Origin of the sequence: Pseudomonas sp. KCJK9058 (assembly GCF_046230975.1) — a bacterium.
GTDB classification, from domain to species: Bacteria; Pseudomonadota; Gammaproteobacteria; order Pseudomonadales; family Pseudomonadaceae; genus Aquipseudomonas; species Aquipseudomonas alloputida.
Genome location: NZ_JBJJLR010000007.1, coordinates 1 through 57,255 on the forward strand (window position 1 = coordinate 1; position 57,255 = coordinate 57,255).

Here is a 57,255-nt window from a genome sequence, read left to right on the forward strand (position 1 = left end):
ACGCCCCGACAGGCGGGGCGTTTTTCAATGCAGGGGATTGACGTTAGTGCGAGACCGCCCCGCTGGCACCCAGGCCAGTCTGCGAACGCACGAACTGCGGGAAGAACAGCGCGCGCTCATCCTCAGCTGCCTTGGACTTGTCGGTGACCGAGAAGAACCAGATGCTGACGAAGGCAATGGCCATCGAGAACAGCGCCGGGTACTCGTACGGGTAGATGGCCTTCTCGTGGCCGAGAATCTGTACCCAGATGGTCGGGCCAAGGATCATCAGCGTCACCGCACTCACCAGGCCCAGCCAGCCGCCGATCATGGCGCCGCGGGTGGTCAGCTTCTTCCAGTACATCGAAAGCAGCAGTACCGGGAAGTTGCAGCTGGCCGCAATGGAGAACGCCAGGCCGACCATGAAGGCGATGTTCTGCTTCTCGAACAGAATCCCCAGGCCGATCGCCAGCACACCCAGGGCGACAGTGGTGATCTTCGATACGCGGATCTCGTCCTTGTCGTTGGCTTTGCCCTTGCGCCAGACGCTGGCGTACAGGTCGTGGGACACCGCCGAGGCACCGGCCAGGGTCAGGCCAGCCACCACCGCCAGGATGGTGGCAAAGGCCACCGCCGAGATGAAGCCGAGGAACACACTGCCACCCACCGCATTGGCCAGGTGCACCGCAGCCATGTTGTTGCCACCCAGCAGAGCGCCTGCGGCGTCCTTGAATTCCGGGTTGGTGCTAACCAGCAGGATTGCGCCAAAACCAATGATGAAGGTGAGGATGTAGAAGTAGCCGATGAAGCCGGTGGCGTACAGCACGCTCTTGCGCGCTTCCTTGGCGTCACTGACGGTGAAGAAGCGCATCAGGATGTGCGGCAGGCCGGCAGTACCGAACATCAGTGCCAGGCCCAGGGAGAATGCCGAGATCGGGTCCTTGACCAGGCCGCCGGGGCTCATGATCGCCTCGCCCTTGGCGTGTACCTTGATGGCTTCGGAGAACAGCGTGTTGAAGTCAAAGCCCACGTGCTTCATGACCATCAGCGCCATGAAACTGGCACCGGACAGCAGCAGCACAGCCTTGATGATCTGTACCCAAGTGGTGGCCAGCATGCCGCCGAACAGCACGTACAGGCACATCAGGATACCCACCAGGATCACCGCCACATGGTAGTCCAGGCCGAACAGCAGCTCGATCAGCTTGCCGGCGCCGACCATCTGCGCGATCAGGTAGAACGCCACCACCACCAGCGAACCGGAGGCCGACAGGGTGCGAATTTCCTTTTGCCCGAGGCGGTACGAGGCCACGTCGGCGAAGGTGTACTTGCCCAGGTTGCGCAGGCGTTCGGCAATCAGGAAAAGAATGATCGGCCAGCCAACCAGAAAGCCGATCGAGTAGATCAGGCCGTCATAACCCGAAGTGAACACCAGCGCGGAAATACCCAGGAACGAGGCGGCCGACATGTAGTCGCCAGCAATCGCCAGGCCGTTCTGGAAGCCGGTGATCTTGCCACCGGCAGCGTAGTAGTCCGATGCCGACTTGTTGCGTTTGGAGGCCCAGTAGGTGATACCGAGGGTGAAGGCGACGAAGGCCACGAACATGGCGATGGCGGAAACGTTCAGCGGTTGTTTCTGCACCTCGCCGGTCAGGGCATCGGCTGCCCACACGGCGGGTGCGAAGGCTCCGCAGGCCAATACGGCCAGGGCTTTGACTTGGCGAATCATTGTTGCGCCTCCTTCAGGATTTCCTTGTTCAGCTCATCGAATTCGCCGTTGGCGCGGCGCACGTAGATGGCGGTCAGGACGAATGCCGAAACGATCAGACCGACGCCCAGGGGAATGCCCCAGGTAATCGATGACTCAGGGCTGAGCTTGGCGCCCAGCAAATGAGGACCGTAGGCGATCAGGAGGATGAAGGCGCAGTACAGGCCGAGCATGATCGCCGAGAGAATCCAGGCGAACCGTTCGCGTTTGGTGACCAGCTCCTTGAAACGGGGGCTGTTTTGTATCGAGAGGTAAATGCTGTCGTTCATTGTTTTTGTCCTAGCAGCACAGATACGGGATGGAACCCACACCCTTACTTTATGCTGCCGATGGACGCCAACCAGACGACCTTAGTCTTAGATGCAACGGTGTTTTACCGATTGCGTAACAAAGTGATGAGCCGTTCGCGGGTTTACCCGCTCCTGTAGGAGCGGGTAAACCCGCGAAGAAACCACATTGGCCCTAAAAGGTGATTACTTGCCAGTCCACTCCTTCACACGATCAGGGTGCTTGGCGACCCAGTCCTTGGCGGCCGCTTCAGGCTTGGCCCCTTCCTGAATCGCCAGCATCACCTCACCAATCTCGTCCTTGGACTGCCAGTTGAACTTCTTCAGGAACTCCGCCACTTCCGGTGCCTTGGTGGCCAGTTCCTTGCTGCCGATGCTGTTCACGGTTTCTGCCGCGCCATATACGCCTTTCGGGTCTTCGAGGAACTTCAGCTTCCACTTGGCGAACATCCAGTGCGGAACCCAACCGGTCACCGCAATCGACTGCTGCTTGGCATAGGCACGGCCCAGTTCCGCCGTCATCGCCGCACCCGAGCTGGCCTGCAACTTGTAACTGGTCAGGCCATAGTCCTTGATCGCCTGGTCGGTCTTGAGCATCACACCGGAGCCTGCGTCAATGCCGACAATCCTGTCCTTGAAGCTGTTATCGGTCTTGAGGTCGGCGATGCTCACTGCCTTGACGTACTCGGGGACGATCAGGCCGATCTTGGCGTCCTTGAAGTTCGGGCCGTAGTCGACCACGTTGTCCTTGTTCTTGGCCCAGTACTCACCATGGGTCACCGGCAACCAAGCCGACAACATGGCATCGAGCTTGCCAGTTGCCACACCCTGCCACATGATCCCCGTGGCCACGGCCTGCAACTTCACGTCATAGCCGAGTTTTTGCTTGATTACTTCGGCGGCCACGTTGGTGGTCGCCACGCTGTCGGCCCAACCATCCACGTAACCAATGCTTACTTCTTTGGCCATAGCCTGTGCAGCGCTCATGGCCATTACCAGGGCGGTGCCCACGCCCAGGAAACGTCGCATTTTCTTCAAAGTTGCCATCAAAGCATCCCCTCGTCAGGTCTTGGAGATTGCATCATCTTCCTGCAACACAAGTCGACCTGATCCAGCTGCGACCTGCACCCGCCCCATATGCGACAGCACTATGCCATTAGCGCCATCGGCCTACCTCGGCCTGCGCGATCCTTGCATGCCAAAGGTTTGGCGCCGGGCTACTATCTAACCTTTTGTGCCAGACGATGGACCGCCACATGCCCAGTTGTAGCCGCTTGTCATTGCCGTTGTACCTGCTTGCCTGCCTGCTGGCCCTGCTCGGGCTGGGGGGGCTCTGGTACGGGCTGGGCAAGCCTGTGCACCTGCCCGATGCGGCCAGCCCAGCGCACAAGCTGCAATGCGCTTCGTACACGCCGTTCGACAAAGACCAGTCGCCTTACGACCAGCCGTTTCGCCTGCGCCCAGCGCGGATGGACGCCGACCTGGCGTTACTGGCCGAGCGGTTCCAGTGCATCCGTACCTACTCCATGAGCGGTCTTGAGGCGATCCCCGCGCTGGCACGCAAGCATGGGCTGAAGGTAATGCTGGGCGCCTGGGTGAACGCCCACCCGGCCGACACCGAGAAGGAAATCAGCTTGCTGATCGCTGCTGCCAACGCCAACCCTGACGTGGTCAGCGCGGTGATCGTCGGCAATGAGACACTGTTGCGCAAGGAGGTGACCGGTGCCCACCTGGCCAAATTGATCGCGCGGGTGAAGCGCCAGGTCAAGGTGCCGGTGACCTACGCCGATGTCTGGGAGTTCTGGCTGCAGCACCCGCAGGTGGCCCCGGCAGTGGACTTCCTGACCATCCATCTGCTGCCCTACTGGGAGGACGACCCCCGTAGCATCGACGATGCCTTGGCCCACGTTGCCGATGTGCGCCGGGTGTTCGGCACACGCTTCGCGCCCAAGGACATACTGATTGGCGAAACCGGCTGGCCCAGCGAAGGCCGCCAACGCGAAACGGCGGTGCCCAGCCGGGTCAATGAGGCGCGCTTCATCCGTGGCTTCGTGGCCATGGCCGAGCGCAATGGCTGGCACTACAACCTGATCGAAGCCTTCGATCAGCCCTGGAAACGCGCCAATGAGGGCGCAGTGGGTGGCTACTGGGGGCTGTACGACGCGGACCGGCAGGACAAGGGTGTGCTCGAAGGGCCCGTGAGCAACCTGCATGACTGGCCGCAGTGGTTGCTGGCCAGCACCGTGCTGATGGTGATCATGCTGGTGCTGGCCGGGCGTCCCGCTACACCGTTGGCCGCCTTCCTGCTGCCACTGCTGGCAGCGTTTGGCGCCGCTTGCCTGGGCCTGTGGGGTGAGTTGATGCGTACCCATGCGCGCTTTGCCGGGGAATGGTTGTGGGCACTGATGCTGGCCGGGCTGAACCTGCTGGTACTGACCCATGCTTTGTTGGCGCTGGCGCGGCGGGCCGGCTGGCGTGAACGCTTGTTCGCCTGGCTGCAGGTGCGAGCCGGCTGGCTGTTGCTGGCGGCGGGCTTCGCTGCGGCGGTGAGCATGCTGGCAATGGTGTTCGACCCGCGCTACCGCAGCTTCCCCAGCGCGGCGCTGGCGTTGCCGGCGCTGGTTTATGTGCTGTGGCCGGTGCGGGCGCGGCGGGCGGAGGTGGCGTTGCTGGCGTTCATCGTCGGCGCCGGGGTGGCGCCGCAGTTGTTCGTGGAAGGGCTGGAGAACCAGCAGGCCTGGGGCTGGGCGGTGGTGAGTGTGCTGATGACAGCGGCGTTGTGGCGAAGCTTGCGGATGCGCCAGGCTTGATACTGCATATTCCTCAAGCCCGGCGGGACCTTGTGGGTGCAACTGTCTTGCTCAACCTGTGGGAGCGGGCTTGCCCGCGAACACGGGCGAAGCCCGTGCCATCCACCACGGTGTTGGCTTCGCGGGCAAGCCCGCTCCCACGCGCAGCTGCTTACAATGGGGGTTGCCTGACCAGGCGCAACCCCGCCAGTACCAGCGCAAACACCGCAATGCTGGCGGTGTACAGCACCAGCGCCGGCACCGCGAACACCAGTGCCAACACTGCCAGCCACCAGCCGGCACGCGCGGAAACGAACTGGGCCAGAAGCGCCAGGCCCAATCCGCCCCAGGCCATGACTTGATGGTGAATGCCCAACCCCAGCAGCGAACGCACCTCGCACTGCCAGTACGCCGTCGGCACTGCGCACAGCCCTACCCACTGGCCATCCTCCATCAGGCCGTAACGCACACCATAGCTGGCCGCGAGCCAAAGCCCCAGAAACAGCACCAGCAGCACCGTCGGCAGCGAACGAGACATCCTGTTCTCCAATAGCGGTAATCGAAAGCATCCATGATCGCTTATGCCCGTTTCTAAGGCAAAATCACACCCCGGCGGCTATGTTGCAGATAGCAAGTACGCCAAAGGCCACCGCAGCGGGCAACTTTGCCCGCCTGGCTGTGGTCCTAGCCTGCACACTGCTCGACCTTGCGTTCTTTTGGGGGATTACATGCTTCGATCTTTGCGCCTCGCTGCCCTGCTCGGCAGCTTGCTCATGGCTGTGGCCGCTTCAGCGCGGGATATCGACGCTGCCAGCTATGGCTACCCTCTTACCAACCCGTTCGAGGCCACCATCGCCACCACGCCGCCGGACAAGCGCCCTGAGCTGCCCAGCGACGATGACATCAATCAGTCCGACTACAGCCTGAACTTGCGCCCGGAGCGCGAGTTCACGTTGCCCGACAACTTCTGGGCAGTGAAGAAGCTCAAGTACCGCCTGGCTCGCCAGGATCGCGAAGCGCCGCTGATCTTCATCATCGCCGGCACCGGCGCGCCCTACAGCAGCAGCATCAATGAATACCTGAAAAAGCTGTTCTACCAGGCCGGCTTCCACGTGGTGCAACTGTCATCGCCCACCAGCTATGACTTCATGAGTGCAGCCTCGCGCTTTGCTACCCCCGGCATCAGCCAGGAAGACGCCGAAGACATGTACCGGGTCATGCAGGCCGTGCGCGCCCAGCATCCACGCCTGCCAGTCAGTGATTTCTACCTCACCGGTTACAGCCTGGGTGCGCTCGACGCCGCCTTCGTCAGCCACCTGGACGAAACCCGCCGCAGCTTCAACTTCAAACGTGTGCTGCTGCTCAACCCACCGGTCAACCTCTACACCTCGATCAACAACCTCGACAAGCTGGTGCAAACCCAGGTCAAGGGCATCGACCGCAGCACCACGTTCTACGAGCTGATGCTGGAAAAACTCACCCGCTACTTCCAGGACAAGGGCTACATCGACCTGAACGACGCCCTGCTGTACGACTTCCAGCAGTCGCGCCAGCACCTGTCCAACGAGCAGATGGCCATGCTGATCGGCACTTCGTTCCGCTTCTCGGCAGCCGACATCGCCTTCACTTCCGACCTGATCAACCGCCGTGGCCTGATCATTCCGCCGAAGTTCCCGATCACCGAAGGCAGCAGCCTGACACCGTTCTTCAAGCGCGCCCTGCAGTGCGACTTCGACTGCTACATGACCGAGCAGGTGATTCCGATGTGGCGCGCCCGCACCGACGGCAACAGCATCCTGCAGTTGGTCAACCAGGTCAGCCTGTATGCCCTGGAAGACTACCTGCGCAGCAGTGACAAGATCGCTGTGATGCACAACGCCGACGACGTCATTCTCGGCCCGGGCGACATTGGCTTCCTGCGCAAGGTGTTCGGCGAACGGCTGACCCTCTACCCCCATGGCGGCCATTGCGGCAACCTCAACTACCGCGTCAACAGTGACGCCATGCTGGAGTTCTTCCGTGGTTAACAAACTCCTCTTCGCCACTGCCCTGCTTGCCGCTGGCCACACCCTGGCCGCCGAAACCGCACCCAGAGCCAGCGTGGTCGAGGCCGACCCGCAGGTGATCGGCACCGCGCCACTGGCGCCCGAAGCCGATGGCTTCCTCGACCCGCTGCGTGAGCTGAAATTCAACCCGGGGCTGGACCAGCGCGAGTTCGAGCGCTCAACCCTGCAGGCGCTGAACGTGTACGACCCGCTGGAGTCGATCAACCGGCGCATCTATCACTTCAACTACCGACTGGACCAGTGGGTGCTGCTGCCGCTGGTCAGTGGCTATCAGTACGTCACCCCAAAGTTCGTGCGCACAGGGGTGAGCAACTTCTTCAACAACCTTGGCGATGTGCCGAACCTGTTCAACAGCGTGTTGCAGCTCAAAGCCAAGCGCTCGGCAGAAATCACTGCGCGACTGATGTTCAACACGATTATCGGCGTGGGTGGGCTGTGGGACCCGGCGACCAGCATGGGCCTGCCGCGCCAGAGCGAGGACTTTGGCCAGACCCTGGGCTTCTATGGCGTGCCGGATGGGCCGTACCTGATGCTGCCAGTGCTAGGCCCATCGAACCTGCGCGATACCACCGGGCTGGTGGTGGACTATGCGGGAGAGCAGGCGGTCAACTACCTGAACGTGGCCGAAGCCAGCACCGATCACCCGGAAATCTTCGCCCTGCGTGTGGTGGACAAGCGCTACACCACCAACTTCCGTTACGGCCAGCTGAATTCGCCGTTCGAATATGAAAAGGTGCGGTATGTGTATACCCAGGCGCGCAAGTTGCAGATAGCCGAGTAAGCCTGCTGCGGCCCTTTCGCGGGTGAACCCGCTCCTACACAGGTATTGGCGCAACCCCTTGTCGCGAAAGGGCCCGCACAGGCAACATCAAATCCCCAGGAATTCGCAAAGCTCGCGCTTCTTGGCAAGGGCATCGCGCCGCCCCAGTTCGATCAGTTCACTGCAATAGCTGGCCTCGAACAGCAAATAGCTCAACACCCCCGCCCCGCTGGTGCGCGTCGCCCCCGGCCCCCGTAAAAACAGGCGTAACGCCGCCGGCAACTCGCGGCGGTGCCCAGCGGCAATCTCATCCAGCGGCTGGCTGGGCGCCACCACCAGCACGTCGATCGGTGCCAGCCCCAGGCGCCGGGCATCCAGGTGCGCCGGCAACAGCCCGCTCAAGTGGTTGAGGCGCTGCAGCAGTTCGATATCGTCTTCCAGGCTGTCAATGAACGTACTGTTAAGCAGGTGCCCGCCGATCTGCGCCAGGCTCGGCTGCTGCCCGCTGAACACACGCTGGGGCGACACCGGTGGCGCTGGCCGCTGCGGGTTTCCGCTGACCCCGACCACCAGCACCCGGCTGGCGCCCAGGTGCAAGGCCGGGCTGATCGGCGCCGACTGGCGCACTGCACCGTCGCCGTAATACTCGCCGCCCAGTTGCACCGGGGCGAACAACAGCGGGATCGCCGCGCTGGCCAGCAGGTGGTCGATGGTCAACGGTGCGGGTACGCCGATACGCCGGTGGCGCAGCCAGGCCTCGATAGTGCCACGGCCCTGGTAGAAGGTCACCGCCTGGCCAGACTCGTAGCCAAAGGCGGTCACTGCCACGGCGCGCAGTTGCTCGGCGGCCAAGGCGTGGCCGATGCCATCCAGGTTCAGGTGCGTTTGCAACAGGCTGCGCAAAGGGCTGCTGTCGAGCAGCGCCACGGGGGCCTGGCCGCCCAGCCCCAGCAGGCTGTGGCCGACGAAGCGGCTGGCCTGGCGCACGACCCCGGGCCAGTCGCTGCGGATGACCAGATGGCTGCGGAAATTCTGCCAGAAGGCAGTGAGCCGTTGCACGGCCTCGTTGAAGTGCACCGCACCACTGGCCAGGGTGACGGCGTTGATGGCCCCGGCGGAGGTGCCGACAATGACCGGGAACGGGTTGTGTGCGCCGACGGGCAGCAACTCGGCGATGCCCGCCAGCACGCCGACCTGGTAGGCAGCGCGGGCGCCGCCGCCAGAAAGGATGAGACCGGTTACCGGGGGTGGAGCCATGGAGTCCTTCCTGGGGTCAAGGTGCTTTCATGCCCGGCCTCTTCGCGGGTGAACCCGCTCCCACAGGGCCCCGCAATATGCAGAACCCGTGGTAATCCTGCAGGAGCGGGTTTACCCGCGAAGAGGCCAGGCCTGCTTACAAGGTTCAGCGCTTTTTCTTGTCATACAGCCGCGGCGCCCCTTCGGGCCGCGACTTGAACCGCCGGTGCGCCCATAGGTATTGCTCGGGGCACTCGCGCAACACACGTTCAACCCACTGGTTGATGCGCAGGCAGTCGGCTTCCTCGCTCTCGCCGGGGAAGTCCGTCAGCGGCGGGTGGATGACCAGACGATAGCCGCTGCCATCCTCCAGGCGCTTCTGGGTGAACGGAATCACCTGCGCCTTGCCCAGCCGGGCAAACTTGGTGGTAGCGGTGACCGTCGCTGCGGGGATGCCAAACAACGGTACGAAGATGCTCTGTTTGGCGCCGTAGTCCTGGTCCGGTGCGTACCAGATCGCCCGGCCCGAACGCAGCAGTTTGAGCATGCCACGCACGTCCTCGCGCTCCACCGCCAGCGAATCAAGGTTGTGACGCTCGCGGCCGCTGCGCTGGATGAAGTCGAACAGTACATTGCCGTGTTCGCGGTACATGCCGTCGATCGTGTGCTGCTGGCCGAGCAGCGCGGCGCCGATTTCCAGGGTAGTGAAGTGCACCGCCATGAGGATCGCGCCCTGCCCCGCCTGCTGGGCGGCCTGCAGGTGCTCAAGGCCCTCGATATGAGCCAGGCGCGCCAGCCTGGCCTTGGGCCACCACCAGCTCATGGCCATTTCGAAGAAGGCGATGCCGGTAGAGGCGAAGTTGGCCTTGAGCAAACGCTGCCGTTCGTCGATCGACAGCTCCGGGAAGCACAGCTCCAGGTTGCGCGCGGCGATGCGCCGACGTTCACCGGCAAAGCGATACATAACGGCGCCCAGCGCGGCACCGATCTTCAGCAGCACCCGGTACGGCAACTGAACCACCAGCCACAGCAGGCCCAGGCCCAGCCACAGGCCCCAGAACTTGGGGTGAAGGTAATAGGGACGAAAACGCGGGCGTTCCATTGAAGCATCCGGAAAGACAAAGGCCGCGCATTCTACAACGGATCAGCGCATGTTGCGGGCAACCGGTGTTCTCGTTATAAGTCAGGGCACTTTTTTCGCAACAAGCCGTCTATGCAGACCATGAGCCCAAACCACACACCCGACACCGCCTCCGTGTTCCAGCTCAAGGGCAGCATGCTCGCCATTACGGTACTGGAACTGGCGCGCAATGACCTTGAAGCCCTCGACCGCCAATTGGCGGCCAAAGTCGCCCAGGCCCCGAACTTCTTCAGCAATACACCGCTGGTGCTGGCGCTGGACAAGCTGCCGGCCGACGAAGGGGCAATCGACCTGCCCGGCTTGATGCGGATCTGCCGACACCACGGCCTGCGTACCCTGGCCATCCGCGCCAACCGCATCGAGGACATCGCCGCCGCCATCGCCATCGACCTGCCGGTGCTGCCGCCCTCGGGGGCCCGCGAACGGCCGTTGGAGCCCGAGCCCGAGGTAGTCAAAAAGCCCGAACCGGCCCCTGCCCCGGCGCCAGCGCCTGCCCCTGAACCCGAGGTGCGCCCGACCCGCATCATTACTTCGCCAGTACGCGGCGGCCAACAGATCTATGCTCAGGGCGGTGATCTGGTTGTGACGGGTTCGGTCAGCCCAGGTGCGGAACTTCTGGCCGATGGCAACATCCATGTGTACGGCGCCATGCGCGGCCGCGCCCTGGCCGGCATCAAAGGCAACACCAAGGCGCGTATCTTCTGCCAGCAGATGACCGCCGAAATGGTCTCGATCGCCGGCCAGTACAAAGTCTGCGAAGACCTGCGCCGGGATCCGCTGTGGGGGACCAGCGTGCAAGTCAGCCTGTCTGGTGACGTGTTGAACATCACCCGTCTTTAACGGATACTTGCCAGCATTTTTAGAGCAACTTTTTTACCGTTGCCTTTATTTAGCTATTTCAGTTTTTTGCAGGGACAAGTGTCCCGACTATTTTTAGGGGTGAAACACCTTGGCCAAGATTCTCGTGGTTACTTCCGGCAAGGGGGGTGTGGGCAAGACCACTACCAGCGCCGCCATTGGTACCGGCCTCGCACTGCGCGGCCACAAGACCGTCATTGTCGACTTCGACGTGGGCCTGCGTAACCTCGACCTGATCATGGGCTGCGAACGCCGCGTGGTGTACGACTTCGTCAACGTGGTCAACGGCGAAGCCAACCTGCAACAGGCCCTGATCAAGGACAAGCGCCTCGAGAACCTGTACGTGCTGGCCGCCAGCCAGACCCGTGACAAGGACGCGCTGACCCAGGAAGGCGTGGAAAAGGTACTGATGGACCTGAAGAAGGACTTCGAGTACGTCATCTGCGACTCGCCGGCCGGTATCGAAAAAGGTGCTCACCTGGCTATGTACTTCGCTGACGAAGCCATCGTGGTGACCAACCCGGAAGTTTCGTCGGTACGTGACTCCGACCGCATGCTGGGTATTCTGTCGAGCAAGTCGCGCCGCTCCGAAAACGGTGAAGAGCCGATCAAGGAGCATTTGCTGATCACCCGCTACCACCCGGAGCGCGTCGTCAAAGGCGAAATGCTGAGCGTGGCCGACGTGGAAGAAATCCTGTCGATCAAACTCAAGGGTGTGATCCCGGAATCGCAGGCCGTCCTCAAGGCGTCCAACCAAGGTATCCCGGTCATTCTCGATGACCAGAGCGATGCCGGCCAGGCCTACAGTGATGCGGTCGACCGCCTGCTGGGCAAAGAGAAGCCGATGCGCTTCATCGATGTACAGAAGAAGGGATTCTTCGAGCGCATTTTCGGGAGCAAATAAACCATGAACCTTTTTGACTTCTTTCGTGGCAGACAGAAACAGACCAGCGCGTCGGTAGCGAAAGAGCGTCTACAGATCATCGTGGCGCACGAGCGCGGCCAACGCAGCGAACCGGACTACCTGCCCGCGCTGCAGAAAGAACTGCTGGAAGTGATCCGCAAATATGTGAACATCGGCAACGATGATGTGCATATCGAGCTGGAAAACCAGGGCAGCTGCTCGATTCTGGAGCTGAACATCACCCTGCCGGATCGCTGATCCGCGTAGTCGACAATTTGGGGCTGCCTTGCAGCCCTTCGCGGGCAAGCCCGCTCCTACAGGGGAATGCATAGCCTTTGTAGGAGCGGGCTTGCCCGCGAAGGGCCGCAAAGCGGCCCCAGCGTTTACTGCTATTTTCGTGAGACCTGTAATGCCGCTGTCGAATGTCCAGATCCTCTTCGAAGACGCCGCCATCCTGGTGATCAACAAACCGACCCTGCTGCTGTCGGTACCTGGCCGTGCCGAGGACAACAAGGACTGCCTGATCACCCGCCTGCAGGAAAACGGCTACCCCGATGCGCTGATCGTGCACCGTCTGGACTGGGAAACCTCCGGCATCATCCTGCTGGCCCGCGATGCCGACAGCCACCGCGAGCTGTCGCGCCAGTTTCACGACCGTGAAACCGAAAAAGCCTACACCGCACTGTGCTGGGGCCAGCCGGCGCTGGACAGCGGCAGCATCGACCTGCCACTGCGCTACGACCCACCGACCAAACCACGGCATGTGGTGGACCACGAGCAGGGCAAGCACGCCCTGACCTTCTGGCGTATCGTCGAACGCTGCGGCGATTACTGTCGGGTGGAGCTGACGCCAATTACCGGGCGTTCGCACCAGCTGCGCGTGCACATGCTGTCGATCGGGCACCCACTGCTGGGTGATCGCCTGTACGCCAACCCGCAAGCCCTGGCGGCCCATGAGCGGCTGTGCCTGCATGCCTCGATGCTGAGCTTTACCCACCCGGTGTCCGGGCAGCGGTTGAAGTTCGAGTGCCCTGCGCCGTTCTGATTTGCAGGGCCTGTACCGGCCTCTTCGCGGCTAAAGCCGCCCCCACAGGGACCGCGCGGCGCTCAGGGGCTGTGCAATACCTGTGGTAGCAGCGTTAGCCGCGAAGATGCAGACACAAATTGTCGACATTCTGCGTTAAACTCGCGCCACTGCTGTCTGGAGTGAGCTATGCGCGACGCACTGAATACCGGCCTCATCGAATTTCTCAAGGCCTCCCCCACGCCCTTCCATGCCACCGCGAGCCTGGTCCAGCGCCTTGAGGCGGCCGGCTACAAGCGCCTGGACGAGCGCGACAGTTGGGACACCGAGACTGGCGGCCGCTACTACGTCACCCGCAACGATTCTTCAATCATCGCCATCAAACTGGGCAAGCAGTCGCCGCTGCTCAATGGCATCCGCATGGTCGGCGCCCACACTGACAGCCCGTGCTTGCGGGTCAAGCCTCAGCCCGAGCTGCAGCGCCAGGGTTTCCTGCAACTGGGCGTGGAAGTGTATGGCGGCGCGTTGCTGGCCCCCTGGTTCGACCGCGATCTGTCGCTGGCCGGCCGCGTCACCTACCGCCGTGACGGCAAGGTCGAAAGCCAGCTGATCGACTTCAAGCTGCCAATCGCGATCATCCCCAACCTGGCGATCCACCTGAACCGCACCGCCAACGAAGGCTGGGCGATCAACCCGCAGAACGAACTGCCCCCCATCCTCGCCCAAGTGGCCGGTGACGAACGCATCGACTTCCGCGCCCTGCTCACCGAGCAACTGGCCCGCGAGCACGAGCTGATCGCCGACGTGGTGCTGGACTACGAGCTGAGCTTCTATGACACGCAGGACGCCGCGCTGATCGGTCTGAATGGCGACTTCATCGCCGGCGCCCGCCTGGACAACCTGCTGTCGTGCTACGCCGGTTTGCAGGCCCTGCTGGCCGCCGACAGCGACGAGACCTGTGTGCTGGTGTGCAACGACCACGAAGAAGTCGGCAGTTGCTCGGCCTGTGGTGCCGATGGCCCGATGCTGGAGCAGACCCTGCAGCGCCTGCTACCCGATGGCGACACCTATGTGCGCACCCTCCAGCGCTCGCTGATGGTATCGGCCGACAACGCCCACGGCGTGCACCCCAACTACGCCGACAAGCATGACGGCAACCACGGGCCGAAGCTCAACGCCGGGCCCGTGATCAAAGTGAACAACAACCAGCGTTACGCCACCAACAGCGAGACTGCCGGGTTCTTCCGCCACTTGTGCATGGCCGAGGAAGTACCGGTGCAGAGCTTTGTGGTGCGCAGCGACATGGGCTGTGGCTCGACCATCGGGCCGATCACCGCCAGCCACCTGGGTGTGCGCACGGTGGATATCGGTTTGCCGACCTTTGCCATGCACTCCATTCGCGAGCTGTGTGGCAGCCATGACCTGGCGCACCTGGTGAAGGTACTGACCGCGTTCTACCGTAGCCGCGAGCTGCCTTGATGTAAGCAGGCCCGGCCTGTTCGCGGCGGTTCGACGCGAACAGGCCGAGCCTGCTTACACATGCTCAAGGTCAATCACGCCTCGCTTGCCAAGCGCTATGCTTGTTACATGGCCCCACTGCAAAAGGATTGCTGTCCATGTCCCCGTTCCTGTCACTGTTCGTCCCGGTGTTCCTGTTCCTGATGCTGCTGACCATCGGCTTCAGCATGCGCGAACGCAACATCGGTGTACTGATGATGTGGGTCGGCACCTTGGGTATATTCGGCCTCACCTGCTGGAAGATCCTCGAGAAACTGCCGACATAAACCTCTACACTCGGTCAATCGTTTGACCTGAGGTAGATTTGCCAGTGCCTGCCCTCCTGCGTTACCTGTTCCTGTTGCTTTTGCTATTCATCGCCCCGGTACAAGCGGCGGGCTTGCCTGGCCTGCTGGGCGGCAGCGCGCCCGCGCAGCCAGAAGCCACCGAGCCGCTGGGCAAGTCGCTGGACGAGGTGATCAAGAACCTCGAAAACGACCAGCAACGGGCCAAGCTGCTGGCCGACCTGAAAAAACTGCGCGACGCCACCCGGCAATCGCAACCCAGCGTTGAACAGGGCGTGCTCGGCCTGATCGGCGGTGCCCTGCATGACTTTGAAAAACAGTTCAGCGGCGATGCCAGTCCATTCCACCGCTGGGCCGCGGAAATCGAACAGGCCCAGGCCGAACTGGCGGAACTGGTGGTGCCCGTGCACCAGTGGCCGCCAATCCTGTTTGGTTTTGCTGCAGTGATTGCCGTGTGGAGTATGCTGGCCTACGCCTTCAACTGGGTCGGCCATCGGGTCCGCCTGCGCTTTGGCCTGAGCGAGGAACTGCCACAGCACCCGCGGACCTGGGACCTGGTGCGCTTTGCCTTGCGCAAGCTCGGCCCCTGGCTGGTAGCGCTGGTGTTCACGGTGTACCTGAGTTTCGTGCTGCCGCCATCACTGGGCAAATCCCTGGCCATGGTGCTGGCCTACGCACTGGTGGTCGGTACGTGCTTTTCGGCCATTTGCGTCATCGCCTTTTCCTTGCTGGACGGCCCACACCGCCACCGCGCCCTGCACATCCTGCGGCGCCAGGCGTTTCGCCCGTTGTGGCTGATCGGCAGCTTCGCCGCGTTTGGCGAGGCGATGAGCGATCCACGCATGCTGGTTGCCCTCGGTACCCACCTGGCCCACGCCCTGGCTACCCTGGCCAATGTGATTGCGGCACTGTGCACCGGGCTGTTCATCCTGCGCTTTCGCAGGCCGATCGCCCACCTGATCCGCAACCAGCCACTGTCGCGGCGCCTGACCCGACGCACCCTCAGCGATACCATCGAGATCCTCGGCAGCTTCTGGTTCATTCCGGCGCTGATCCTGGTGGCCATTTCGCTGTTCGCCACCTTCGTCTCCGCCGGCGACACCAGCACCGCACTGCGTCAGTCGCTGATGTGCACGGTGCTGGTGGTGGTGTGCATGGTGCTCAACGGCCTGGTGCGCCGCCATGCCGCCAACCCCAAGCGGGCCGGCAAGCGCCAGGCGGTGTACACCGAACGCCTGCGCAACTTCGGCTACCTGCTGGTGCACCTGTTCATCTGGCTGGTGTTCATCGAGTTGGGCCTGCGCGTGTGGGGCGTGTCGATGATCAGCTTCGCCGAGGGCGACGGCCATGACATCAGCCTGCGCCTGCTGGGCCTGGCCGGCACACTGATCGTGGCCTGGCTGGTGTGGATCCTTGCCGACACCGCCGTACACCATGCCCTGGTGCGCTCGCGCCGGGGGCTGGCCAACGCCCGTGCGCAAACCATGATGCCGTTGATCCGCAACGTGATGTTCGTGGTCATCTTCATCATCGCGGTCATCGTCGCCCTGGCCAACATGGGCATGAACGTCACCCCGCTGCTGGCCGGTGCCGGTGTGATCGGCCTGGCCATCGGTTTTGGCGCGCAGTCGCTGGTGGCCGACCTGATCACCGGCCTGTTCATCATCATCGAAGATTCGCTGGCCATCGACGACTACGTGGATGTCGGCGGCCACCTGGGCACGGTGGAAGGGTTGACCATTCGTACCGTGCGCCTGCGCGACATCGACGGCATTGTGCATACCATCCCGTTCAGCGAAATCAAGAGCATCAAGAACTACTCGCGGGAGTTCGGCTACGCGATCTTCCGCGTGGCAATCCCGCACAGCATGAACATCGACCAGGCGATCACGCTGGTTCGCGAAGTGGGGCAGAAGCTGCGCAATGACCCACTGATGCGCCGCAATATCTGGTCGCCGCTGGAGCTACAGGGGGTGGAGAGCTTCGAGTCAGGGTCGGCGATCTTGCGGGCGCGGTTCAAGACCGCGCCGATCAAGCAGTGGGAGGTGTCGCGGGCGTTCAACCTGGCCTTGAAGCGGCAGCTGGATGAAGCCGGGCTGGACCTGGCGACGCCGCGGTTGTCGGTGCAGGTGGTGACAGCCGGTGGGGGTGGGATGACAGAGGCCGGCTCGTAGCAGCGGGTTTACCCGCGAAGAAGGCAACACCTCATCCAGCCTGGGCCCGAATGCGGATCGCATCATGCCGCCAATACTCGAGGTCACAGTCGATCAAGTGCCCATGCTGATCGCTGTTGACCCGGGTAATGTGCAACCCCGGGCTGCCCGCCGACACTTTCAAAGCGCTTGCCGCCTCCACCGGCAACGCTGTCGGCAGGATCTCGAAGCACACCTGCCCGTACTCGATGCCATACACCCGCCCATAAATCTCGGTCAGTGACTGCGCCAGGTCGTGTTCGAGAATGCCTGGAAAGTACCGGGGATTGAGGTAATGCTCGGCATACAGCACCGCCCGCCCGTCAATCCGCCGTAACCGGCAGACGCGCACCACGCTGGACAACGCCGGCAGCTGCAAGCGTGCACAGATGGCCGCCGATGCCGGCTGCAGCCTCGCCGACAGCAGTTCGGTACTGGCCACCCGCCCCTGATCGCGCACCATGGCATGGAAATGGCTGCGCTCAATGAGGTCGTAGGTCAAGCGCTGCGGCGCAACGAACCAGCCTCGGCGCTCTTCGCGGTAGATCAAGCCTTGGGCCTCCAGCTGCACCAACGCCTCACGCAGGGTAATGCGCGTGGTGTCGAACACCTCGCTGAGCCGCCGCTCGGCCGGCAGCTTGCCGCCCGGCGCCAGCAGGCCATGCTCGATCTGCTCCTGCAGGGCATGGCAGATGGCTGTTACCGCACGCGGGGGCGTCGACTGCATCGAAAGGTTACCTATCTGGACTAGTCCAGCCCCATCACAGGGCAGGTTGAGAATAGTGCAAGCCTAGGCAGGGCTGATGAACATCCTGTGACAAAGCTTGGGCCAGGCACTGCCAGAAACGCGCCAAGCCAGCAGAACCGGGGCGATTACCTGGTCTACGCTGTAGCTTCAGGGCCCTTGCCGACCCCCTCCCTACATCAAACTGTCACGCAAGCGGCCTACCTTGGCTCAAGGTTTGCTGACCTAGACCAAAGGTGCCAGTCAAAGGCTTGCAACGGCTTTACCCAGAACAACGATCGCAAAGGCACCCACCCAAAGGAGCTTCGGATGAAAAAGTTCTTCATGGCGTCACTGCTTGGTTCGGCCATCGCGTTGTGCACCACGGCCATGGCCGCCGGCACTGACCTCAAGGCCCTGGAAGACGCCGCCCGCAAGGAAGGCACTGTCAACAGCGTGGGCATGCCCGACGCCTGGGCAAACTGGAAAGGCACCTGGGAAGACCTGGCCAGCAAGTACGGCCTCAAGCACAGCGACACCGACATGAGCTCGGCCCAGGAACTGGCCAAGTTCGAAGCCGAGAAGGACAACGCCAGCGCCGACATCGGTGACGTGGGTGCCGCCTTCGGCCCGATCGCGGTGACCAAGGGCGTCAGCCAGCCTTACAAGCCAAGCACCTGGGACCAGGTGCCAGAATGGGCCAAGGACAAGGACGGCCACTGGGCGCTGGCCTATACCGGCACCATCGCTTTCATCATCAACAAGGACCTGGTCAAGGAAGAGGAACGGCCGAAAACCTGGCATGACCTGGAAAAAGGCAAGTACAAGGTCGCTATTGGCGACGTCGGCACCGCCGCCCAGGCCGCCAACGGTGTGCTGGCTGCGGCCATCGCCTACAAAGGTGACGAGACCAACGTGGCGCCAGGCCTGCAACTGTTCACCAAGCTGGCGCAGCAGAAGCGCCTGTCGCTGGCCAACCCGACCATCCAGACACTGGAGAAGGGCGAGGTGGAAGTTGGCGTGGTGTGGGACTTCAACGGCCTGAGCTACCGTGAACAGATCGACCCAAAACGTTTTGAAGTGCTGATCCCCTCGGACGGCTCGGTGATTTCCGGCTATACCACGGTCATCAACAAGTACGCCAAGCACCCCAACGCGGCCAAGCTGACCCGTGAATACATCTTCAGCGACGCCGGGCAGATCAACCTGGCCAAGGGCCATGCACGGCCGATCCGGGCCGAGCACCTGAAGCTGCCGGCGGATGTGCAGGCCAAGCTGCTGCCTAACGAGCAGTACGGTGCCGCCCAGCCGATCAAGAATGCCGAAGCCTGGGAAGCCACCTCGAAGAAACTGCCGCAGATGTGGCAGGAGCAGGTGATCATCGAGATGGAGTAAGGGGCTGGGCTTTGTAGCGCCTGATCCGGCCCTTTCGCGGGTAAACCCGCTCCTACACAGGGATACGCGATACCTGTAGGAGCGGGTTTACCCGCGAAGGTGCCAACGCGGTTCATGACTGGAGAAAACATGCAACACAACGTCATCCTGGTCCTGCTTGACGGCCTCAACTACCAGGTCGCCCACCATGCGATGGGCCACCTGCACGCCTACGTCGAAGCAGATCGCGCCGCGCTGTACCGCGTGGAATGCGAGCTGCCATCGCTGTCGCGGCCGCTGTACGAATGCATCCTCACCGGCGTGCCACCGATCGACAGCGGCATCGTGCACAACAACATCAACCGCCTGTCCAACCAACGCAGCGTGTTTCACTACGCACGCGAGGCCAACCTGGGCACCGCAGCGGCCGCCTACCACTGGATGAGCGAGCTGTACAACCGCTCGCCCTTCGATCCGCAGCGCGACCGCCATACCCACGCGCCGAAGCTGCCGATCCAGCACGGGCTGTTCTACTGGGACGACCGCTACCCCGATTCGCACCTTCTGGCCGATGGCGAGTACCTGCGCCGCCGTCACGCCCCCAACTTCCTGCTGGTGCACCCGATGAGCGTTGACGACGTGGGTCACCGCCACGGCCTGGACAGCAGCCAGTATCGCAACGCTGCGCGCAGCGTTGACATTCTGCTGGCCGACTACCTGCCTGGCTGGCTCGAAGAGGGCTATCAGGTATTGGTTACCGCCGACCACGGCATGAACAACGACCGCTCGCACAACGGCCTGCTGGCTGAAGAACGTGAAGTGCCACTGTTCGTCTTCGGCGACGCCTTCAGCTTGGACCCGGCCGCCAAGCCGCTGCAAACCGAACTGTGCGGCACCATCTGCGAGCTGCTGGGCGCCGCGCACGACAAGACGGTTTGCCGGGAGTTGCTGAAGTGAATGGCGGCATGCGTGGCCGCTACCTGGCCCTGCTCTGCCTGCTGCCGTTCGCCGTGTTCTTCGTCATTTTCCAGGTCGCCCCGCTGGCCTGGGTGGCGATCAACAGCCTGCAATCGGAGGCCGGCTGGGGCATCGACAACTTCAGCAAGGTGTTCGCCTCCAAGTTCTACCTGCAGGCGTTGCAACGCAGCCTTGAAATCAGCTTCTGGTCGAGCGTGTTCGGCATCGTCATTGCTACCCTCGGCGCCTACTCGCTGCGCCAGGTGGACTCGAAGCTGCGCGACTTCGTCAGCGCCTTCGCCAACATGACCAGCAACTTTGCCGGCGTACCGCTGGCCTTTGCCTTCATCATCCTGCTTGGCTTCAATGGCGCACTGACGCTGCTGCTGAAGCAGGTCGGCCTGCTGGAAGACTTCAGTATCTATTCCAAAAGCGGGTTGATCCTGGTGTACACCTACTTCCAGATCCCGCTGGGCGTATTGCTGCTGTACCCCGCCTTCGACGCCCTGCGCGAAGACTGGCGCGAGTCAGCCGCGCTGCTGGGCGCCAACCACTGGCAGTACTGGCGACACATCGGCCTGCCGGTGCTGGCCCCGGCACTGCTGGGCACCTTCGTCATCCTGCTGGCCAACGCCCTCGGCGCCTACGCCACCGTGTACGCACTGACCACCGGCAACTTCAACGTACTGCCGATCCGCATCGCCGGCCTGGTGGCGGGCGACATCAGCCTCGATCCGAACCTGGCCAGCGCCCTGGCGATGGTGCTGGTGGGGCTGATGACGCTGGTCACGGTGGTGCATCAATGGCTGCTGAAAAGGAGCTACCATGCGCGCTGACATCCGTTCCGGCGGCTGGTACCACCGCCTCGTGGTTTACCTGCTGTTCCTGATCCTGCTGCTGCCCCTGGCCGGCACCCTGCTCTACTCGCTGGCCACCAGCTGGTCGGCGAGCCTGCTGCCCAGTGGCCTGACCCTGAAGTGGTATGCGGCGCTGTGGAGCGAGCCGCGTTTCCTTGCCGCGTTCGGCCAGTCGCTGCTGGTGTGCGTAGGCGCACTGCTGCTGTCGGTGGTGCTGATCTTGCCACTGCTGTTCGTGGTGCATTACCACTTCCCGCGGCTCGACGCGCTGATGAACATCCTCATCCTGCTGCCATTCGCGGTCCCGCCGGTGGTGTCGTCGGTGGGGCTGCTGCAGCTGTATGGCAGCGGGCCGATGGCCATGGTCGGCACACCGTGGATCCTGATCGGCTGCTACTTCACCATCGCCCTGCCGTTCATGTACCGGGCCATCACCAACAACCTGCAGGCCATCAACCTGCGCGATCTGATGGACGCCGCGCAACTGCTCGGCGCCAGCACCTGGCAGGCCGCATTGCTGGTGGTGCTGCCGAACCTGCGCCAGGGCCTGATGGTGGCAGTGCTGCTGTCGTTCTCGTTCCTGTTCGGCGAATTCGTGTTTGCCAACCTGCTGGTCGGTACCCGCTACGAGACCCTGCAGGTGTACCTGAACAACATGCGCAACAGCAGCGGCCACTTCAACAGCGCGCTGGTCATCTCCTACTTCGCCTTCGTGCTGGTACTGACCTGGGTCGCCAACCGCCTGAACAAGGACAAGACCTGACATGAGCTTCGTCAGCGTACAGAAACTGCAGAAAAGCTACGCCGGCAGCCCGGTGTTCGAGCGCATCGACTGCCACATCGAACGCGGCGAATTCGTCACCCTGCTCGGCCCGTCCGGCTGCGGCAAGTCCACCCTGCTGCGCTGCATTGCCGGGCTAACCTCGGTGGACAGCGGGCAGATACTGCTCGACGGCCACGACATCGTGCCGCTAAGCCCGCAAAAGCGTGGCATCGGCATGGTGTTCCAGAGCTACGCGCTGTTCCCTAACATGACCGTGGAGCAGAATGTCGCCTTCGGCCTGCGCATGCAGAAGGTCAAGGCCGATGAAAGCCAGCTGCGGGTACGCGAGGTGCTGGAGTTGGTGGAGCTGGGCAAGTTCGCCGGGCGCTACCCGCACCAGCTTTCCGGTGGCCAGTGCCAGCGCGTGGCCCTGGCACGCTCACTGGTCACCCGCCCGCGCCTGCTGCTGCTCGACGAACCGTTGTCGGCGCTGGATGCGCGTATCCGCAAGCACCTGCGCGAGCAGATTCGCGCCATCCAGCGCGAACTGGGGCTGACCACCATATTCGTCACTCACGATCAGGAGGAAGCGCTGACCATGTCCGACCGCATCTTCCTGATGAACCAGGGGCGCATCGTCCAGAGCGGCGATGCCGAAACCCTCTACACCGCCCCCGTGGACCTGTTTGCCGCCGGCTTCATCGGCAACTACAACCTGCTCGACGCCGACAGCGCCAGCCGCCTGCTGCAGCGCCCGGTGGCCAGCCGCCTGGCGATCCGCCCAGAGTCGATCACCCTAGGCGTGCACGGCGAGCTGGACGCCGAGGTGCGCAGCCACAGCCTGCTGGGCAACGTGATCCGCTACCGGGTGCGGGTGCGCGACGTGGAGCTGGTGGTCGATGTGCTCAACCGCTCGCCGGCCGACTTGCATGCGGACGGAAAACGGGTAAGCGTGTCGATCGACCCCACTGCGCTGCGGGAAGTGGCTTAAGGAGACTCAACACAATGGCACTGGCAATTTTCGATCTGGATGAAACCCTGATCCACGGCGACTGCGCATCACTGTGGAGCGAGCAGATGGCCCGGCTGGGCTGGGTCGACGGCAAGGATTTCCTGCGCCGCGACCATGAACTGATGGAAGCCTATGGCAGGGGCCACCTGCAGATGGAGGACTACATGGCCTTCAGCCTGGAGCCGATTGCCGGGCGTACCCTGGAAGAAGTCGAGCACCTGGTGGCACCGTGGGTCGAAGAAGTGATCGAGCCGATCATCTACGGTGACGCCTGCCGCTGCATTGCCAAGCACCGCAAGCGTGGGGATCGCATCCTGATCATTTCCGCTTCGGGGACGCACCTGGTCGGGCCGATTGCCGCGAGACTGGGCGTGGATGAATACCTGGCTATCGAGCTGGAGGCAGTGAACGGGGTGTACACCGGCAAGACCCACGGGGTGCTGACCTATCGTGAGGGCAAGATCACGCGGTTGCTGGAATGGCTGGATCAGGAGCAGGAGAACCTGGAGGGCGCGAGTTTCTATTCCGATTCGAGGAATGACTTGCCGTTGTTGTTGAAAGTGGATCACCCGCATGTGGTGAACCCGGATGCGGTGTTGCGCGAACATGCCGAGATCAATGGGTGGCCGATTCTGAGCTGGAGCTGAAGGTCTTTGTGGGCTGTGCCGGCCCCTTCGCGGGTAAACCCGCTCCTACATCGCACAGTGTTCAAATTGTGGCGATCCCGATGTAGGAGCGGGTTTACCCGCGAAGGGGCCAGGCCTGCTTACACCAGGCTAGGGTCGATCACCATCACCAGCTTGCCCGACACCTGGTTGGTCTCCAGCTCGGCATACGCCGCCTGGGCAAACTCCACCGGGTAGGTATCGACCAGCTGCGGCGACAACCGCCCCTCGGCGAACAGCGGCCATACTTGCTGCTGCAGTTCGCGCAGCAACTCGGCCTTGAAGCCGTCATCACGGTTGCGCAGGGTGGAGCCGGTAATTTCCAAACGCTTGCCCAGCACCTGGGCCAGGTCCAGTTCAAACTTGCGTCCGCCCATCAGGCCGATGATCACCCAGCGCCCGTCACGGGCCAGCAGCTTGAGGTTCAGCTCACCGTAGCCAGCGCCGACCGGGTCGAGAATCACATCGAACGGGCCGAAACCTTCCAGCGCGTCCAGGTTCTCGTTACGTACCACACCCCCCGCAGCGCCCAGCGCCTGGCAGTAGGCCAGGCGGTCCTGCGAACCGACGCTGACCCATACCGGGCTGCCGAACGCCTTGCACAGCTGGATGGCGGCCGAGCCAACGCCACTGGCGCCGGCGTGCACCAGCACCTTCTCGCCAGCCTTCACTGCACCGAGCTGGAAGATGTTCAGCCAGGCGGTGGCATACACCTCCGGCAACGCTGCTGCTTCATGCAGGCCAAGGCCCTCGGGCACCGGCAGTACATGACGGGCGTCGACCACCACTTCCTCGGCCATGGCGCCACTGGCCAGCAGGGCGCAAACGCGGTCACCCACGCGCCAGGCGGCACCAGCCCCCACTTCTTCAACCACCCCGGAACACTCCAGCCCCATGTATGGGCTGGCACCTGGTGGTGGCGGGTACAACCCTTTCATCTGCAGCAGGTCGGCGCGGTTCAGCCCCGCAGCGGCCACGCGAATGCGCACTTGGCCCGCGTCACAGGTCGGGCGTTCGGCCTCGACCCACTCCACATGTCCGTCAACGCCTTGCAATGCCTTCACAGTGCCTCCATAGTTGAATCATGACTGGGCCTGAGGTCGCTTACCTCAGGCCTTTTGCAGTATTTGCCCGGCTCCATGGAACCGGCAACGGAAAAGACGGCCTACTATGCGTGATCAATTGCCTCCACGTCGAATCAGCATGAAGCATTTCCTTCCAAGCACCGCACTGGCTGTGATGATCGGCCTGGGCAGCCTCACGCTCGGCGGCAATGCGGCGGCCGCCAACAAGTGGGACAGCCTGCAGCCCGACCGCGACGAGATCGTCGCCAGCCTCAACGTGGTGGAATTGCTCAAGCGCCACCACTACAGCAAGCCCCCCCTGGACGATGCCCGTTCGGCCATTATCTACGACAGCTACATCAAGCTGCTGGACCCGGCGCGCAGCTACTTCACCGCTGCCGACATTGCCGAATTCGATAAATGGAAAACGCAATTCGACGATTTCCTCAAGAGCGGCAACCTGGACCCGGGCTTCACCATCTACAAACGCTACCTCGACCGCGTCAAGCAACGCCTGGACTTCGCCCTTGCCGAGCTGAACAAGGGCGTGGACAAGATTGACTTCACCACCAACGAAACCTTGCTGATCGATCGCAAGGATGCGCCGTGGATGAAGAACCAGGCCGAGCTCGATGACTTGTGGCGCAAACGCGTGAAAGACGAAGTGCTGCGCCAGAAGATCGCCGGCAAGGAACCCAAGCAGATCCAGGAAACCCTGATCAAGCGCTACAAGAACCAGCTCGCGCGCCTGGACCAGACCCGTGCCGAGGACATCTTCCAGGCCTACATCAACACCTTTGCCCAGTCCTACGACCCACACACCAACTACCTGTCGCCGGACAACGCCGAAAACTTCGACATCAACATGAGCCTGTCGCTCGAAGGCATTGGTGCAGTGCTGCAAAGCGACAACGACCAGGTCAAGATCGTGCGCCTGGTGCCAGCAGGCCCGGCAGCCAAGACCAAGCAGGTGGCCCCGGCTGACAAGATCATCGGCGTGGCCCAGGGCAACAAGGAAATGGTCGACGTGGTGGGCTGGCGCCTGGACGAAGTGGTCAAGCTGATCCGCGGCCCGAAAGGCTCGGTGGTGCGCCTGGAAATCATCCCGGCCAGCAATGCGCCTAGCGACCAGACCAGCAAGATTGTGTCGATCACCCGTGAAGCGGTGAAGCTTGAAGAACAGGCGGCGAAGAAGTCGGTGCTCAAGCTCAAGCAGGACGGGCGTGACTACAAGCTGGGCATCATCGAGATCCCGGCCTTCTACCTGGACTTCAAGGCCTACCGCGCTGGCGACCCGGAGTACAAGAGCACCACGCGTGACGTGAAGAAGCTGCTCACCGAGCTGCAGAAAGAGAAAGTCGACGGCGTGGTCATCGACCTGCGCAACAACGGCGGCGGCTCGCTGCAGGAAGCCACCGAGCTGACCAGCCTGTTCATCGAGAAAGGCCCGACCGTGCTGGTACGCAACAGCGATGGCCGCGTCGACGTGCTGGAAGACGAAAACCCGGGGGCCTTCTACAAGGGCCCGCTGGCACTGCTGGTCAACCGCCTGTCGGCCTCGGCATCGGAGATCTTCGCCGGTGCCATGCAGGACTACCACCGCGCGCTGATCATCGGTGGCCAGACCTTCGGCAAAGGCACCGTGCAGACCATCCAGCCGCTCAACCATGGCGAGCTGAAGCTGACCCTGGCCAAGTTCTACCGGGTTTCCGGGCAGAGTACCCAGCATCAGGGGGTGCTGCCGGACATCGACTACCCCTCGATCATCGACACCAAGGAAATCGGCGAGAGCGCCCTGCCAGAGGCCATGCCGTGGGACACCATCCGCCCGGTGGTCAAGCCTGCGGCCGATCCGTTCAGGCCGTTCCTGGCCCAGCTCAAGGCGCAGCATGAGGCGCGCAGCGACAAGGATGCCGAGTTCACCTACATCCGCGACCGCCTGGCCCTCACCCAGAAGCTGATGAACGAAAAAACCGTCAGCCTCAACGAGCAGGAACGCCGTGCACGCCACGACAGCATCGAGGCCAAGCAACTGGCGCTGGAAAACACCCGCCGCAAGGCCAAGGGTGAAGAGCCGCTGAAAGAGCTGAAGAAAGAGGACGAAGATGCCCTGCCGGTCGAGGATGAAAACACCAAGCCGGAAGACGACGCTTACCTCGCGGAAACCGGTCGCATCCTGATCGACTACCTCAGTGCCAGCACCAAGGTGGCCAAGAAGTAAGGCACCTCAGCAATGATGGCAGAATAATGCGACCTGTCATCAAACAGTCATCGCGCTGTCGTGAAATATGAGGGCCGGGCATGCAGATGCCCGGCCCTCATTTTTCAGGAATCCATCATGACCGTTGCCGAACAGCTCAGTGCCTTGAGTGCCATCCTGGCTCAACGCCGTATTCACAGTCTGTTCCAGCCAATCATGTGCCTGAGTGAACATAGGGTGTTTGGCCATGAGGCGCTGAGCCGTGGCCCATCCAATAGCCCGCTGCATGCGCCGCTCAACCTGTTCACCATCGCCCGCCAGGCCGGCCGCCTGACCGAGTTGGAAGCCGCTTGCCGAGAAAGCGCCTGCCGACGCTTCAGCGAGCAGCAACTGCAGGGCAAACTGTTTCTCAACATCTCACCCGAATCGCTGCTGGAGCCGCACTACCCCTCTGGCCTGACCCTGAAACTGCTCGAACAGGTTGGCCTGCCGCCCAACCGGGTGGTGATCGAGTTGACCGAGCACACGCCCACCGACGACTTCCAGCTGCTGTCCAATGCCCTGCACCACTATCGCGACATGGGCTTCTCGATTGCCCTCGACGACCTGGGCGCGGGCTATTCCAGCCTGCGCCTGTGGTCGGAGCTGCGCCCCGAATACGTGAAGATCGACCGGCACTTCATCGACGGCATCCACCGTGACCCGCTCAAACGCGAGTTTGTAGGCTCTATCCTGCAGATTGCCCGGGCATCGAAGGCACAGGTGATTGCCGAGGGCATCGAGCTGGCGGAAGAGCTGGCGGTGCTGGTAGAGATGGGCGTGGACCTGGTGCAGGGTTATTTGCTAGGGCGGCCACAGGAGATGGGGGTACGCGACAGCGGGCTTTTACCAGCACTGACGCAGGTGCCACTGGCTGACCAACCGACAGTGCGCTTGAATGTCACGATCGGGCAGCTGCTGGAGCTGTTTGGCCGATACCAGCACCTGGAGGCATTGGAAGTGGTGGATGCCGATGGCAGAGGGTGCGGATTGATTCACAGGGATGCGCTGCCTGTACCGGCCTCTTCGCGGGTGAACCCGCTCCTACAACAGCCTGATTCCAACCCCCGATGTGTGGCCACCACCGTGGTAGGAGCGGGTTTACCCGCGAATACGGTAGCGGCGGCAACGTTGAACGGCGGGTGGAAATTGGCCAGCAGGCCCGGCCCTTTCGCGGGTGAACCCGCTCCTACAACAGCCTGATTCCAACCCCCGATGTGTGGCCACCACCGTGGTAGGAGCGGGTTTACCCGCGAATACGGTAGCGGCGGCAACGGTGAACGACGGGTGGAGATTGGCCAGCAGGCCCGGCCCTTTCGCGGGTGAACCCGCTCCTACAACGGCCTGATTCCAACCCCGATGTGTGGCCACCACCGTGGTAGGAGCGGGTTTACCCGCGAATACGGTAGCGGCGGCAACGGAGAACGACGGGTGGAAATTGGCCAGCAGGCCCGGCCATTTCGCGGGTGAACCCGCTCCTACAACAGCCTGATTCCAACCCCCGATGTGTGGCCACCACCGTGGTAGGAGCGGGTTTACCCGCGAATACGGTAGCGGCGGCAACGTTGAACGACGGGTGGAAATTGGCCAGCAGGCCCGGCCCTTTCGCTCAGTGTCACCACCTGTAGCGAACAGGCTGGAATGGGTAACGCTTCAGGCCGTTTCGGGATAGCTGTACTCGAACACCCGAACCACCTCAGAAGCATGCCACGAGGCAGCCTCCATGCCATCGACCGGCCCGGTAAACCGCCCCAGGCGCTCGACACACTCAAAGAAGCCAGTTCGCGGCAAACGGCTGGCGCCTTGGCTGATCACCAGCGAACTGCGCAATGGCTGCTCGGCACGGGCATCCAGCACCGCCAGGTATTCCAGCGCGGCAGTCAGCGTCTGCATGGCCGGGCTGGGTAGCTGCAAGCGCTCGATCAGCGCTCGGTATGTCAGCAAGTGACGTTGACGACGGGCCAGGTCAAGCTCGCCCAGCAGGTTATCCCAGTGCTGACGGCTGATCCTGACCTGGCTCATGATGGCTCGCTCCAGCCAGCCACCCCCAGATGCCAGGCCAGGGCGCGGCGGATGGCAGCATCTGGCTGGCGTTCACCCGATTCGATCATGGCCAGATACGCCGGGCTCACCCCGACATTGCGCGCCAGTTGCTCCGGGGCAATGCCCTTGGCCTGGCGAATCTGGCCGACTTCGCTGAAGGCTGGCAGAGGGGCACTGGCAGCAACGCCTTGCGCCTCACTGGAAACCGCCTCGGCTGGTGCCTGCCCTGCAGCGCTGAGCAACGCCTGGTATTGCTCCCAGGGAACGACGGCGTACTCGGGTTGACCGTCCCGGCTGATGACCTGAATACCCATTACAAACCCCTTTAAAAAGGATTACAGCATGTAATCCGTAGGCATAACCCTTATGCCAATTATATTACCAACTCCGAGGTCTGTGCAGTTGAGGTGAGATTCAGTCCGGTTTCATTACTTGCTGCGCTCCAGCTGCAGCGCTTCCGGGGTAGCCGGCAGGCGCTCGACCACGCGCAGCCGTTCGGGTGCCTGGCTATCGCGCCAGGCCTTGAAGCGCGCCAACTCGTCGGCCACGGTTTTCAGCACCCAGCCCAGCACCGCGATGTCATCGAGGAAACCCACCCCCAGCAACCAGTCCGGGATGGCATCGATGGGGCTGACGAAATACAGCAGGCCAGCCACAACAGTGACCAGTGCCTTGGGGCTGATGGCACGGTACTCCCCCCTCCACCAGGCCAGGCACAGCGACTGCAGCAGCTTCACATCTTCACGCAGTTGGCCGAGGCGCGGGCCTTTGCGCGCCACCGCGAACAACAAGGCCGGCAAACGACCGCGGCTGAGCAGGCGCTCGGCCAATGGCAGGAAACGGGCAAAATTCCAGGGTGCGCTCATGGAGCCTCCGAGAGGAAAAGGTTATCCACATTTATTGTGGATAACCTTGTGAACAGGGCGACGTTTCCGACCCCAGGTGCCTGCCAGGCAAGGGGCCCGGTCAGATCGGGCGTTTTTTACACAGTCGTTTCACGCCATGACTACCTGCGCCGCAAACGATTTGCGTCAGAAACATCCTACTTCTTCACGCTGCATTTCCTCGGACAGTATCAGCTGTTGCAGGTTCGTCCAATCGGCACAAACGAAAACGCCCCAACAATGTGGGGCGTTTTCCGACAACCAGCCAATGTTACTGGGCAGGTGCTTCTTCAGGGGCTTCGGCCTGCGGCTCGGCACCTTGCAACTGGGCCGGATCCTTGATGGCGATCAGTTCCAGGTCGAACACCAGTACCGAGTTGGCCGGGATCAGCGGGCTTGGGCTTTGTGCGCCATAGGCCAGTTCAGCCGGGATGAACAACTTGTACTTCTCGCCGACGTGCATCAACTGCAAACCTTCGACCCAACCTGGGATCACACCGCTGACCGGCAGGTCGATCGGGCTGCCACGCTCGACGGAGCTGTCGAATACCTTGCCATCGATCAGCTTGCCTTCGTAGTGGACAGTGACCACGTCAGTCGGTTTGGGCTGCGGGCCGTCGGCCTTCTTGACCACTTCGTACTGCAGGCCCGAGGCCGTGGTGACCACGCCTGGCTTCTTGGCGTTTTCTTCCAGGAATTTCTTGCCGGCGGAGGCGGCTTCTTCGCTGGCCTTGGCCAGGCGCTCCTCGGCGCGTTTCTGCAATGCGGTGAAGGCCTCTACCAGCTCTTCGTCCTTGATGCGTTGTTCTTTCTTGCTAACGGCGTCTTCGATGCCGAGGGCGACTGCTTTCGAATCAAGGTCTTCCATGCCTTCCTGAGCCAGGCTCTTGCCCATGTTCAGGCCGATACCGTAGGAGGCTTTCTGCGCCGGAGTCTTCAGCTCGGGGCTGCTGGCTTGTTGATCGCAGCCAGCCAGTACCAGGCCTACCAGGGCAACCGCAGCCGCCAAACGATGCTGTTTCATGCTATTTCCTTGTTCATGCGCCATGAGGGCAATCAGGGTAAAGCCGCGAGCTTATCAGGCGGCCATGACCAATGGCTACCGGCATAGGAGCGGGTTTTCGTAAGGAAGTTCAGTCATTAAAAGCTTCTTCATCGAAGCTTTACAGCCATTGGCCATTATTGACCCTTTGTGCCGGGTTTGCCGGGCTTTTGTGGCTTTTTATTTCTGCAGGTTCTGAGGTCGGAAACATCAGGGTGATCGGCGCTTTTCACAGGGGCTAAAACAGGTCAGGGAGCCCCCGAAAACCTCAAGGATACCGACCCTCTCGATATTCCCCCGCCACCTCCCGCAGCACCTCTCCCACCCACTGGCCCGGCAAACTCAACGGCAAGGCGGCATTGCGGCAAATCCCCACCGACCCTCCCGGCTCGCGCACACCCAGGTCAAGCTCGACCAGTTCGCCACGGCGCAGGTCGAGCAGCACGGCATCACGCGGCGCCACCCACAGGCCATCGCTGCCCAGCAGGTAGCGCCGGCTCAGGGCAAGCGACAGGGTTTCCAGGCGCTGCGCCGGCATCTGGATGCCGCATTGCACGAACAGGCTGTCGGCGTGCTGGCGGATGGTGGTGCCAGCGGGTGGCAGCACCAGCGGGTAACGCCCCACCTGCCCCCGCTCCACGGGCGTGCTGGCCAGCAGCGGGTGACCCGGGCGCACCACCAGGCTCATCGACTCGCTGTACAGGTGCTCGAACGACAACCCCTGGATTTGCGGACTGTCGGTCATGCGCCCCACCACCAGTTCCAGCTCCCCCAGGTGAAGCTGGCCAAGCAACTGCGCGCTGACCCCGGTGACCACGCTGATCACCAGCGCTTCATGGCGCTGATGCAGGCGGCACAGCACCTCGGGCATGAGCAGGCCTTCGACCGTGGACAGCACGCCGATGCGCACCTGCGACGGCGCCCGCGCTTCACCGCGCAGGCTGCTGACGCCATCGCGCAGCGCCTGCACGCTGGGCCCGGCGTAACGCATGAAGCGGGTGCCGGCCGGGGTCAGCTCGACACCCTGGCGGCTGCGCTCGAACAGGCGCGCCTCGAGCAGGTCCTCAAGCTCCTTGAGGGTCTTGGAAATCGCCGGCTGGCTGATCGACAGGCTATCGGCCGCCCTGGCCAGGCTGCCCTGCCGGGCAATCTCCAGGAAGCACAGCAGGTGGCGGTATTTGATGCGGGTGTCGAGGTTCATGGCAGCAAGCTTACCGCATCGCTACCTGCGGCGTATCCAGGTCTGCCGCCTCGTACTCACACCTGTCCATGCATGCCCAGGCCGGTGACGCACCTGTCACTTCTACCAGTAGCCGATCTTGGCGAAGCATTGCTCAATAAGCGTGCAGCTGTTTCATTGCGAATGGAGCTCAACGCCATGATCCGACCCAAGAAGCATTTCCCTTCTACCCAACCAGTGCCACCCTCTCCCGAGGCTCTTCAGCAGCAACCCGTTGCCCCCATCGATCTCAGTTATGGCGACAAAGGCCATGGCCACTTCACCCAAAGCGGCCGCGGCAACATGGGGTCGACGACCAGCGTACTGAGGAGCAAAGTGCGGCCGGCCCGGTTCTATGTGACTGGGAATCAAACCGATCCCGATGGGCTACACAGCGTTTTCATTGCCTGCCTGGACGCAAGTGGAAAGCGTGACACCACGTTCAATGGTAGCGGCATGTTCAACTTCACCCCGCCGCCCCCGGATCGCTACCGAAACGCCACTGGAGTCGTAGAGGACGAGACGGGCAATCTGCTGGTGACTGTGGAGCTTTTTGGGGCAGGAACCTCTCATTTGTGGAAGCTGACTGCGAAAGGCGAACCCGATCTGGGCTTTGGTCAAGGAAAGGGCTATATCGACACCGGCGCCTTGTTCGATGCAGATCTTGTGCTGGACAAAGTGGCCTGCCACCAGGAAGGGTTGGTGGCGACCGCGGTTCGATACGAAGCTGGGGATTTCAACGCGGTGGTCGTCGCCCTGGACAGCAATGGTAGAAGGGACCCCCAATTCGGTGAAAATGGGCTGCTGGCGTTGAGCGATCTGATTCCAGAAGGCTCACTGCACAGCCTTGAAGGCATTGCCGTCATCTCCCCAACCGCCGGGGTGCAGCGCATCGTGATCTGCACTGTCATGAAAAGCGATTCGGGCTGGTATTCAGTAACCAGTGGCCTGTCGATGGCGGGGCGTCTCGATGACACATTCGGCGAGGTGGGCCACCACTGGTCAGACGAGGGGATCATCAATAGCGGCTTCACGGTAGAAGACAGCAGCCAACGCATCACGTTGTACGGCCAGCACTACTCGATCGACGACGATCGCAGCCAACCGACCCTCTACCGACTGGACTATGCTGGCGAGCCTGCCCGCGAGTTCAACCAAGGGCAGGTAGTGCGTTTCGGCATCGACGGCGGGTGGGCCCATATTGAAGAAACCGAGGGGGGGCTAATAGGGTACGGTGGCTTCTTTAGCTTCAACATGGCAGTGCGCTACCAATCAAACGGCCAACTCGACACTCGCTTCTTCTCCCCGCACGGCTACGGTCAGTTTGGCGCGTATGTGCCGCAGGATGGTTTCTATACGACCGAGAATTCGATAGTAGTCGATACCGAGAACCAGCGCATGGTGGTGAGCGGGGAAGACGTACAGCAGGGCTACCGACTCCCCTGCCTGCTCGCCCTCTCTCTGAAACCGGTCCAGTAGTACGCCACGGCAGAAGCGGGCAGGCTTAAAGCATTGCCGCCTGCGGCGTATCCGGGTCGCGTTGCTGGCGGCGGAACTGGCCAGGTGGCTGGCCGTGGATCTGGCGGAAACGTCGAGAGAAGTAGGCTTCGTCGGCAAAGCCACAAAGCCGCGCCACCTCGTCCACCGGGGGCAGCTGCCATTGAGCAGTTCCCCCCGCCGGTGCCCCCCGTTGCAGCCCAAGCGCCAGGACCGGATCGTTATCCATCGACCACCAACGCCTATCATTTTTGCCAGTACCCGCAGCTATCCGGATCGCATTAAATGAGATCGCAAAAACCACTCCCCCAGTGACAGGTCATATCATGCATCCAAATATGGTTTTTTTTGCCCAGACTCAACACAACCCCCGTGATTACCAAGGCGAGCGTCAGGAACTCAAGGCGCCCATTGACGTAACCTATGCCGACAAAGGGCACCTTCACATCGGCGAGCCTATCGCGGATCCTAGAAACGCGGTTTCGCAAATCCTGGCAAGCAACTACTATCCCGAGCGATTTTACTTGAGAGGCGTCCACAACGGCACGAAACCTTTCATTGCGCGCACCTTGAAAGATGGCGAGCTGGATACGTCTTTCAACAAAACAGGTCTTGTCTATCTGACTGACCTGAGCACAGTTTTTGATTATCATAGTTTCTCTCATATGGCCGAGGATGCGGAGGGTCACATCCTGCTCACTATGATTGATCGAACCCAAGGCTTCACCCACCTGTGGAAGCTTAAGCCAAACGGAAAGCCAGATACTGATTTCGGCAGCAACAACGGCTACATCATCCTAAATAATTTTTTCAATTTTAAAGATATCACGCTCTACCAATTCACCACTTACAAGAACGACTATATCTTCTCAGGTTCCCTTGAAAACGCTCCCATCCTTTTCGTGCTCACCCATGAAGGTGTCCCACGCCAGAGCTTTGGTAAGCTAGGCATCCTCAAGATGCAAGATCTTATTCCGGACCTCCGTTATGTCATTGGGGCGCCTAAGATGCTGGAGGTTGGTGAGAAGGTGCGCATCATCATCTACACGCGCTATTTCAACGATTCGTCGAGCATAAACGGAATCGCAGCACTGACATTGTCCGGAGCGCTCGACCAGCGCTTCGCTGACAACGGGGTCTATTGGTCAAAGCCTGGCATTATCATTTATGATTTCACGCTAAATAACGCCAGTCAGCGCATCACCGTCCACGGCCAGGTGTGGTCCGAAGGGACCAGTACTCCCATGATCTATCGGCTAGACTACACAGGAAAACCTGCTAAAGAATTCAACGAGGGTCGTGTCGTATTATTCCCCATTGAGGGTGCCTGGGACTATATGACAGAGGCCGATGGAAAACTGGTAGGTTATGGTTCATTTCTCGATCGCGGCATGGCGGTGCGTTACCGTCTGGACGGCCAACTTGATACTACATTCGTGCCGCCGAATGGTTACGGTGTTTTTACGGCAATCGGGTCGCAACCAGGATTCTATGGTAACAGCCATTCCGCGACGGTAATGCCAGAAAGCCAACGCCTACTCGTAGCAGGGCGGGAAATACAGACGGGTTCCACCCCTTGTGTCATTGCCGTCTCATTGAAGCAATAAAAATGAGACTAACTGGCACTTCACCAGAGACTGCATAAACGTCTTGAGGCGAAGGTCAGACAAGGCGAAAACAGCCGAGGAAGCGGAGTTTACGGGCTGTAAACCAACACTCCGAGGCTGTTTTCAACGCAGCATCAACGAGTATCAAGACTTAAATGCTCGAATGACAACCCCTCAATCCGCAGGCTGTCGGTCATGCGCCCCGCCGTTCCAACTCACCCAAGTGCAACTGGCCTAGCAACTGCGCGCTGACGTCGGTCACCACAGCCACGCCTCGAGCAGGTCTTCGAACGCCTTGGGGTCGATGGAAATCGCCGGCTGGCTGATCGACAGGATATCGGCCGCCCTGGCCAGGCTGCTCTGCCGGGCAATCTCCAGGAAGCACAGCAGGTGGCCGTATTTGATGCGGGTGTCGAGGTTCATGGCAGCAAGCTTACCGCATCGCTACCTGCGGCGTATCCGGGTCATGCCGCAACGAATCCTGATTTGGCAATACATGACTAACGACGCAGCTGCACCTCTCATTTCTGCCAGTTGTAGGCGCTCCCAGGGCAACATTAAATGGCCCTTCAGCAGCTTCCCTGCATGGAGTTAGAAGAGATGAACCGACCAGTCAAGAGAGCGCCCTTTACCCGACCACAGCGCCCTTTGAGCAAAGCCCCCAACAACTCCCCATAGCCCCCATCGACCTCGCCTATGGCCAAGATGGCCATGCCCACTTCAGCGCTGGGGAAGCAACCAGCGTACTCAAAAGCAAATTTCAGCCAAGCCGTTTTTACGTAACGGGTTTCTACAGCGGTCGCAATCCCTACCATCCCTACCTTGCCTGTCTGGATGCGAGCGGCAAGCTGGATAACACGTTCAATAGCAGCGGCATTGTCGATTTCTCCGAACTGTCCGGGGAAGAATACGGGGCTGCCGAAGCGGTAGCAGAGGACATGACGGGGAACTTGCTGGTTGCCGTGCAGGCATATGCGCTACCCACCACCTATCTGTGGAAGCTGACTCCAAACGGAGAACCCGACACGAGTTTTGGTTATGGGAAGGATTATGTCGACACGCGTGCCTTGTTCGGCGAACAGCTTATGCTGGAAGATCTGGTCTGCTTCGCAGACATGGTGCTGGCCACCGGCTGGCGTTCCGAAGGCGGGCAGATAAAATCTGCAATCGTCGCCTTGACCCGTGAAGGTGGAAAGTTCGGGCCTTTCGGCAAAGATGGAATGCTGAGTTTGAGTACTCTGATTCCCGATAACTCGGCGTATATCCTTGATGGCATTGCCATTATCTCGCCCGCCGCCAAGCAACCGCGCATCATAATCTCCACCTATGTAAAACGCGACTCGATTGCGTACTCGGTAACCAGTGCCCTGACCTTGGAGGGGCGTCTAGACGAAGCATTTGGCACAGGGTGCTTCCACTGGTCAGACGCATCGGTAGTCAATAATGGCTTTACAGTAGAGGACCGAAGCGAACGTATCACGCTATATGGCATGCATACGCTCGACGAATGGGACGGCCAACCGACGCTCTACCGGCTGGACTATGCTGGTAAGCCTGCCCTCGAATTCAACCAGGGCCAAGTGGTGCACTTCCACACTGATGGCAAATGGCACCATATTGTAGAAGTCAATGGCCACCTGGTCGGATACGGTACGCACCCCACTTCCTATATGGCGGTGCGCTACGACTTGAACGGCCAGCTCGATCAAACCTTCTTACCACCCCATGGCTATGGCCATTTTGGCGGGGCTTTGCCGCCGGAGCATTTCGAAAGCTTTACCCAATCGATGGCGATCGATGCCGGCAACCAGCGCATGCTGGTGAGCGGGTACGACATTACACCGGAACGCCTCTTGTACTCTTGCCTGGTCGCCATTCCCCTGAAACCGATGTAGCGCGTCATCGAGCGGGCCCTGGGGCACCTGATCGGCTTTGCCACCTGCCTCCCGCAGCCACCCAGCGGCGCCTTCCCCGCGCAGGGAAGGTGCGCCGCTTCGGCGAACGGCTACTGTACATCGGCCCCGCCCAGCGCAGGATGATCAGGCCACCGCCAGTTCCACTGCCTCTCCATTCATCCGCACCGGCCATACCTGAAGCCGCTGTTCGGCATCCTCCAGGCACTCACCGTTCTGCAGGTTGAAATGCTGCTTGTATAGCGGTGCGGCCACCACCAGCTCACCTTGCAAGCTTCCGACAATGCCACGGCCAATGATGTTGGCCCCGGAGCGCGGATCACGGTTGTCCACCGCATACAGGCTCTGCTCCAGCCCCGGCAGGTAGAACAACGCCACCTGGGCACCGTCGAGCCACACCACGACACCAGAATCGGCCACCAGGTCTGCGGCGTGACACACCGCTTGCCAGTTCACCTCAGTCTTCACAACAGCATTGGACAGGTTCATCAGACAGCCTCCTCGACAGTGGGTATCAGGTGCAATGGCGCAGCAGGCCGGCGTTGCTCGCGTTCGCGCACGAAGTGCACGTCCGGGTCAGCACGGCGGTCGTTGACGAAGGTGCGGAAGCGCTTGAGCTTCTCCGGGTCGTTGAGGGCATTGGCCCACTCGCATTCATACTGGTCGACCACCTGCTGCATCTGCGCTTCCAGCTCATTGGCCAGGCCCAGGCTGTCGTCGATGATCACCTGCTTCAGGTAGTCCAGCCCGCCTTCCAGGTTTTCACGCCACACCGAGGTGCGCTGCAGCTTGTCGGCCGTGCGGATGTAGAACATCAGCACGCGGTCGATCAGGCGTACCAGGGTTTCGTCGTCCAGGTCGGTGGCGAACAGCTCGGCATGCCGCGGGCGCATGCCGCCGTTGCCGCACACGTACAGGTTCCAGCCCTTGTCGGTGGCGATAACGCCGATGTCCTTGCTCTGCGCCTCGGCGCATTCACGGGTGCAACCGGATACCGCGAACTTGAGCTTGTGGGGGCTGCGCAGGCCCTTGTAGCGGTCTTCCAGGCGCAGGGCCATGGCGACACTGTCCTGCACGCCGTAGCGGCACCAGGTACTGCCCACGCACGACTTCACCGTGCGGGTCGACTTGCCGTAGGCGTGGCCGGTTTCGAAACCGGCCTCGATCAGTTCGCCCCAGATCAGCGGCAGCTCGTGCAACTGGGCGCCGAACAGGTCGATGCGCTGGCCACCGGTGATCTTGGTGTACAGGTCGTATTTCTTGGCCACCTGGCCGATGACGATGAGCTTGTCGGGGGTTATTTCACCACCGGGAATGCGCGGTACCACCGAATAGGTGCCGTTTTTCTGCATGTTGGCCATGAAGGTGTCGTTGGTGTCCTGCAGCGGTACCAGTGCCGGGTCCATGATCGGCTGGTTCCAGCACGAAGCGAGGATATTGCCCACCGCCGGCTTGCAGATGTCACAACCCAGATGGCCCTTGCCATGGCGCTCTAGCAGTTCGCTGAAGGTGCGGATACCCTCCACCCGCACCAACCCGTACAGCTCCTGCCGAGTGTAGGCAAAGTGCTCGCACAGGCTCTTGTCCACCGCCACACCGCGGGCCGTCAGCTCATGCTCGAAGACTTGCTTGAGCAGGGCCGCGCAACCACCGCAGCCGGTCGCGGCCTTGGTGCAGCCCTTGACCGCAGCGAGGTCACTGCAGCCACTGTCGATCGCGGCGCACACCGCCCCCTTGCTGACGTTGTGGCAGGAGCAGATGGTCGCGCTGTCAGGCAGCGCATCGGCGCCCAAGGCCGGCGCACCACCGCCTTGCGGCAGGATCAGCGCTGCCGGGTCGGCCGGCAGGGCGATGCCGTTCTGGGCGTACTGCAACAGGGTGTCGTAATAGCTGTTGTCACCGACCAGCACCGCGCCGAGCACGTGCTTGCCGCTGGCATCCACCACCAAACGGCGGTAAGCGCTGTTGGCTTCATCGATGAAGCGATAGCTGCGCGCGCCCGGCGTGGCACCGTGGGCATCGCCGATCGAACCGACATCCACCCCCAGCAGCTTGAGCTTGGTCGACATGTCGGCGCCGGTGAACGCCACTGCCGCCTCGCCCATCAGCAGCCCAGCCAGGTTGCGCGCCATGCTGTAGCCTGGGGCGACCAGGCCGAACACACTGCCGTTCCACGAGGCGCACTCGCCGATGGCGAAGATGCGTGGGTCGCTGCTGCGGCAGTGGTTATCGATGACCACGCCACCGCGCGCGGCGATGTCCAGGCCGCAACCCCGGCCCAGTGCATCCTGTGGGCGGATACCGGCGGAGAACACGATCAGGTCGGTTTCCAGGTGCTCACCGCCGTCGAAGTTCATGCGGTAGCGGTAGGTTTCACCGGCACTGACCGACTGGGTGGCGCGCGCCAGGTGCACCCCCACACCCAGCGCTTCGATCTGCGCCTTCAACGCGGCACCGCCCTCGCCGTCCAGCTGCACCGGCATCAGCCGTGGGGCGAATTCCACCACGTGGGCTTCCAGCCCCAGCGACTTGAGGGCATTGGCCGCTTCCAGGCCAAGCAGGCCACCGCCGACCACCACCCCTCGGCGGGCACCGGCTGCGGCAGCACGAATGCCATCGAGGTCGTCCAGGGTGCGGTAGACCAGGCGGGCATTGCCGCTGGAGCCTTCGATCGGCGGTACGAAGGGATAGGAGCCGGTGGCCAGCACCAGTTGGTGGTAGCCATAGCGACCTTCGGCAGTGACGACTTCGCGGCGCTCACGGTCGATCTCCAGCACGGCCTCACCCAGGTGCAGGTGCACGCCATTGGCGTCGTAGAAATCGTGCTCACACAGGGCCAGGGTTTCGGCACAGCTGCCGCCGAAGTATTCGGACAGGTGCACGCGGTCATACGCGCGTTGGCGCTCTTCGCCGAATACCCGCACCTCGAAGCGCTGCAGGGCGCCGCGACTGACCAGTTGTTCGACGCAATGGTGGCCGACCATGCCGTTGCCGACGATGACCAGTCGCTCTCGTTGCCCGCTGCTCGCTGTTGCCTTCATAAGCCGATCCTCGATCAAAAAAAAAGCGCCTGGAGCCGAAGCTCCAGGCGCCTTTGCCTGTATTCATCACGGTAGGGGGCCCGGTTGATCGCCGTTGATCAGTGGGCTTTGTTGTATCCAAGGTTAAGCAGGGAGCGTGCCAATTGGGTTGCGTGGGTTGCCTGGGTTGCCTGTGTCGGCCTCTTCGCGGGTAAACCCGCTCCTACACTTGCGCTGGGCGCGCCCAGCCAATGCACATTCAAGGTGCACAACACCCCATCTTGGAGCACTTCAGTACACATCGCGCCGGTAACGCCTGGCCTTGCTCAAGCCTTCGACATAAGCCGCCGCCGCCGCCGCATCCATCCGGCCATGCTCGGCGACGATTACCCGCAACGCCGCATCCACATCCCTGGCCATACGCTGCGCATCGCCACACACATAGAAATACGCCCCCGCCTCCAGCCACTGCCACAACAGCGCACCCTGCTCAAGCATGCGCTGCTGCACATAGATCTTCTCGGCCTGGTCCCGCGAGAACGCCGTGTTCAGCCGCAGGTGCCCCGCCGCCTCCCAGGCCTGCAACTGCTCCTGGTAATAGAAATCGGTCGCTGCGTACTGCTCGCCGAAGAACAGCCAGTTGTCGCCTTTTGCCCCCCGTGCCTCTCGCTCCTCGAGGAACGCACGGAACGGTGCAATGCCAGTACCAGGGCCCACCATGATCACCGGCACGCTGTCGTCCTCGGGCAAGCGGAAGTGCTTCGACACCTGCGGGAAGATCGCCACTTTCTGCACCTGCGCACGGTCGGCAAGGAAGCTTGAGCACACGCCTTTACGTTCGCCATAACGCACCGTCGACACCGTCAGATGCACCTGGCCTGGGTGCGCCAGCGGGCTGGAACTGATCGAATAGAGCCGCGGCTGCAATGGCTTGAGCAGTTCCAGCCAGCTGGCCAGCGACAACTGCTGGGGGAAAGCGCGCAGCACATCGACCAGCTGCCGGCCCCACAGCCAATCCTGCAGCTCGGCCCTGCATTCAGGCTGCAGCAAACGCTGCAGGTCAGGCGCATTGCTGGCAAATGCCTGCAGTTGTTGCGCAGTGACCTTGGCAATTTCCAGGTGTGCTTGCAGGGCTTCGGCCAATGGCATGGCGCAATGACCTTTAAGCTCGACCATCGCCTGGCCATCGAGCTGCATCAGCGTCAGCAGCTCTTCTACCAGGGCCGAGCAGTTGCGCGGCCATACGCCCAGGGCATCGCCGGCAGCGTAACTGAAGCCGCTGCCGCTCAGGTCGAAGACCAGCTGGCGGGTTTCCTTGCTGGCGCCGGGGCCATTGAGCAGGCGGTTTTCCAGTACCGTGGCCATCCAGGGTTGCTGCTTGCTGAAGGCCGATACGGGTGCAGGTTCACTCGCCGGAGGTGGCGCCGCGGCAGTGCCCAGTGCAGGTAATAACGCTTCGAGCCAACTGGCAAAGGCTTCGTCGAAGTCTGGCTCGCAGTCCACCCGTTGCAGCAGGCGCTGCCCTCCCAGCTCGGCCAGGCGCTGGTCGAGCTTGCGGCCAAAACCGCAGAACTGGTCGTAACTGGAGTCGCCCAAGGCCAGTACGGCATAGGGCAGCCCGGCGCAGTGGGCGCCCTCCTCGCCCTGCAAGGCCTGCCAGAATGCCGCGCCGCTGTCGGGCGCGTCGCCATCGCCAAAAGTGCTGGCGATCAACACCACACTGGCAACACCCTGCAGCTGGCTTGGGCTGACCGCCTCCAGGCAGCTGAGTTGCACGCTCAGACCAGCATCGCGCAGGCGCGCGGCACAGCGTTCGGCCAGTTGCTCACCATTGCCGGTCTGCGAGGCCCACAGCACCTGATGCCATGGCGCGGCCTGTGCCGCGATGGGCGCAGTTGCAGGCTGGGCGAACAGCCCGGCCAGCAAACCGTCGACAAACAAACGACGGCTGGCAGCCAGCGGCGCACTGGCCGGCAGGCGGGGTACGCCCTCGGCGCGGGCCTGGTCCAGGCCCAGCAGGAAACCTTGCAGGTAATGACGCTCTTCTTCGGCCAGCACCGGAACCGGCAGGGTGTGCAGGCCAAGCAGACGGGACAGGGTGGCGGTCGGCATGCGGACAGGCTCTACAGTGGCAGTGTTCAGATCAAGGGCGTCGATGCGCTCGCCTGCGAACCGCTCCAGGGCTACGGCGCAGTGTTTGAAGGCAGGCTGCAGCGACAGCGGGTCGACCGCATCGCAGGTCGCGGCATTGATCGCCAATTGTTCGCCGATCAGGTCATTCCAGTGAAACGGCGCAAAGCAGTTGCCCGGCATGACCCGGTCACTGATGCGCGCCGGCAACACGGCGTGCCCCCGGCGTGAGCGAACGGCCACCTGGTCCTTTTCAGCGACACCCAGCCGGGCGGCATCCTCGGGGTGAATCTCAAGGTAGGGGCCGGGCTCCAGCTTGTTCAGTGCCGGCACCTTGCCGGTCTTGGTCAACGTGTGCCACTGGTGCTGCACACGGCCAGTGTTAAGCACCATGGGGTAGTCATCGTCCGGCACTTCCGCTGCCGGCAACCAGGGCCGCGCAAAGAAGCGCGCCTTTCCGCTGGCGGTGGGAAAGGCCAGTGCCGGCCGCCTACCCCGGGCATCGAGCAGGAGCGCCTGGCTGCTGCCGTCGTTGAGGTAGCGCAGCGGGCTACGATGCTGCTCGCTGCCCGGTGCACAAGGCCACTGGCGCGGCTGTGTCCGCAATTCGGCATAGCCGATACCGCGCAGGTCATAACCGGTTGAGGGGTTGTGGAAGCGGCGTATTTCCTCATACACCGCTTCGGCATTGGGGTAGTCGAAGGCGTCGGCATAGCCCATGGCACACGCCACGCGGGCAATGATCTGCCAGTCCGGCAAGCTTTGCCCGGGGGGCTCGACTGCGCGTGGCATCAGGGTCAGGTTGCGCTCGCTGTTGATCATCACACCCTCACCTTCGGCCCACAGCGCGGCCGGCAGGAGGATGTCGGCGTAGCGGTTGGTTTCGGTGTCGAGGAAGGCGTCCTGGGTAATGACCAGTTCGGCCTTGCGCAGGCCGTCGATCACTTGCTGGCGGTTGGCGACACTGGCTACCGGGTTGCTGCAGATGACCCAGCAGGCTTTCACTTCACCGGTTTTCATCTGCCCGAACAGCGCCACCGTACCCTCGCCACCCTCGCTGCGCAGGCTGCCGGGTGGCAGTTGCCACTGTCGTTCGACGAACGCGCGGTCGTCGTCCACCAACGCTGAGCGCTGGCCTGGCAAGCCGGGGCCCATGTAGCCCATGTCGCGGCCGCCCATGGCATTGGGCTGGCCGGTCAGCGAGAACGGGCCGCTACCGGGGCGGCAGATGGCACCCGTGGCCAAATGCAGGTTACAGATGGCGTTGCTGTGCCAGGTACCGTGAATGCTCTGGTTCAAGCCCATGGTCCAGCAGCTCATCCAGTTGATGGCGCTGCCGATCCATTCGGCGGCCTTGATGATATCGGCCTCGGCCAGCCCGGTGATGGCGGCGACGCGCTCGGGGGGGTAGTCGTCGAGGAAGACCGGCAGTTCGTCCCAGCCTTCGGTGTGGCGGGCGATGAAGTCGGGGTGGGTGCGGCCATTGCGATGCAGCAGGTGCAAAAGGCCGTTGAGCAAGGCCATGTCGCTGCCGGGGCGCACCTGCAGAAACAGGTCGGCCTTGTCGGCGGTGGCGCTGCGACGTGGGTCGACGACGATCAGCTTCGCACCGGCCTTGACCCGATCAAGCAGGCGCAGGAACAGGATCGGGTGGCAGTCGGCCATGTTGGCGCCGATCACCAGAAATACGTCGGCGTGCTCGAAGTCCTGGTAACTGCCAGGTGGGCCATCGGCGCCAAGCGACAGCTTGTAGCCACTGCTGGCGCTGGCCATGCACAGGCGCGAGTTGGACTCGATGTGGCGCGTACGGATAAAGCCCTTGGCCAACTTGTTGGCCAGGTACTGGGCCTCCAGCGACATTTGCCCGGACACGTACAGCGCCACGGCATCCGGGCCGTGCTGGTCGATGATGCTGCGCAGACGCTCGGCGGTGGCAGCGATGGCCTGGTCCATGCTGGTGCGCACTGGCGGCTGGCTGCGTTGCTGGCGCACATAGGCGTCGGCCATGCGCCCGCTGGCACTCAGTGGCAGGTGTGCGGTGAGGCCTTTGGTGCATAGGCGGCCAAAGTTGCTCGGGTGCAGCTTGTCGCCGCTGATCTTGCCGACCTTGCCATCGGCAACGCTCATGACGATGCCGCAGCCCACGCCGCAGTATGGGCAGACGCTGCGTACTTCGCTGTTGGCCATGGGCGGGCTCCTGAGGAAAACGCAAAAAGGCGCCGGCTGCCCCGGCATGCTGATGCAAGCGGGGCAACACGGCGCCTTTGTCGTGAGGTTTTGCGGGCTGTCGACGTTGATAGCCCTGGTGAGGAGGCTTCAGCAAATAGTGGGCCAGGTGCACTGAACGGCTTTTGTGGGAGCGGCCTTGTGTCGCGAAAGGGCCGCAAGGCGGCCCCCGAATTTCAGCTTTTATCCCTGTATTGCCGGGGCTGCTTTGCAGCCCTTTCGCGACACAAGGCCGCTCCCACAGGGATCGCGCCCGCTTTTAGAAATTGAGCAAGACAGTTGCTCCCACAAAGACAGTGCTGCGGCGAGCCTTGCGCACCATGCGGTGGCAACCTCACGCTCCCAGGCGCTATGCTGGGGCAATTTCCAGCATGAGCAACTGCCCTCCTCCCATGTCCCAGGTGATCCTCAAGACCCCCGCCCAACTCGACCTGATGCGCCGCGCCGGCCAGCTACTGGCCCAGGTGTTCACCGAACTCGACAGCTTCATCCGCCCCGGCGTGACCACGATGCAGATCAACGACCGCGCCGAGGCGTTCATCGTCGATACGCTCAAGGCACGGCCAGCAAGCAAAGGCCAGTACGGTTTCCCTTACTCGCTCAATACGTCGGTGGACCACGTGGTATGCCACGGCATCCCCAAGGTCGATGAGGTGCTCAAGGAAGGCTCGATCATCAACGTCGACATCACGCTGGAACAGGGCGGCTACATTGCCGATTCGTCGAAGATGTATTGCATCGGCAAGATCAGCGAAGAAGCCCGGCGCCTGGTCGACACCACCTATGACGCGTTGTGGAAAGGCATCGAGCAGGTGCGCCCTGGGGCAACGCTGGGCGATATCGGCCATGCCGTGCAGGCCCATGCCGAGGCGGCGGGTTACAGCGTGGTGCGCGAGTATTGCGGCCACGGTATTGGCCAGCAGATGCATGAAGGGCCAGAGGTGCTGCACATTGGCCAGCGCGGCATGGGCATGAAGCTGAAACCGGGGATGGTGTTTACCATCGAGCCGATGATCAACCAGGGTGGCCGCGGCACGCGCGAGTTGAAGGATGGCTGGACGGTGATCACCCGGGACCACAGCTTGTCGGCGCAGTGGGAGCATACCGTGGCGGTGACTGAGGGTGGGTATGAGGTGCTGACATTGCGGGAGGAGGAACGGCGTGGCTGAAGCTGCGGCAAACGCGTGCAGGTAGGGGTACAAAATTCAGGCACAAAAAAAGCGACCCTAGGGTCACTTTCTTTGTTACTTCCGGGTGTTCAGTGGGCCCTGGAAGTGGAATATGGCGCAGCGGACGGGACTCGAACCCGCGACCCCCGGCGTGACAGGCCGGTATTCTAACCGACTGAACTACCGCTGCGCTATACATCGAGTGGTGGGTGATGACGGGATCGAACCGCCGACCCTCTGCTTGTAAGGCAGATGCTCTCCCGGCTGAGCTAATCACCCATGTCTCTCGGTGTGGCGCGCATTCTACGGGCGACTTGGCGCTCTGGCAAGCACTTATCGAAGTTTTTTCACACTTCGGTCAAACACCAAAAATCAGGCACAAAAAAAGCGACCCTAAGGTCGCTTTCTTTGTTACTTCCGGGTGTTCAGTGGGCCCTGGAAGTGGAATATGGCGCAGCGGACGGGACTCGAACCCGCGACCCCCGGCGTGACAGGCCGGTATTCTAACCGACTGAACTACCGCTGCGCTATACATCGAGTGGTGGGTGATGACGGGATCGAACCGCCGACCCTCTGCTTGTAAGGCAGATGCTCTCCCGGCTGAGCTAATCACCCTTCGTCTCGGTGTGGCGCGCATTCTACGGAGCGCCCCGCACCCTGGCAAGCACTTTTTAAACTTTTTGCAAAAAAAACCTCAGGCCTTTCAAAGACCTAGCGTTGTCGGGCGATTCTTTCGTGCATAAGCCACTGCTGGCCCTCTGACAGGGCTGGCCTCAATTCACCGCTCGGAGAATAATGCCCGCCTTATGCATTAAGGAGAGATTGCCCCTCATGTGGTTCAAGAACCTGCTGACCTACCGCCTGACCCAGGAAGTTCCGTTCGAGCCTGAAGCGCTGGAAGCCGCCCTGGCCAGCAAGCCGGCCCGCCCCTGCGCCAGCCAGGAGCTGACCACTTATGGTTTCGTCGCGCCGTTCGGCAAAGGCGAAGACGCTCCCCTGGTGCATGTCAGCGGCGAGTACCTGCTGATTGCCGCGCGCAAGGAAGAACGCATCCTGCCAAGCAGCGTGGTCAACGACGCAGTCAAGGAAAAGGTCGAAGAGATCGAGACCGAGCAAATGCGCAAGGTCTATAAAAAGGAACGCGACCAGATCAAGGACGAAATCATCCAGGCGTTCCTGCCGCGTGCGTTCATCCGCCGCTCGATGATTTTCGCTGCCATTGCCCCACGCCTGGGCGTGATCCTGGTCAACTCGGCCAGCGCCAAGCGCGCCGAAGACCTGCTGTCGACCCTGCGTGAAGTGATGGGTTCGCTGCCCGTGCGCCCGGCCACGGTGAAGATTGCGCCGGTGGCCACCATGACCGACTGGGTCAAATCGCAGCAAGCCGCCGAAGGCTTCTATGTGCTGGACGAGTGCGAACTGCGCGACACCGCCGAAGATGGCGGTATCGTGCGCTGCAAGCGCCAGGACCTGACTGGCGAAGAGATCCAGCTGCACCTGAGCACTGGCAAAGTGGTGACCCAGCTGGCCCTGGCCTGGCAAGACAAGCTGTCGTTCATTCTCGACGACAAGATGGTCATCAAGCGCCTGAAGTTCGAAGAGCTGCTGCAGGAGCAGGCCGAGCAGGACGGTGGCGATGAGGCTGCGCAACAGTTCGACGCCAGCTTCCAGTTGATGATGATGACCTTTGCCGAATTCCTGCCGGTGCTGTTCGAGGCGCTGGGTGGTGAAGAGATTCCGCAAGGGGTCTGACGGGTATGAGAGGCGGTGCTGGCCTGTTTTCTGCCAGCACCGGCCTCTTCGCGGGTAAATCCGCGCCTACGGCGGCCTGCGCCCAATCACCAATGTGTGCCCACCACCAATTGTGTAGGAGCGGGTTTACCCGCGAATACGGTAGCGGCCGCAACGGTGAACGACGGGTGGAAATTGGCCAGCAGGCCCGGCCTTGCCCGGAAGGCCGCAGACAGGCACCATGATGCTCACTGTGAGGACGACCTCACGACGCACCGCGTGACCATTCCGGGGACGGCCCCATCATTCAAACGATGGAGACACACTCATGTCCTGGATCATCCTGTTTTTCGCCGGCCTGTTCGAGGTTGGCTGGGCCGTCGGCCTCAAATACACCGACGGTTTCACTCGACCACTACCCACTGTCCTTACCGTCGGCGCCATGGTCATCAGCCTGGGCCTGCTGGGCTTGGCCATGAAGGAGTTGCCGCTGGGCACCGCCTATGCCATCTGGACCGGCGTAGGCGCAGTCGGTACGGTCATCGCCGGGATCATGCTGTTCGGCGAGTCCATGGCCCTGGTGCGGCTGGTCAGTGTGGCGCTGATCGTCTGCGGCCTCGTCGGCCTGAAAGTCAGCGCCAGCTAACCCCCTATCGCAGATGGCCGCGCAGGCGGCTGACCTGTTCGCGCAACACTTCAGGCTGCGCCGCCTCCACCGGGACGGCGGCGCCTGCCACGATGGTCACCCGCGACCACAGGCGCTTGAAGAAGCCCTTGGCCGGGTCGCGGCTGAAGAAGCTACCCCACAACCCCTGCAAGGCCAGCGGAATCACCGGTACCGGCGTTTCTTCGAGGATGCGGCTGACCCCACCCTTGAAGACATCGATTTCGCCATCGCCCGTCAGCTTGCCTTCCGGGAAGATGCACACCAGTTCACCATCCGCCAGGTATTCGGCAATGCGCGCGAAGGCCCGCTCGTACGTCGCCTGGTCTTCGTTACGCCCGGCAATCGGGATGGCACCGGCAGTGCGAAACACGAAGTTGAGCACCGGCAGGTTGTAGATCTTGTAGTACATGACAAAGCGGATCGGCCGGCGTATGGCCCCGCCCAGCAGCAACGCATCGACGAACGACACGTGGTTGCACACCAGCAACGCAGCACCTTCGTCGGGGATGCGCTCGAGGTCTCGGTGCTGCACGCGGTACATCGAATGGCTGAGCAGCCAGATCAGGAAGCGCATGGTGAACTCGGGCACGATCCTGAAGATATAGGTGTTGACCGCGATATTGAGCAGCGACACCACCAGGAAAAGCTGCGGGATGCTCAGCTTGGCCACGCCTAGCAGGATGATGGTGAGCACCGCCGACACCACCATGAACAAGGCATTGAGGATGTTGTTGGCCGCGATCACCCTGGCGCGCTCGTCCTCGGCCGTGCGGGCCTGGATCAACGCATACAGCGGCACGATGTAGAAGCCGCCGAAGACACCCAGGCCGACGATCGACAGCAAGATCCACCAGGCCTGGCTCATGCCCAGCAGTGCCAGCCAGTCGTGCGGCGCTGCTGCAGCCGGTACATCACCGGAGTGCCACCACCACAGCAGGCCGAACAGGGTCAGGCCGAACGAACCGAACGGCACCAGGCCGATTTCCACCTTGCGTCCACTGAGCCGCTCACACAGCAGCGAGCCCAGGGCAATGCCCACCGAGAACAGGGTCAGCACCAGGGTCACCACGGTGCCATCACCGTGCAGCCAATCCTTGGCATAGGCCGGGATCTGCGTGAGGTAGATAGCGCCGACAAACCAGAACCACGAGTTGCCGACGATCGAACGCGACACCGCCGGCGGCTGGCCCAGGCCCATGCGCAAGATCACCCACGACTGCTTGAAGATGTTCCAGTCCAGCGGCATTTGCGGCGAGGCGGCAGCCGCCCGAGGGATCCAGCGGCTGGCGAGGTAGCCGAGTACCGCCGTGCCGACCACGCCACCGGCCACCACTGTTGCGTAGCTGTCGGCCGACATCATCACCCCCGCGCCGATGGTGCCGGCGAGGATGGCGAGGAAGGTGCCGGTTTCCACCAGCCCGTTACCGCCCACCAACTCTTCCTCGCGCAGGGCCTGCGGCAGGATCGAATACTTCACCGGGCCGAACAGCGCCGAGTGGGTCCCCATACCGAACAGCGCCACCAGCATCAGCGCCAGATGGTTGGTGACAAAGCCCAGCGCACCAATCGCCATGATCACGATTTCGGCCAGTTTGATTGCACGGATCAGCGCATCTTTGGCGAACTTCTCGCCAAACTGCCCGCCCAGCGCCGAAAACAGAAAAAACGGCAGGATGAACAGCAAGGCACACAAGTTGACCCAGATCGATCGGTCACCATCGCCCAGGCTGAGCTTGAACAAAATCGCCAGGATCAGCGACTGCTTGAACAGGTTGTCGTTGAAGGCACCCAGCGACTGAGTGATGAAAAACGGCAGGAAACGCCGCTTGCCGAGCAAGGTGAATTGCGAAGAGTGACTCATCGTCCTTGGTCCTGAGGGCTTTTCAATTGGAGGCTCGCCAAGCGCGCCGGGCCACAAATCTGCATGGGAAATGCGCTGACTGGCAAGCACCGGCTCAGGCATGACCAAGCGAGATTGCGTTCAAGGACCTGCCAGCAGTTGCAGCACTGGCGCTACGTCACTCGAAGCCAAACAACGCCCGCGCGGTATCCACCATCAGTGCCTGGCGCAGCTGCGCTGAACACCCTAAGGCCTCAAACTGTTCGACAGCGGTACCGAAACTGACCTCCGACTCATGCTGGGTATGCGGCCAGTCACTGCCCCACATCAACCGCTCTGCGCCGTAATGGGCTTCCAGTGCGCACAGCGCCTGACGGGCGAATGCCAGGTTCTCTTCCGGCGAGCCCTGCAGCCTGTAGATGCCGGACACCTTCACCCACACCTTGCCCCGACCGCTCAGGGTCAGCAGTTCGGCAAACCCCGGCTGGCCCAGGCCAAGGCGGGCATCCGGGCGGCCGAAATGGTCAATCACGATGTCCAGCCCGTAAGGCTGCAATGCCCGCACCAGCACTGGGATGTCCGCCACCTGACGGTGCAGTTCCACGTGCCAACCCTGCTCGCCGATGCGCTCCAGCAGGGGCCGCCACTGCGCGCCGGTCAGGTCAGGCATGTCTTGCCCCATGAGGTTGAGGCGTACCCCCCTGACTCCCAACCGGGCCATTTCCGCCAAGGTCGCCCGCTCGACCTCCCGCTCCAGCATCACCACCCCGCGCAGTTGCCCTGGCACGGTCTGCAAGGCGCTGAGCAGGTAGCGGTTGTCGGTACCCAGGAAGCTGGGCTGGACCAGTACGCCATGGCTGAAACCATGGGCCCGCAGTTGGCCCAGGTAGTCGCCCAGCGGCGCATCGTAGCTGGGCGCATAACGCCGCTGGCTGGCCAGGTTCAGCCCACGGCTGAACACGTGGGCGTGGCTGTCGACGGCAGTCAGGTGCAAAGCGGGTGCGTCGGGCATGGTTCTCATACAAACACGTTCAGGTTACTTGGCGACGGCACCGGCCGTTTCCGGCACAGGTGCAGATTCAAGGTTGCGGCCACGGGTTTCGGGCAGGCACAGGGCTGCGATCACCGCAACGCCATACGCGATGCCGGCATCGATGCCGATGGCACTGCCCAGCGACATCGACTCGCTCATGTGCCCGACCAGGAACGGGAACACGGCCGACAGCACGCGACCGAAGTTGTAGCAAAAGCCCACCCCGGCGCCGCGCACGTCAGCCGGGTACAGCTCATTGAAAAACGCACCCAGGCTGGCCGGGATGCCGGCGGCAAAAAAGCCCAGCGGGAAGCCGAGGAACAGCATCTGGGTATTGGTCAGCGGGAAAAACACGTAGGCCTGCACGGTCAGTACACAGCACAGGGCGAACAGCAGGATGTTCTTGCGCCTGCCAATACGGTCGATCAGCAGGCCGCTGACCACGCAGCCGCACCAGAAGGCCAGGATGATCACCGCCAGGTAACCGCCCGAGTTCAGCACCGAAAGGTTGCGCTCTGTCTTGAGGAAGGTCGGCAACCAGGTCATCACCGCGTGGTAGCCACCGTGGGCACCCAGGCCGAGCAAGCCGCCCAGCAGGGTCACACGCAGCAGTTCCGGGCGGAAGATGCCAGCCATCGACTGCAAGAAGCTGGAAGGGATGGCCTTTTCCTTTTGCAGGCGCTGGAAGCTGTCCGGCTCGGGCACGTTGCGGCGTACCCAAATGATCAGCAGCGATGGCAGCAGACCGACGAAGAACATCACCCGCCAGGCAAACTCCTGCGGCACCAGTGAGTAGATCAGCGTAAACAGTGCCACCGCCAGGCCCCACCCCACAGCCCAGGCACTCTGCACCGTGCCCATGACCTTGCCGCGATACCTGGGGTTGATGGTTTCGGCCATCAGCACAGCGCCGGCTGCCCATTCGCCACCGATGCCAAACCCTTGCATGGCCTTGACGAACAGCAACGGGTAGAAACCGGTGACAAACGCCGAAAGGAAGGTGAAGAACGAGAACCAGAGAATCATCCATTGCAGGGTACGCACGCGACCATAGCGGTCGGACAGTGTGCCACCCAGCCAGCCGCCGACTGCCGAGGTCACCAGGGTCAGGCCACTGATCAGGCCGGCATCGCCCTTGGTCAGGGAGAATGCGGCGATCAGCGCGGGGATGGCCAGGCCGAACATCTGCACTTCCAGCGCATCGAGCGACCAGCCGCCGAAACAGGCCCAGAATGTCTTGCGTTCCCGTGAGGTGATCTCGCGATACCAGCTGAACATGATTGTTATCCTTCTATTCGTGGTGTGACGGGCAGGCGAAGCCACTGCGCCATGGCAGCACGGCGCAGACAGGTAAAAGGGTGAAGCGACCGGTTTAGCGAATGTCGATGCGGTAGCGGAAGTGCTGCGCATGGCCGCGCGAGCGGCGCCATTCCAGAGGTTTGCCGGCATAGTCGCGGGCCAGGCGCTCGATCACGACCACCGGGCTGTCGGCCGGCAGTTGCAGCAAGCGGCCATGCACCGCGTCGACCGCTTCGGCGGTCAGGGTTTCTTCGGCGTAGGCGACCACCTGACCGCACAGCGCTTCGTAGATCGGGTACAGCAGTGGGCCCTTGCTGTTCAAATCCACGTCCAGCAGCGGCTGGAAGGTTTGGCGCGGCAGCCAGATTTCTTCGGCCAGCACCGGCTGGGCGCCAAGCAGACGTGTGCGAACGATGCGGATCACTTCTGCCTCCCCTGCCAGGCCCAATGCCTCGGCCACTGCCGAAGGCGCCGGAAGCGACTCGATGGAAAGAATGCGGCTTTCCGGCACTATGCGCTCGCCATTGGCGGCCTCGAAACGGAAGAAGCGGAACAGCGACGACTGGAACTGTGGGCGGCGAATGAAGGTGCCTCGGCCCTGCTGGCGCTCCAGCACGCCTTCGGCCACCAGGACATCGACGGCCTTGCGCACGGTACCGATCGACAGGTCGAACTCGGTGGCCAAGGCTGCTTCGGTCGGGATCGCTTCCCCCGGGCGCCAGCGGTTGTTGGCAATTTGCGCGACCATGTGGTCGCGCAGTTGTTGGTAGCGGGGCAGTCGAGCATCACCGGTCAATGGGTGCATGGGTCTCGCTCTCGTCTTGTTATATAAACATATATATGAATTTTGCGAGAGTATTCCCCGAGCCTGACAGACTGTCAATCCTCCGCCTGTCGCCCTTTGTCCGTGAAGCGGCCTTGTGTCGCGAAAGGCTGTGAGCCAGCCGGAGCATTGCCATCTTCTCTTGAACGTTGCCGGTGCTGCTGCAAGGACCGCATGTGGCTTATGCTTGTGCTCGGCAAACCCGCACAACAAGGACGTGGCAATGCTCGCCGCCATAAAACGCTACCCGCACACCGTTCGCCTGCTGCTCACCACCACCTTCGCGCTTACCGTCGCCCGCGCCCTCACCCTGCCCTACCTGGTGGTTTACCTGGCCGACAATTTCCAGCTGCCGATCAGCCAGATCGGCCTGCTGATCGGTGGCGCGCTGATCGTCGCCTCGCTATTGAGTCTGTACGGTGGCCATCTGGTCGACACCTTGAGCAACCACACGCTGGTCAGCGCCAGTACCCTGCTGTTCGCCCTGGCCTTCGTCGGCGCGGTCGCCAGCCGTTCGGCACTGCCGTTCTTCTTTTGTCTGGTGTTGATCAACCTGGCCCTGGCAGTGGTCGACATTGCTGCCAAGGCGGGCTTCTGCGCGTTACTGCCGGTGGATGAGCGGGCCGAGGTATTCGCCATCAAGTACACCCTCAGCAACGTCGGCTACGCCACCGGCCCGTTGCTGGGCGTGGCCATGCTTGAACTGAACGACCATGTGCCGTTCCTCGCCTCTGCCCTGCTTGGCCTGGCCATGTGCCTGGCTTACTGGCGCCTGGGTGATCGCAGCCTGCAGGCCAGCGCGCCGGACAAACCTGCGGCCGGCTTCGGCCAGGTGGCGCTGGGGCTGGCGCGGGATCGTCGGCTGGTGTGCTTTACCGTGGGTGGGGTGCTGAGCGCGGTGGTGTTCGGCCAGTTCACCGCCTACCTGTCCCAGTACCTGGTGGTCACCAGCAACCCGGCCGAAGCGGCACGGCTGATCGGCTATCTGGTCACCACCAACGCCGTGACGGTCATTGCCTTGCAGTACCTGATTGGCCGGCGCATCAGCCGCCAGCGCCTGATGCCGTGGCTGTTGGCCGGCATGGGCCTGTTCATCGCCGGCTTGCTGGGTTTTGCGCTGGCGGGCTCGGTACTGGCCTGGTGCCTGGCGATGCTGGTGTTCACGCTGGGCGAAATCATCGTGATCCCGGCCGAGTACATGTTTATCGACCTGATCGCACCGGAGCACTTGCGCGGGGTGTATTACGGCGCGCAGAACCTGTCCAACCTGGGGGCGGCGCTGGGGCCGGTGATGGTGGGGTTTGCACTGGTACACCTGTGGCCGGGGGCAGTCTTCTACCTGCTGGTGTTGTCGGTGATACTGGCAGGGGTGTTCTATGGGTTGGGTACCCGCAGGGGTTGATGTTGCCTGTTCCGGCCTATTCGCGGGTGAACCCGCTCCTACAACCATCGTCTGCGCTGACGAAGCGGCACTTGCGTGCCAGACTGATTGATCGGGACCGCGTTACCTTTTTGCTTCGGAGTCTTCATGTCGTTGTCCAGCGGGCTGATCGCCGTGGTCGCCCTGGCCTATATGGCCATCATGTTCGCCATCGCCTTCTATGGCGACCGCCGCAGCACGCCATTGCCGCCAAAGCTGCGTGCCTGGGTGTACAGCCTGTCGCTGGCCGTGTACTGCACCAGCTGGACCTTTTTCGGCGCGGTCGGCCAGGCCGCCGAACAGCTTTGGGCATTCCTGCCCATCTACCTGGGCCCGGTACTGCTGCTGATCTTCGCGCCGTGGGTGCTGCAGAAGATGGTGTTGATCAGCAAGCAGCAGAACATCACCTCGATCGCCGACTTCATTGCCGCACGCTACGGCAAGTCGCAGACCCTGGCAGTGGTGGTGGCGCTGATCTGCCTGGTCGGCGTGCTGCCGTATATCGCCCTGCAGCTCAAGGGCATCGTACTGGGCGTGAACCTGTTGATCGGCGCCAACGCCGACGCCACCGGCACCCGCGTGCAGGACACCGCGCTGGTGATATCGCTGGTACTGGCGCTGTTCGCCATCGTCTTCGGTACCCGCAGCCTGGATGTGACCGAGCACCACCGCGGCATGGTCCTGGCGATCGCCTTCGAATCGCTGATCAAGCTGCTGGCGTTTCTTGCCGTGGGCATCTTCATCGTTTTCAACCTGTATGACGGCTTCGACGACCTGTTCAGCCAGGCCCGCCAGTCGATCCACTTGCAGGACTATTGGAAAGAAACCATCAATTGGCCGTCCATGGTGGTGCAAACCGCCGTGGCGATGATGGCAATCATCTGCCTGCCCCGGCAGTTCCACGTTACCGTGGTCGAGAACATCGAACCGCAGGACTTGCGCCTGGCGCGCTGGGTATTCCCCATGTACCTGGCACTGGCCGCGCTGTTCGTGGTGCCGATTGCCCTGGCCGGGCAGATGATGCTGCCCGGCACGGTGATCTCCGACTCGTTCGTCATCAGCCTGCCCCTGGCCGAGGCGCACCCGAGCCTTGCCCTGCTGGCGTTCATCGGCGGCGCATCGGCGGCCACTGGCATGGTGATCGTCGAGGCCGTGGCGCTGTCGACCATGGTGTCCAACGACATGCTGCTGCCCTGGCTGCTGCGCCGCAACAACGCCGAGCGGCCTTTCGAAGCGTTCCGCCACTGGATGCTTTCGGTTCGCCGGGTAACCATCGTGGTGATCCTGCTGCTGGCCTATGTCAGCTACCGCCTGCTGGGTTCCACCGCCAGCCTGGCGACCATCGGCCAGATCGCCTTTGCCGCTGTGACCCAGCTCACCCCGGCCATGCTTGGCGCGCTGTACTGGAAGCAGGCCAACCGTCGCGGTGTGTTCGCCGGCCTGGCCGCTGGCATTTTCCTGTGGTTCTACACCTTGGTGCTGCCGATTGCCGCGCACAGCCTGGGCTGGTCGTTGCAGTTGTTCCCTGGCCTGGCGTGGCTGCACGGCAACCCGCTGAACCTGCCGATCAGTCCACTGACCCAAGGTGTGGTGCTGTCACTGGCGGGCAACTTCACCCTGTTCGCCTGGGTTTCGGTGCTGTCGCGCACACGGGTTTCCGAGCACTGGCAGGCCGGCCGGTTCATTGGCCAGCAGACCAGCGCGCGGCCCAGCAGCAAGCCGCTGCTGGCGGTGCAGATCGACGACCTGTTGACCCTGGCCTCGCGCTTTGTCGGGGAAGAGCGCGCACGGCAGAGCTTCATCCGCTTTGCCTACCGCCAGGGCAAGGGCTTCAACCCGAACCAGAACGCCGATGGCGACTGGATCGAGCACACCGAACGCCTGCTGGCCGGGGTACTCGGTACCTCCTCGACCCGCGCCGTGGTCAAAGCGGCCATCGAAGGCCGCGACATGCAGCTGGAAGACGTGGTGCGCATCGCTGACGAAGCCAGTGAGGTGCTGCAGTTCAACCGCGCCCTGCTGCAAGGCGCCATCGAGAACATCAACCAAGGCATCAGCGTGGTCGACCAGAACTTGCACCTGGTGGCCTGGAACCGCCGCTACCTGGAGCTGTTCAACTACCCGGACGGGCTGATCAGCGTAGGGCGACCGATTGCCGATATCATCCGCTACAACGCCGAGCGCGGCCTGTGCGGCCCCGGCGAAGCGCAAGTGCATGTGGCGCGGCGGCTGCACTGGATGCGTCAGGGCCGCGCGCACTCCTCCGAGCGGCTGTTCCCCAATGGCCGGGTGATCGAGCTGATCGGCAACCCGATGCCGGGCGGCGGCTTTGTCATGAGCTTCACCGACATCACCCCGTTCCGCGAAGCCGAGCAGGCCCTGCGCGATGCCAACGAACGCCTTGAACAACGCGTGGCGGAGCGCACCCACGAACTGTCGCAGTTGAACCAGGCGCTGTCCGAAGCCAAGAGCCAGGCCGAAGCGGTGAGCAAGTCCAAGACCCGCTTCCTGGCCGCCGTCAGCCATGACCTGATGCAACCGTTGAATGCCGCACGGCTTTTCTCTGCCGCCTTGTCGCAACAGGCCGAGGGCATGAATGAAGAGGCCCAGCAGTTGGTACAGCACATGGACAGCTCGCTGCGCTCGGCTGAAGAGCTGATCAGCGATCTGCTGGACATCTCGCGCCTGGAAAACGGCAAGATCACCCCGGATGCCAAACCCTTCGCCCTCAACGAGCTGTTCGACACCCTGGGCGCCGAGTTCAAGTTGCTGGCGGCCGAGAAGGGCCTGGAGTTCCGCCTGCGCGGTAGCCGCCTGCGGGTAGACAGCGACATGAAACTGCTACGCCGGGTGCTGCAGAACTTCCTCACCAATGCCCTGCGCTACGGCAAGAGCCCGATCCTGCTAGGCGCGCGCCGACAGGGCGAGCGCCTGTGGCTGGAGGTCTGGGACCGTGGCCCGGGCATTGCTGACGATAAGCTGCAAGTGATCTTTCAGGAGTTCAAGCGCCTGGACAGCCACCAGACCCGTGCCGAGAAGGGGCTAGGCTTGGGCCTGGCCATCGCAGACGGTCTGTGTCGGGTGCTGGGGCATCCGCTGGAGGTACGCTCATGGCCAGGCAAGGGCACGGTGTTCCGCGTCAGCGTACCGATTGCACGCCAGGCCGCCGCGGCGCCAAGCGCGCCCGTGGAACAACAGGGCGGCCAGCCACTGGCCGGGTTGCACGTGCTA

Annotated in this window: 46 protein-coding genes, 4 tRNA genes and 2 pseudogenes (1 of these 52 only partly in view); 26 read left to right on the top strand and 26 right to left on the bottom strand. The window is 62.3% G+C overall.

All coding sequences use genetic code 11. The annotated features are described in order from the left end of the window. Nucleotides 1-43: 43 nt before the first annotated feature. The 3 genes from ACK59Z_RS06370 to ACK59Z_RS06380 form a co-directional block, all read right to left on the bottom strand. Complete coding sequence (locus ACK59Z_RS06370; protein WP_003252593.1) at nt 44-1,708, bottom strand: cation acetate symporter; 1,665 nt, start codon at nt 1,706-1,708, stop codon at nt 44-46. After that, nucleotides 1,705-2,016: a DUF485 domain-containing protein gene (locus tag ACK59Z_RS06375; protein WP_003252591.1), complete on the bottom strand. Its 312-nt coding sequence runs from the start codon at nt 2,014-2,016 to the stop codon at nt 1,705-1,707. Before ACK59Z_RS06375 ends, ACK59Z_RS06370 begins: the two co-directional genes overlap by 4 nt. Nucleotides 2,017-2,220: 204 nt before the next feature. After that, nucleotides 2,221-3,081: a glycine betaine ABC transporter substrate-binding protein gene (locus ACK59Z_RS06380; RefSeq protein ID WP_003252589.1), complete on the bottom strand. Its 861-nt coding sequence runs from the start codon at nt 3,079-3,081 to the stop codon at nt 2,221-2,223. A 197-nt stretch (nt 3,082-3,278) separates the two neighbouring features. Between ACK59Z_RS06380 and ACK59Z_RS06385 the strand changes: the two genes are divergently transcribed. Continuing rightward, entirely contained in the window at nt 3,279-4,844 is a 1,566-nt protein-coding gene (locus ACK59Z_RS06385; RefSeq protein ID WP_409292641.1) for a beta (1-6) glucans synthase, read from the top strand. A 151-nt stretch (nt 4,845-4,995) separates the two neighbouring features. Here the strand turns inward: ACK59Z_RS06385 and ACK59Z_RS06390 are convergent, their stop codons facing one another. Beyond that, entirely contained in the window at nt 4,996-5,361 is a 366-nt protein-coding gene (locus ACK59Z_RS06390; protein ID WP_014860252.1) for a hypothetical protein, read from the bottom strand. Between the two features lie 190 nt (nt 5,362-5,551). Here ACK59Z_RS06390 and ACK59Z_RS06395 point away from each other — a divergent pair, with 190 nt between their 5' ends. Further along, a complete protein-coding gene (locus tag ACK59Z_RS06395) occupies nt 5,552-6,850 on the top strand; it encodes a serine protein kinase PrkA (protein ID WP_003252583.1) in 1,299 nt (432 codons plus the stop codon). A 73-nt stretch (nt 6,851-6,923) separates the two neighbouring features. Then, nucleotides 6,924-7,670, top strand: coding sequence for a VacJ family lipoprotein (locus ACK59Z_RS06400; RefSeq protein ID WP_050543061.1), 747 nt, complete (start codon nt 6,924-6,926; stop codon nt 7,668-7,670). Nucleotides 7,671-7,757: 87 nt separating this feature from the next. Here the strand turns inward: ACK59Z_RS06400 and ACK59Z_RS06405 are convergent, their stop codons facing one another. Together ACK59Z_RS06405 and ACK59Z_RS06410 are read right to left on the bottom strand one after the other, a co-directional pair. Beyond that, nucleotides 7,758-8,906, bottom strand: a complete 1,149-nt coding sequence (locus ACK59Z_RS06405) for a patatin-like phospholipase family protein (RefSeq protein WP_409292643.1) — start codon at nt 8,904-8,906, stop codon at nt 7,758-7,760. A 145-nt stretch (nt 8,907-9,051) separates the two neighbouring features. Then, nucleotides 9,052-9,987, bottom strand: a complete 936-nt coding sequence (locus ACK59Z_RS06410) for a lipid A biosynthesis lauroyl acyltransferase (RefSeq protein ID WP_409292645.1) — start codon at nt 9,985-9,987, stop codon at nt 9,052-9,054. Nucleotides 9,988-10,098: 111 nt separating this feature from the next. On the opposite strand from ACK59Z_RS06410, the gene minC reads away from it, so the two are divergent. The 7 genes from minC (at nt 10,099) to ACK59Z_RS06445 (ending at nt 16,788) form a co-directional block, all read left to right on the top strand. Further along, nucleotides 10,099-10,866: a septum site-determining protein MinC gene (gene minC, locus ACK59Z_RS06415; RefSeq protein ID WP_012053412.1), complete on the top strand. Its 768-nt coding sequence runs from the start codon at nt 10,099-10,101 to the stop codon at nt 10,864-10,866. 109 nt (nt 10,867-10,975) lie between these two features. Then, on the top strand, nt 10,976-11,788 hold the full coding sequence (gene minD / locus ACK59Z_RS06420) for a septum site-determining protein MinD (protein ID WP_003252574.1): 813 nt from the start codon (nt 10,976-10,978) through the stop codon (nt 11,786-11,788). A 3-nt stretch (nt 11,789-11,791) separates the two neighbouring features. Continuing rightward, nucleotides 11,792-12,046, top strand: coding sequence for a cell division topological specificity factor MinE (minE, locus tag ACK59Z_RS06425; RefSeq protein ID WP_003252572.1), 255 nt, complete (start codon nt 11,792-11,794; stop codon nt 12,044-12,046). Nucleotides 12,047-12,197: 151 nt separating this feature from the next. Next, nucleotides 12,198-12,833, top strand: coding sequence for an RluA family pseudouridine synthase (locus ACK59Z_RS06430; protein WP_003252569.1), 636 nt, complete (start codon nt 12,198-12,200; stop codon nt 12,831-12,833). A gap of 168 nt (nt 12,834-13,001) precedes the next feature. Further along, nucleotides 13,002-14,291 carry a M18 family aminopeptidase gene (locus ACK59Z_RS06435; protein ID WP_108192153.1) on the top strand — a complete coding sequence of 430 codons (1,290 nt, stop codon included), beginning with the start codon at nt 13,002-13,004 and terminating at the stop codon, nt 14,289-14,291. 137 nt (nt 14,292-14,428) lie between these two features. After that, a complete protein-coding gene (locus ACK59Z_RS06440; RefSeq protein WP_003252566.1) occupies nt 14,429-14,596 on the top strand; it encodes a hypothetical protein in 168 nt (55 codons plus the stop codon). A gap of 44 nt (nt 14,597-14,640) precedes the next feature. Then, nucleotides 14,641-16,788, top strand: a complete 2,148-nt coding sequence (locus tag ACK59Z_RS06445; RefSeq protein WP_108192154.1) for a mechanosensitive ion channel family protein — start codon at nt 14,641-14,643, stop codon at nt 16,786-16,788. Between the two features lie 31 nt (nt 16,789-16,819). Here the strand turns inward: ACK59Z_RS06445 and ACK59Z_RS06450 are convergent, their stop codons facing one another. Continuing rightward, on the bottom strand, nt 16,820-17,533 hold the full coding sequence (locus tag ACK59Z_RS06450) for a UTRA domain-containing protein (protein WP_003252562.1): 714 nt from the start codon (nt 17,531-17,533) through the stop codon (nt 16,820-16,822). A 327-nt stretch (nt 17,534-17,860) separates the two neighbouring features. On the opposite strand from ACK59Z_RS06450, the gene ACK59Z_RS06455 reads away from it, so the two are divergent. From ACK59Z_RS06455 to ACK59Z_RS06480, 6 genes are all read left to right on the top strand, one after another. Continuing rightward, nucleotides 17,861-18,925, top strand: a complete 1,065-nt coding sequence (locus ACK59Z_RS06455; protein WP_014860248.1) for an ABC transporter substrate-binding protein — start codon at nt 17,861-17,863, stop codon at nt 18,923-18,925. Between the two features lie 129 nt (nt 18,926-19,054). Next, the gene (locus ACK59Z_RS06460) at nt 19,055-19,861 is read left to right on the top strand and encodes an alkaline phosphatase family protein (protein ID WP_003252558.1); all 807 of its coding nucleotides are present in this window, start codon (nt 19,055-19,057) and stop codon (nt 19,859-19,861) included. An 8-nt stretch (nt 19,862-19,869) separates the two neighbouring features. Continuing rightward, nucleotides 19,870-20,697, top strand: coding sequence for an ABC transporter permease subunit (locus tag ACK59Z_RS06465; RefSeq protein WP_012053417.1), 828 nt, complete (start codon nt 19,870-19,872; stop codon nt 20,695-20,697). Beyond that, nucleotides 20,687-21,481: an ABC transporter permease gene (locus ACK59Z_RS06470; RefSeq protein ID WP_003252553.1), complete on the top strand. Its 795-nt coding sequence runs from the start codon at nt 20,687-20,689 to the stop codon at nt 21,479-21,481. Before ACK59Z_RS06465 ends, ACK59Z_RS06470 begins: the two co-directional genes overlap by 11 nt. Nucleotide 21,482: 1 nt before the next feature. Then, nucleotides 21,483-22,472 carry an ABC transporter ATP-binding protein gene (locus ACK59Z_RS06475; RefSeq protein WP_003252548.1) on the top strand — a complete coding sequence of 330 codons (990 nt, stop codon included), beginning with the start codon at nt 21,483-21,485 and terminating at the stop codon, nt 22,470-22,472. A gap of 14 nt (nt 22,473-22,486) precedes the next feature. Continuing rightward, the gene (locus ACK59Z_RS06480) at nt 22,487-23,140 is read left to right on the top strand and encodes an HAD family phosphatase (protein ID WP_230064550.1); all 654 of its coding nucleotides are present in this window, start codon (nt 22,487-22,489) and stop codon (nt 23,138-23,140) included. Between the two features lie 119 nt (nt 23,141-23,259). On the opposite strand, the gene ACK59Z_RS06485 is transcribed toward ACK59Z_RS06480, so the two are convergent. Continuing rightward, nucleotides 23,260-24,222 (bottom strand): NAD(P)H-quinone oxidoreductase, encoded by a 963-nt coding sequence (locus ACK59Z_RS06485; RefSeq protein WP_003252545.1) that lies wholly within the window; start codon nt 24,220-24,222, stop codon nt 23,260-23,262. Between the two features lie 139 nt (nt 24,223-24,361). Between ACK59Z_RS06485 and ACK59Z_RS06490 the strand changes: the two genes are divergently transcribed. Both ACK59Z_RS06490 and ACK59Z_RS06495 read left to right on the top strand, forming a co-directional pair. Further along, nucleotides 24,362-26,443 (top strand): carboxy terminal-processing peptidase, encoded by a 2,082-nt coding sequence (locus tag ACK59Z_RS06490; protein ID WP_003252543.1) that lies wholly within the window; start codon nt 24,362-24,364, stop codon nt 26,441-26,443. Between the two features lie 117 nt (nt 26,444-26,560). Next, entirely contained in the window at nt 26,561-27,664 is a 1,104-nt protein-coding gene (locus ACK59Z_RS06495; protein ID WP_409292649.1) for an EAL domain-containing protein, read from the top strand. A gap of 450 nt (nt 27,665-28,114) precedes the next feature. On the opposite strand, the gene ACK59Z_RS06500 is transcribed toward ACK59Z_RS06495, so the two are convergent. The 5 genes from ACK59Z_RS06500 to pcaQ form a co-directional block, all read right to left on the bottom strand. Then, the gene (locus tag ACK59Z_RS06500; RefSeq protein WP_003252539.1) at nt 28,115-28,483 is read right to left on the bottom strand and encodes a hypothetical protein; all 369 of its coding nucleotides are present in this window, start codon (nt 28,481-28,483) and stop codon (nt 28,115-28,117) included. Next, nucleotides 28,480-28,818 carry a helix-turn-helix transcriptional regulator gene (locus ACK59Z_RS06505; RefSeq protein WP_054888719.1) on the bottom strand — a complete coding sequence of 113 codons (339 nt, stop codon included), beginning with the start codon at nt 28,816-28,818 and terminating at the stop codon, nt 28,480-28,482. Before ACK59Z_RS06505 ends, ACK59Z_RS06500 begins: the two co-directional genes overlap by 4 nt. A 114-nt stretch (nt 28,819-28,932) precedes the next feature. Continuing rightward, nucleotides 28,933-29,370 carry a YkvA family protein gene (locus ACK59Z_RS06510; protein WP_108191929.1) on the bottom strand — a complete coding sequence of 146 codons (438 nt, stop codon included), beginning with the start codon at nt 29,368-29,370 and terminating at the stop codon, nt 28,933-28,935. A 289-nt stretch (nt 29,371-29,659) separates the two neighbouring features. After that, complete coding sequence (locus ACK59Z_RS06515) at nt 29,660-30,412, bottom strand: FKBP-type peptidyl-prolyl cis-trans isomerase (protein ID WP_003252534.1); 753 nt, start codon at nt 30,410-30,412, stop codon at nt 29,660-29,662. Nucleotides 30,413-30,698: 286 nt separating this feature from the next. Continuing rightward, nucleotides 30,699-31,631, bottom strand: a complete 933-nt coding sequence (pcaQ, locus tag ACK59Z_RS06520) for a pca operon transcription factor PcaQ (protein WP_003252533.1) — start codon at nt 31,629-31,631, stop codon at nt 30,699-30,701. 177 nt (nt 31,632-31,808) lie between these two features. Between pcaQ and ACK59Z_RS06525 the strand changes: the two genes are divergently transcribed. After that, nucleotides 31,809-33,128: a hypothetical protein gene (locus tag ACK59Z_RS06525; protein ID WP_108191930.1), complete on the top strand. Its 1,320-nt coding sequence runs from the start codon at nt 31,809-31,811 to the stop codon at nt 33,126-33,128. A 25-nt stretch (nt 33,129-33,153) separates the two neighbouring features. On the opposite strand, the pseudogene ACK59Z_RS06530 reads toward ACK59Z_RS06525, so the two are convergent. Beyond that, a pseudogene (locus ACK59Z_RS06530) lies at nt 33,154-33,326 on the bottom strand (helix-turn-helix domain-containing protein); the annotation flags it as partial. Between the two features lie 146 nt (nt 33,327-33,472). Here ACK59Z_RS06530 and ACK59Z_RS06535 point away from each other — a divergent pair. Beyond that, on the top strand, nt 33,473-34,753 hold the full coding sequence (locus ACK59Z_RS06535; RefSeq protein WP_237742413.1) for a hypothetical protein: 1,281 nt from the start codon (nt 33,473-33,475) through the stop codon (nt 34,751-34,753). Nucleotides 34,754-34,905: 152 nt separating this feature from the next. On the opposite strand, the pseudogene ACK59Z_RS06540 reads toward ACK59Z_RS06535, so the two are convergent. Next, nucleotides 34,906-35,176: pseudogene (locus ACK59Z_RS06540) on the bottom strand (LysR family transcriptional regulator); the annotation flags it as partial. 260 nt (nt 35,177-35,436) lie between these two features. On the opposite strand from ACK59Z_RS06540, the gene ACK59Z_RS06545 reads away from it, so the two are divergent. Continuing rightward, nucleotides 35,437-36,648 carry a hypothetical protein gene (locus tag ACK59Z_RS06545; RefSeq protein ID WP_258229856.1) on the top strand — a complete coding sequence of 404 codons (1,212 nt, stop codon included), beginning with the start codon at nt 35,437-35,439 and terminating at the stop codon, nt 36,646-36,648. A gap of 144 nt (nt 36,649-36,792) precedes the next feature. Here ACK59Z_RS06545 and nirD read toward each other — a convergent pair whose 3' ends face one another. From nirD to ACK59Z_RS06560, 3 genes are all read right to left on the bottom strand, one after another. Further along, the gene (nirD, locus tag ACK59Z_RS06550; RefSeq protein WP_108191932.1) at nt 36,793-37,155 is read right to left on the bottom strand and encodes a nitrite reductase small subunit NirD; all 363 of its coding nucleotides are present in this window, start codon (nt 37,153-37,155) and stop codon (nt 36,793-36,795) included. Further along, nucleotides 37,155-39,707, bottom strand: coding sequence for a nitrite reductase large subunit NirB (gene nirB, locus ACK59Z_RS06555; RefSeq protein ID WP_108191933.1), 2,553 nt, complete (start codon nt 39,705-39,707; stop codon nt 37,155-37,157). Before nirB ends, nirD begins: the two co-directional genes overlap by 1 nt. 270 nt (nt 39,708-39,977) lie before the next feature. Further along, nucleotides 39,978-44,003 carry a molybdopterin-dependent oxidoreductase gene (locus ACK59Z_RS06560; RefSeq protein WP_409292653.1) on the bottom strand — a complete coding sequence of 1,342 codons (4,026 nt, stop codon included), beginning with the start codon at nt 44,001-44,003 and terminating at the stop codon, nt 39,978-39,980. Nucleotides 44,004-44,413: 410 nt separating this feature from the next. On the opposite strand from ACK59Z_RS06560, the gene map reads away from it, so the two are divergent. Further along, a complete protein-coding gene (gene map, locus ACK59Z_RS06565) occupies nt 44,414-45,211 on the top strand; it encodes a type I methionyl aminopeptidase (RefSeq protein WP_012053431.1) in 798 nt (265 codons plus the stop codon). A gap of 113 nt (nt 45,212-45,324) precedes the next feature. Here the strand turns inward: map and ACK59Z_RS06570 are convergent. From ACK59Z_RS06570 to ACK59Z_RS06585, 4 genes are all read right to left on the bottom strand, one after another. Then, a tRNA-Asp gene (locus ACK59Z_RS06570) sits at nt 45,325-45,401 on the bottom strand. 13 nt (nt 45,402-45,414) lie between these two features. Then, nucleotides 45,415-45,490, bottom strand: a tRNA-Val gene (locus ACK59Z_RS06575). Between the two features lie 170 nt (nt 45,491-45,660). After that, nucleotides 45,661-45,737, bottom strand: a tRNA-Asp gene (locus tag ACK59Z_RS06580). Nucleotides 45,738-45,750: 13 nt separating this feature from the next. Continuing rightward, nucleotides 45,751-45,826 (bottom strand) — tRNA-Val (locus tag ACK59Z_RS06585). A gap of 216 nt (nt 45,827-46,042) precedes the next feature. On the opposite strand from ACK59Z_RS06585, the gene rdgC reads away from it, so the two are divergent. Together rdgC and sugE are read left to right on the top strand one after the other, a co-directional pair. Next, a complete protein-coding gene (gene rdgC, locus ACK59Z_RS06590; protein WP_003252510.1) occupies nt 46,043-46,963 on the top strand; it encodes a recombination-associated protein RdgC in 921 nt (306 codons plus the stop codon). Nucleotides 46,964-47,270: 307 nt separating this feature from the next. Further along, nucleotides 47,271-47,588 (top strand): quaternary ammonium compound efflux SMR transporter SugE, encoded by a 318-nt coding sequence (gene sugE / locus ACK59Z_RS06595; RefSeq protein WP_003252507.1) that lies wholly within the window; start codon nt 47,271-47,273, stop codon nt 47,586-47,588. A 4-nt stretch (nt 47,589-47,592) separates the two neighbouring features. Here the strand turns inward: sugE and ACK59Z_RS06600 are convergent, their stop codons facing one another. The 4 genes from ACK59Z_RS06600 to ACK59Z_RS06615 all read right to left on the bottom strand — a co-directional run bounded on the left by ACK59Z_RS06600 (nt 47,593) and on the right by ACK59Z_RS06615 (nt 52,586). Further along, nucleotides 47,593-49,470, bottom strand: coding sequence for an MFS transporter (locus ACK59Z_RS06600; protein WP_108191539.1), 1,878 nt, complete (start codon nt 49,468-49,470; stop codon nt 47,593-47,595). A gap of 157 nt (nt 49,471-49,627) precedes the next feature. Beyond that, the gene (locus tag ACK59Z_RS06605) at nt 49,628-50,461 is read right to left on the bottom strand and encodes an amidohydrolase (protein ID WP_108191540.1); all 834 of its coding nucleotides are present in this window, start codon (nt 50,459-50,461) and stop codon (nt 49,628-49,630) included. 24 nt (nt 50,462-50,485) lie between these two features. Then, nucleotides 50,486-51,760, bottom strand: a complete 1,275-nt coding sequence (locus tag ACK59Z_RS06610) for an MFS transporter (protein ID WP_108191541.1) — start codon at nt 51,758-51,760, stop codon at nt 50,486-50,488. A 94-nt stretch (nt 51,761-51,854) separates the two neighbouring features. Then, on the bottom strand, nt 51,855-52,586 hold the full coding sequence (locus tag ACK59Z_RS06615; protein ID WP_014859885.1) for a GntR family transcriptional regulator: 732 nt from the start codon (nt 52,584-52,586) through the stop codon (nt 51,855-51,857). 241 nt (nt 52,587-52,827) lie between these two features. Here ACK59Z_RS06615 and ACK59Z_RS06620 point away from each other — a divergent pair, with 241 nt between their 5' ends. Together ACK59Z_RS06620 and ACK59Z_RS06625 are read left to right on the top strand one after the other, a co-directional pair. Next, complete coding sequence (locus ACK59Z_RS06620; RefSeq protein WP_004575316.1) at nt 52,828-54,006, top strand: MFS transporter; 1,179 nt, start codon at nt 52,828-52,830, stop codon at nt 54,004-54,006. Nucleotides 54,007-54,132: 126 nt separating this feature from the next. After that, nucleotides 54,133-57,255: the 5' portion of a PAS domain-containing hybrid sensor histidine kinase/response regulator gene (locus tag ACK59Z_RS06625; protein WP_012053438.1), read on the top strand. Its footprint extends 357 nt past the window's final position; the window shows 3,123 of its 3,480 coding nt (coding positions 1-3,123); its start codon is at nt 54,133-54,135; the stop codon falls past the right edge of the window.

What these genes read in the sequence shown, in the direction of transcription:
- ACK59Z_RS06370 (WP_003252593.1), bottom strand. Translation starts at nt 1,708, where the DNA reads ATGATTCGCCAAGTCAAAGCCCTGGCCGTATTGGCCTGCGGAGCCTTC.
- ACK59Z_RS06375 (WP_003252591.1), bottom strand. Translation starts at nt 2,016, where the DNA reads ATGAACGACAGCATTTACCTCTCGATACAAAACAGCCCCCGTTTCAAG.
- ACK59Z_RS06380 (WP_003252589.1), bottom strand. Translation starts at nt 3,081, where the DNA reads ATGGCAACTTTGAAGAAAATGCGACGTTTCCTGGGCGTGGGCACCGCC.
- ACK59Z_RS06385 (WP_409292641.1), top strand. Translation starts at nt 3,279, where the DNA reads ATGGACCGCCACATGCCCAGTTGTAGCCGCTTGTCATTGCCGTTGTAC.
- ACK59Z_RS06390 (WP_014860252.1), bottom strand. Translation starts at nt 5,361, where the DNA reads ATGTCTCGTTCGCTGCCGACGGTGCTGCTGGTGCTGTTTCTGGGGCTT.
- ACK59Z_RS06395 (WP_003252583.1), top strand. Translation starts at nt 5,552, where the DNA reads ATGCTTCGATCTTTGCGCCTCGCTGCCCTGCTCGGCAGCTTGCTCATG.
- ACK59Z_RS06405 (WP_409292643.1), bottom strand. Translation starts at nt 8,906, where the DNA reads ATGGCTCCACCCCCGGTAACCGGTCTCATCCTTTCTGGCGGCGGCGCC.
- ACK59Z_RS06410 (WP_409292645.1), bottom strand. Translation starts at nt 9,987, where the DNA reads ATGGAACGCCCGCGTTTTCGTCCCTATTACCTTCACCCCAAGTTCTGG.
- minC (WP_012053412.1), top strand. Translation starts at nt 10,099, where the DNA reads ATGCAGACCATGAGCCCAAACCACACACCCGACACCGCCTCCGTGTTC.
- minE (WP_003252572.1), top strand. Translation starts at nt 11,792, where the DNA reads ATGAACCTTTTTGACTTCTTTCGTGGCAGACAGAAACAGACCAGCGCG.
- ACK59Z_RS06430 (WP_003252569.1), top strand. Translation starts at nt 12,198, where the DNA reads ATGCCGCTGTCGAATGTCCAGATCCTCTTCGAAGACGCCGCCATCCTG.
- ACK59Z_RS06435 (WP_108192153.1), top strand. Translation starts at nt 13,002, where the DNA reads ATGCGCGACGCACTGAATACCGGCCTCATCGAATTTCTCAAGGCCTCC.
- ACK59Z_RS06440 (WP_003252566.1), top strand. Translation starts at nt 14,429, where the DNA reads ATGTCCCCGTTCCTGTCACTGTTCGTCCCGGTGTTCCTGTTCCTGATG.
- ACK59Z_RS06450 (WP_003252562.1), bottom strand. Translation starts at nt 17,533, where the DNA reads ATGCAGTCGACGCCCCCGCGTGCGGTAACAGCCATCTGCCATGCCCTG.
- ACK59Z_RS06455 (WP_014860248.1), top strand. Translation starts at nt 17,861, where the DNA reads ATGAAAAAGTTCTTCATGGCGTCACTGCTTGGTTCGGCCATCGCGTTG.
- ACK59Z_RS06460 (WP_003252558.1), top strand. Translation starts at nt 19,055, where the DNA reads ATGCAACACAACGTCATCCTGGTCCTGCTTGACGGCCTCAACTACCAG.
- ACK59Z_RS06465 (WP_012053417.1), top strand. Translation starts at nt 19,870, where the DNA reads ATGCGTGGCCGCTACCTGGCCCTGCTCTGCCTGCTGCCGTTCGCCGTG.
- ACK59Z_RS06470 (WP_003252553.1), top strand. Translation starts at nt 20,687, where the DNA reads ATGCGCGCTGACATCCGTTCCGGCGGCTGGTACCACCGCCTCGTGGTT.
- ACK59Z_RS06475 (WP_003252548.1), top strand. Translation starts at nt 21,483, where the DNA reads ATGAGCTTCGTCAGCGTACAGAAACTGCAGAAAAGCTACGCCGGCAGC.
- ACK59Z_RS06480 (WP_230064550.1), top strand. Translation starts at nt 22,487, where the DNA reads ATGGCACTGGCAATTTTCGATCTGGATGAAACCCTGATCCACGGCGAC.
- ACK59Z_RS06490 (WP_003252543.1), top strand. Translation starts at nt 24,362, where the DNA reads ATGAAGCATTTCCTTCCAAGCACCGCACTGGCTGTGATGATCGGCCTG.
- ACK59Z_RS06495 (WP_409292649.1), top strand. Translation starts at nt 26,561, where the DNA reads ATGACCGTTGCCGAACAGCTCAGTGCCTTGAGTGCCATCCTGGCTCAA.
- ACK59Z_RS06500 (WP_003252539.1), bottom strand. Translation starts at nt 28,483, where the DNA reads ATGAGCCAGGTCAGGATCAGCCGTCAGCACTGGGATAACCTGCTGGGC.
- ACK59Z_RS06505 (WP_054888719.1), bottom strand. Translation starts at nt 28,818, where the DNA reads ATGGGTATTCAGGTCATCAGCCGGGACGGTCAACCCGAGTACGCCGTC.
- ACK59Z_RS06510 (WP_108191929.1), bottom strand. Translation starts at nt 29,370, where the DNA reads ATGAGCGCACCCTGGAATTTTGCCCGTTTCCTGCCATTGGCCGAGCGC.
- ACK59Z_RS06515 (WP_003252534.1), bottom strand. Translation starts at nt 30,412, where the DNA reads ATGAAACAGCATCGTTTGGCGGCTGCGGTTGCCCTGGTAGGCCTGGTA.
- pcaQ (WP_003252533.1), bottom strand. Translation starts at nt 31,631, where the DNA reads ATGAACCTCGACACCCGCATCAAATACCGCCACCTGCTGTGCTTCCTG.
- ACK59Z_RS06525 (WP_108191930.1), top strand. Translation starts at nt 31,809, where the DNA reads ATGATCCGACCCAAGAAGCATTTCCCTTCTACCCAACCAGTGCCACCC.
- ACK59Z_RS06535 (WP_237742413.1), top strand. Translation starts at nt 33,473, where the DNA reads ATGCATCCAAATATGGTTTTTTTTGCCCAGACTCAACACAACCCCCGT.
- nirD (WP_108191932.1), bottom strand. Translation starts at nt 37,155, where the DNA reads ATGAACCTGTCCAATGCTGTTGTGAAGACTGAGGTGAACTGGCAAGCG.
- nirB (WP_108191933.1), bottom strand. Translation starts at nt 39,707, where the DNA reads ATGAAGGCAACAGCGAGCAGCGGGCAACGAGAGCGACTGGTCATCGTC.
- ACK59Z_RS06560 (WP_409292653.1), bottom strand. Translation starts at nt 44,003, where the DNA reads ATGGCCAACAGCGAAGTACGCAGCGTCTGCCCATACTGCGGCGTGGGC.
- map (WP_012053431.1), top strand. Translation starts at nt 44,414, where the DNA reads ATGAGCAACTGCCCTCCTCCCATGTCCCAGGTGATCCTCAAGACCCCC.
- rdgC (WP_003252510.1), top strand. Translation starts at nt 46,043, where the DNA reads ATGTGGTTCAAGAACCTGCTGACCTACCGCCTGACCCAGGAAGTTCCG.
- sugE (WP_003252507.1), top strand. Translation starts at nt 47,271, where the DNA reads ATGTCCTGGATCATCCTGTTTTTCGCCGGCCTGTTCGAGGTTGGCTGG.
- ACK59Z_RS06600 (WP_108191539.1), bottom strand. Translation starts at nt 49,470, where the DNA reads ATGAGTCACTCTTCGCAATTCACCTTGCTCGGCAAGCGGCGTTTCCTG.
- ACK59Z_RS06605 (WP_108191540.1), bottom strand. Translation starts at nt 50,461, where the DNA reads ATGCCCGACGCACCCGCTTTGCACCTGACTGCCGTCGACAGCCACGCC.
- ACK59Z_RS06610 (WP_108191541.1), bottom strand. Translation starts at nt 51,760, where the DNA reads ATGTTCAGCTGGTATCGCGAGATCACCTCACGGGAACGCAAGACATTC.
- ACK59Z_RS06615 (WP_014859885.1), bottom strand. Translation starts at nt 52,586, where the DNA reads ATGCACCCATTGACCGGTGATGCTCGACTGCCCCGCTACCAACAACTG.
- ACK59Z_RS06620 (WP_004575316.1), top strand. Translation starts at nt 52,828, where the DNA reads ATGCTCGCCGCCATAAAACGCTACCCGCACACCGTTCGCCTGCTGCTC.